67 protein-coding genes, 2 other RNA genes and 1 pseudogene (2 of these 70 only partly in view) are annotated in these 53,431 nt (G+C 65.1%); 30 read left to right on the plus strand and 40 right to left on the minus strand.

Annotated elements, in window-relative coordinates:
• The 5 genes from WC729_RS16590 to soxR all read right to left on the minus strand — a co-directional run.
• On the minus strand, positions 1-781 hold the 5' portion of the coding sequence (locus WC729_RS16590) for a restriction endonuclease subunit S (protein ID WP_372854720.1). It extends 830 nt beyond the left edge of the window; 781 of the gene's 1,611 nt are visible here — the first part of the coding sequence; the start codon lies at positions 779-781; its stop codon lies beyond the left edge, outside the window.
• Complete coding sequence (locus WC729_RS16595) at positions 778-1,701, minus strand: GIY-YIG nuclease family protein (protein WP_372854722.1); 924 nt, start codon at positions 1,699-1,701, stop codon at positions 778-780. The genes WC729_RS16590 and WC729_RS16595 overlap by 4 nt, the downstream gene beginning before the upstream one ends.
• Entirely contained in the window at positions 1,698-2,486 is a 789-nt protein-coding gene (locus WC729_RS16600) for a hypothetical protein (protein WP_372854724.1), read from the minus strand. Before WC729_RS16600 ends, WC729_RS16595 begins: the two co-directional genes overlap by 4 nt.
• On the minus strand, positions 2,483-3,952 hold the full coding sequence (locus tag WC729_RS16605) for a class I SAM-dependent DNA methyltransferase (RefSeq protein ID WP_372854726.1): 1,470 nt from the start codon (positions 3,950-3,952) through the stop codon (positions 2,483-2,485). Before WC729_RS16605 ends, WC729_RS16600 begins: the two co-directional genes overlap by 4 nt.
• Before the next feature lie 301 nt (positions 3,953-4,253).
• The gene (soxR, locus tag WC729_RS16610; RefSeq protein ID WP_372854728.1) at positions 4,254-4,718 is read right to left on the minus strand and encodes a redox-sensitive transcriptional activator SoxR; all 465 of its coding nucleotides are present in this window, start codon (positions 4,716-4,718) and stop codon (positions 4,254-4,256) included.
• An 86-nt stretch (positions 4,719-4,804) separates the two neighbouring features.
• Between soxR and WC729_RS16615 the strand changes: the two genes are divergently transcribed.
• Positions 4,805-5,185 carry a VOC family protein gene (locus WC729_RS16615; RefSeq protein WP_372854730.1) on the plus strand — a complete coding sequence of 127 codons (381 nt, stop codon included), beginning with the start codon at positions 4,805-4,807 and terminating at the stop codon, positions 5,183-5,185.
• On the opposite strand, the gene WC729_RS16620 is transcribed toward WC729_RS16615, so the two are convergent.
• Positions 5,186-5,782 carry an ABATE domain-containing protein gene (locus WC729_RS16620; protein ID WP_372854732.1) on the minus strand — a complete coding sequence of 199 codons (597 nt, stop codon included), beginning with the start codon at positions 5,780-5,782 and terminating at the stop codon, positions 5,186-5,188.
• An 85-nt stretch (positions 5,783-5,867) separates the two neighbouring features.
• On the opposite strand from WC729_RS16620, the gene WC729_RS16625 reads away from it, so the two are divergent.
• Complete coding sequence (locus tag WC729_RS16625) at positions 5,868-6,377, plus strand: lipocalin-like domain-containing protein (RefSeq protein ID WP_372854734.1); 510 nt, start codon at positions 5,868-5,870, stop codon at positions 6,375-6,377.
• A 14-nt stretch (positions 6,378-6,391) separates the two neighbouring features.
• Positions 6,392-6,610, plus strand: coding sequence for a hypothetical protein (locus WC729_RS16630; RefSeq protein WP_372854736.1), 219 nt, complete (start codon positions 6,392-6,394; stop codon positions 6,608-6,610).
• 366 nt (positions 6,611-6,976) lie between these two features.
• Here WC729_RS16630 and rplS read toward each other — a convergent pair whose 3' ends face one another.
• The 4 genes from rplS to WC729_RS16650 are packed head-to-tail and all read right to left on the minus strand — an operon-like array spanning position 6,977 to position 8,745.
• Positions 6,977-7,366 carry a 50S ribosomal protein L19 gene (gene rplS / locus WC729_RS16635; RefSeq protein WP_372854738.1) on the minus strand — a complete coding sequence of 130 codons (390 nt, stop codon included), beginning with the start codon at positions 7,364-7,366 and terminating at the stop codon, positions 6,977-6,979.
• Position 7,367: 1 nt separating this feature from the next.
• Positions 7,368-8,099 (minus strand): tRNA (guanosine(37)-N1)-methyltransferase TrmD, encoded by a 732-nt coding sequence (gene trmD / locus WC729_RS16640; protein WP_372854740.1) that lies wholly within the window; start codon positions 8,097-8,099, stop codon positions 7,368-7,370.
• Positions 8,096-8,473, minus strand: a complete 378-nt coding sequence (locus tag WC729_RS16645; RefSeq protein ID WP_372854742.1) for a type II toxin-antitoxin system VapC family toxin — start codon at positions 8,471-8,473, stop codon at positions 8,096-8,098. The genes trmD and WC729_RS16645 overlap by 4 nt, the downstream gene beginning before the upstream one ends.
• Positions 8,470-8,745, minus strand: coding sequence for an AbrB/MazE/SpoVT family DNA-binding domain-containing protein (locus WC729_RS16650; RefSeq protein WP_372854744.1), 276 nt, complete (start codon positions 8,743-8,745; stop codon positions 8,470-8,472). Before WC729_RS16650 ends, WC729_RS16645 begins: the two co-directional genes overlap by 4 nt.
• A 102-nt stretch (positions 8,746-8,847) precedes the next feature.
• On the opposite strand from WC729_RS16650, the gene WC729_RS16655 reads away from it, so the two are divergent.
• A complete protein-coding gene (locus WC729_RS16655) occupies positions 8,848-9,759 on the plus strand; it encodes an NAD(P)/FAD-dependent oxidoreductase (protein WP_372854746.1) in 912 nt (303 codons plus the stop codon).
• Here WC729_RS16655 and rimM read toward each other — a convergent pair.
• The 3 genes and pseudogenes from rimM to ffh form a co-directional block, all read right to left on the minus strand.
• Positions 9,749-10,228, minus strand: coding sequence for a ribosome maturation factor RimM (rimM, locus tag WC729_RS16660; protein ID WP_372854748.1), 480 nt, complete (start codon positions 10,226-10,228; stop codon positions 9,749-9,751). The two genes, WC729_RS16655 and rimM, sit on opposite strands and share 11 nt — an antisense overlap.
• A 266-nt stretch (positions 10,229-10,494) precedes the next feature.
• A pseudogene (gene rpsP / locus WC729_RS16665) lies at positions 10,495-10,935 on the minus strand (30S ribosomal protein S16); the annotation flags it as partial.
• Between the two features lie 27 nt (positions 10,936-10,962).
• A complete protein-coding gene (gene ffh, locus WC729_RS16670) occupies positions 10,963-12,465 on the minus strand; it encodes a signal recognition particle protein (RefSeq protein ID WP_372854750.1) in 1,503 nt (500 codons plus the stop codon).
• A 258-nt stretch (positions 12,466-12,723) separates the two neighbouring features.
• On the opposite strand from ffh, the gene WC729_RS16675 reads away from it, so the two are divergent.
• On the plus strand, positions 12,724-14,355 hold the full coding sequence (locus WC729_RS16675; protein ID WP_372854751.1) for a putative bifunctional diguanylate cyclase/phosphodiesterase: 1,632 nt from the start codon (positions 12,724-12,726) through the stop codon (positions 14,353-14,355).
• Here WC729_RS16675 and WC729_RS16680 read toward each other — a convergent pair.
• A complete protein-coding gene (locus WC729_RS16680) occupies positions 14,330-14,911 on the minus strand; it encodes a DUF924 family protein (protein ID WP_372854752.1) in 582 nt (193 codons plus the stop codon). The two genes, WC729_RS16675 and WC729_RS16680, sit on opposite strands and share 26 nt — an antisense overlap.
• Positions 14,912-14,934: 23 nt before the next feature.
• On the opposite strand from WC729_RS16680, the gene mtaB reads away from it, so the two are divergent.
• The 3 genes from mtaB to WC729_RS16695 are packed head-to-tail and all read left to right on the plus strand — an operon-like array spanning position 14,935 to position 17,712.
• Positions 14,935-16,167 carry a tRNA (N(6)-L-threonylcarbamoyladenosine(37)-C(2))-methylthiotransferase MtaB gene (gene mtaB / locus WC729_RS16685; RefSeq protein WP_372854754.1) on the plus strand — a complete coding sequence of 411 codons (1,233 nt, stop codon included), beginning with the start codon at positions 14,935-14,937 and terminating at the stop codon, positions 16,165-16,167.
• Positions 16,164-17,105 (plus strand): signal recognition particle-docking protein FtsY, encoded by a 942-nt coding sequence (ftsY, locus tag WC729_RS16690; RefSeq protein WP_372854756.1) that lies wholly within the window; start codon positions 16,164-16,166, stop codon positions 17,103-17,105. The genes mtaB and ftsY overlap by 4 nt, the downstream gene beginning before the upstream one ends.
• Positions 17,095-17,712 (plus strand): septation protein A, encoded by a 618-nt coding sequence (locus WC729_RS16695; protein WP_372854758.1) that lies wholly within the window; start codon positions 17,095-17,097, stop codon positions 17,710-17,712. The genes ftsY and WC729_RS16695 overlap by 11 nt, the downstream gene beginning before the upstream one ends.
• Positions 17,713-17,752: 40 nt before the next feature.
• On the opposite strand, the gene WC729_RS16700 is transcribed toward WC729_RS16695, so the two are convergent.
• A complete protein-coding gene (locus tag WC729_RS16700) occupies positions 17,753-18,361 on the minus strand; it encodes a superoxide dismutase (protein WP_372854760.1) in 609 nt (202 codons plus the stop codon).
• Between the two features lie 173 nt (positions 18,362-18,534).
• On the opposite strand from WC729_RS16700, the gene WC729_RS16705 reads away from it, so the two are divergent.
• Positions 18,535-19,095 carry a urate hydroxylase PuuD gene (locus tag WC729_RS16705; protein ID WP_372854762.1) on the plus strand — a complete coding sequence of 187 codons (561 nt, stop codon included), beginning with the start codon at positions 18,535-18,537 and terminating at the stop codon, positions 19,093-19,095.
• Positions 19,096-19,098: 3 nt separating this feature from the next.
• Here WC729_RS16705 and pspF read toward each other — a convergent pair whose 3' ends face one another.
• A complete protein-coding gene (pspF, locus tag WC729_RS16710) occupies positions 19,099-20,139 on the minus strand; it encodes a phage shock protein operon transcriptional activator (RefSeq protein ID WP_372854764.1) in 1,041 nt (346 codons plus the stop codon).
• 175 nt (positions 20,140-20,314) lie between these two features.
• Between pspF and WC729_RS16715 the strand changes: the two genes are divergently transcribed.
• From WC729_RS16715 to WC729_RS16760, 10 genes are all read left to right on the plus strand, one after another.
• Complete coding sequence (locus WC729_RS16715) at positions 20,315-20,461, plus strand: hypothetical protein (RefSeq protein WP_372854766.1); 147 nt, start codon at positions 20,315-20,317, stop codon at positions 20,459-20,461.
• A 100-nt stretch (positions 20,462-20,561) separates the two neighbouring features.
• Positions 20,562-21,230, plus strand: coding sequence for a phage shock protein PspA (pspA, locus tag WC729_RS16720; protein WP_372854768.1), 669 nt, complete (start codon positions 20,562-20,564; stop codon positions 21,228-21,230).
• A 1-nt stretch (position 21,231) separates the two neighbouring features.
• A complete protein-coding gene (gene pspB, locus WC729_RS16725; protein ID WP_372854770.1) occupies positions 21,232-21,501 on the plus strand; it encodes an envelope stress response membrane protein PspB in 270 nt (89 codons plus the stop codon).
• A 1-nt stretch (position 21,502) separates the two neighbouring features.
• On the plus strand, positions 21,503-21,883 hold the full coding sequence (pspC, locus tag WC729_RS16730; RefSeq protein WP_372854772.1) for an envelope stress response membrane protein PspC: 381 nt from the start codon (positions 21,503-21,505) through the stop codon (positions 21,881-21,883).
• Positions 21,884-21,911: 28 nt separating this feature from the next.
• Positions 21,912-22,202 (plus strand): hypothetical protein, encoded by a 291-nt coding sequence (locus tag WC729_RS16735; protein ID WP_372854774.1) that lies wholly within the window; start codon positions 21,912-21,914, stop codon positions 22,200-22,202.
• A gap of 26 nt (positions 22,203-22,228) precedes the next feature.
• Positions 22,229-22,540, plus strand: a complete 312-nt coding sequence (locus WC729_RS16740; RefSeq protein ID WP_372854776.1) for a hypothetical protein — start codon at positions 22,229-22,231, stop codon at positions 22,538-22,540.
• An 11-nt stretch (positions 22,541-22,551) separates the two neighbouring features.
• A complete protein-coding gene (locus WC729_RS16745; RefSeq protein ID WP_372854778.1) occupies positions 22,552-22,827 on the plus strand; it encodes a hypothetical protein in 276 nt (91 codons plus the stop codon).
• A 170-nt stretch (positions 22,828-22,997) separates the two neighbouring features.
• On the plus strand, positions 22,998-23,270 hold the full coding sequence (locus WC729_RS16750; protein ID WP_372854780.1) for a hypothetical protein: 273 nt from the start codon (positions 22,998-23,000) through the stop codon (positions 23,268-23,270).
• A gap of 17 nt (positions 23,271-23,287) precedes the next feature.
• A complete protein-coding gene (locus tag WC729_RS16755) occupies positions 23,288-23,530 on the plus strand; it encodes a hypothetical protein (protein WP_372854782.1) in 243 nt (80 codons plus the stop codon).
• 230 nt (positions 23,531-23,760) lie between these two features.
• Entirely contained in the window at positions 23,761-24,168 is a 408-nt protein-coding gene (locus WC729_RS16760) for a SufE family protein (protein ID WP_372854784.1), read from the plus strand.
• Between the two features lie 5 nt (positions 24,169-24,173).
• On the opposite strand, the gene WC729_RS16765 is transcribed toward WC729_RS16760, so the two are convergent.
• From WC729_RS16765 to WC729_RS16825, 13 genes are all read right to left on the minus strand, one after another.
• Positions 24,174-25,424 (minus strand): aminotransferase class V-fold PLP-dependent enzyme, encoded by a 1,251-nt coding sequence (locus WC729_RS16765; protein WP_372854786.1) that lies wholly within the window; start codon positions 25,422-25,424, stop codon positions 24,174-24,176.
• A gap of 47 nt (positions 25,425-25,471) precedes the next feature.
• Positions 25,472-25,780: a hypothetical protein gene (locus tag WC729_RS16770; RefSeq protein WP_372854788.1), complete on the minus strand. Its 309-nt coding sequence runs from the start codon at positions 25,778-25,780 to the stop codon at positions 25,472-25,474.
• Positions 25,777-26,319 carry a J domain-containing protein gene (locus WC729_RS16775; RefSeq protein WP_372854790.1) on the minus strand — a complete coding sequence of 181 codons (543 nt, stop codon included), beginning with the start codon at positions 26,317-26,319 and terminating at the stop codon, positions 25,777-25,779. The genes WC729_RS16770 and WC729_RS16775 overlap by 4 nt, the downstream gene beginning before the upstream one ends.
• A gap of 83 nt (positions 26,320-26,402) precedes the next feature.
• Positions 26,403-28,379 (minus strand): hypothetical protein, encoded by a 1,977-nt coding sequence (locus tag WC729_RS16780; protein ID WP_372854792.1) that lies wholly within the window; start codon positions 28,377-28,379, stop codon positions 26,403-26,405.
• Positions 28,380-28,442: 63 nt separating this feature from the next.
• An RNA gene (gene rnpB, locus WC729_RS16785) (RNase P RNA component class A) lies at positions 28,443-28,807 on the minus strand.
• Between the two features lie 130 nt (positions 28,808-28,937).
• Positions 28,938-29,627 (minus strand): N-acetylmuramoyl-L-alanine amidase, encoded by a 690-nt coding sequence (locus WC729_RS16790; RefSeq protein ID WP_372854794.1) that lies wholly within the window; start codon positions 29,625-29,627, stop codon positions 28,938-28,940.
• On the minus strand, positions 29,624-30,529 hold the full coding sequence (locus WC729_RS16795) for a DMT family transporter (RefSeq protein ID WP_372854796.1): 906 nt from the start codon (positions 30,527-30,529) through the stop codon (positions 29,624-29,626). Before WC729_RS16795 ends, WC729_RS16790 begins: the two co-directional genes overlap by 4 nt.
• 43 nt (positions 30,530-30,572) lie before the next feature.
• Positions 30,573-31,430: a protein-glutamate O-methyltransferase CheR gene (locus tag WC729_RS16800; protein WP_372854798.1), complete on the minus strand. Its 858-nt coding sequence runs from the start codon at positions 31,428-31,430 to the stop codon at positions 30,573-30,575.
• Positions 31,427-32,488, minus strand: a complete 1,062-nt coding sequence (locus WC729_RS16805; protein ID WP_372855486.1) for a chemotaxis protein CheB — start codon at positions 32,486-32,488, stop codon at positions 31,427-31,429. The genes WC729_RS16800 and WC729_RS16805 overlap by 4 nt, the downstream gene beginning before the upstream one ends.
• A 20-nt stretch (positions 32,489-32,508) precedes the next feature.
• Positions 32,509-32,874 (minus strand): response regulator, encoded by a 366-nt coding sequence (locus WC729_RS16810; protein WP_372854800.1) that lies wholly within the window; start codon positions 32,872-32,874, stop codon positions 32,509-32,511.
• Between the two features lie 73 nt (positions 32,875-32,947).
• Positions 32,948-33,379, minus strand: coding sequence for a chemotaxis protein CheW (locus tag WC729_RS16815; RefSeq protein ID WP_372854802.1), 432 nt, complete (start codon positions 33,377-33,379; stop codon positions 32,948-32,950).
• On the minus strand, positions 33,379-35,682 hold the full coding sequence (locus WC729_RS16820; protein ID WP_372854804.1) for a chemotaxis protein CheA: 2,304 nt from the start codon (positions 35,680-35,682) through the stop codon (positions 33,379-33,381). Before WC729_RS16820 ends, WC729_RS16815 begins: the two co-directional genes overlap by 1 nt.
• Before the next feature lie 130 nt (positions 35,683-35,812).
• Complete coding sequence (locus tag WC729_RS16825) at positions 35,813-36,457, minus strand: histidine phosphotransferase family protein (protein WP_372854806.1); 645 nt, start codon at positions 36,455-36,457, stop codon at positions 35,813-35,815.
• 350 nt (positions 36,458-36,807) lie between these two features.
• Here WC729_RS16825 and WC729_RS16830 point away from each other — a divergent pair, with 350 nt between their 5' ends.
• From WC729_RS16830 to WC729_RS16840, 3 genes are all read left to right on the plus strand, one after another.
• Positions 36,808-37,242: a CBS domain-containing protein gene (locus WC729_RS16830; protein ID WP_372854808.1), complete on the plus strand. Its 435-nt coding sequence runs from the start codon at positions 36,808-36,810 to the stop codon at positions 37,240-37,242.
• Positions 37,243-37,279: 37 nt separating this feature from the next.
• Positions 37,280-37,756, plus strand: coding sequence for an aminoacyl-tRNA deacylase (locus WC729_RS16835; RefSeq protein WP_372854810.1), 477 nt, complete (start codon positions 37,280-37,282; stop codon positions 37,754-37,756).
• Between the two features lie 66 nt (positions 37,757-37,822).
• On the plus strand, positions 37,823-39,841 hold the full coding sequence (locus WC729_RS16840) for an acyltransferase family protein (protein WP_372854812.1): 2,019 nt from the start codon (positions 37,823-37,825) through the stop codon (positions 39,839-39,841).
• A gap of 19 nt (positions 39,842-39,860) precedes the next feature.
• Here the strand turns inward: WC729_RS16840 and WC729_RS16845 are convergent, their stop codons facing one another.
• A complete protein-coding gene (locus WC729_RS16845; protein WP_372854814.1) occupies positions 39,861-40,643 on the minus strand; it encodes a hypothetical protein in 783 nt (260 codons plus the stop codon).
• 388 nt (positions 40,644-41,031) lie between these two features.
• Here WC729_RS16845 and WC729_RS16850 point away from each other — a divergent pair, with 388 nt between their 5' ends.
• The 3 genes from WC729_RS16850 to WC729_RS16860 all read left to right on the plus strand — a co-directional run bounded on the left by WC729_RS16850 (position 41,032) and on the right by WC729_RS16860 (position 42,369).
• Positions 41,032-41,307, plus strand: a complete 276-nt coding sequence (locus tag WC729_RS16850; RefSeq protein ID WP_372854816.1) for a hypothetical protein — start codon at positions 41,032-41,034, stop codon at positions 41,305-41,307.
• A 127-nt stretch (positions 41,308-41,434) separates the two neighbouring features.
• A complete protein-coding gene (locus WC729_RS16855) occupies positions 41,435-41,905 on the plus strand; it encodes an MEKHLA domain-containing protein (RefSeq protein ID WP_372854818.1) in 471 nt (156 codons plus the stop codon).
• Positions 41,906-41,976: 71 nt separating this feature from the next.
• A complete protein-coding gene (locus WC729_RS16860) occupies positions 41,977-42,369 on the plus strand; it encodes a hypothetical protein (RefSeq protein WP_372854820.1) in 393 nt (130 codons plus the stop codon).
• A gap of 275 nt (positions 42,370-42,644) precedes the next feature.
• On the opposite strand, the gene WC729_RS16865 is transcribed toward WC729_RS16860, so the two are convergent.
• The gene (locus WC729_RS16865) at positions 42,645-43,043 is read right to left on the minus strand and encodes a M67 family metallopeptidase (protein ID WP_372854822.1); all 399 of its coding nucleotides are present in this window, start codon (positions 43,041-43,043) and stop codon (positions 42,645-42,647) included.
• A gap of 17 nt (positions 43,044-43,060) precedes the next feature.
• Between WC729_RS16865 and WC729_RS16870 the strand changes: the two genes are divergently transcribed.
• From WC729_RS16870 to mtgA, 4 genes are all read left to right on the plus strand, one after another.
• Positions 43,061-44,011: an RluA family pseudouridine synthase gene (locus WC729_RS16870; protein ID WP_372854824.1), complete on the plus strand. Its 951-nt coding sequence runs from the start codon at positions 43,061-43,063 to the stop codon at positions 44,009-44,011.
• Positions 44,012-44,068: 57 nt separating this feature from the next.
• Positions 44,069-44,974, plus strand: coding sequence for an RNA polymerase sigma factor RpoH (rpoH, locus tag WC729_RS16875; RefSeq protein ID WP_372854826.1), 906 nt, complete (start codon positions 44,069-44,071; stop codon positions 44,972-44,974).
• A 3-nt stretch (positions 44,975-44,977) separates the two neighbouring features.
• A complete protein-coding gene (locus WC729_RS16880; RefSeq protein WP_372854828.1) occupies positions 44,978-46,255 on the plus strand; it encodes a flavin monoamine oxidase family protein in 1,278 nt (425 codons plus the stop codon).
• A gap of 152 nt (positions 46,256-46,407) precedes the next feature.
• Entirely contained in the window at positions 46,408-47,103 is a 696-nt protein-coding gene (mtgA, locus tag WC729_RS16885) for a monofunctional biosynthetic peptidoglycan transglycosylase (protein WP_372854830.1), read from the plus strand.
• A 126-nt stretch (positions 47,104-47,229) separates the two neighbouring features.
• Here mtgA and WC729_RS16890 read toward each other — a convergent pair whose 3' ends face one another.
• From WC729_RS16890 to WC729_RS16905, 4 genes are read right to left on the minus strand one after another with little or no spacing between them, the layout of a single operon-like run.
• Positions 47,230-47,469, minus strand: a complete 240-nt coding sequence (locus WC729_RS16890) for a hypothetical protein (protein ID WP_372854832.1) — start codon at positions 47,467-47,469, stop codon at positions 47,230-47,232.
• Positions 47,470-47,523: 54 nt separating this feature from the next.
• Positions 47,524-47,847, minus strand: a complete 324-nt coding sequence (locus WC729_RS16895) for a YbaB/EbfC family nucleoid-associated protein (protein WP_372854834.1) — start codon at positions 47,845-47,847, stop codon at positions 47,524-47,526.
• Positions 47,844-49,496: a DNA polymerase III subunit gamma/tau gene (locus WC729_RS16900; RefSeq protein WP_372854836.1), complete on the minus strand. Its 1,653-nt coding sequence runs from the start codon at positions 49,494-49,496 to the stop codon at positions 47,844-47,846. Before WC729_RS16900 ends, WC729_RS16895 begins: the two co-directional genes overlap by 4 nt.
• A gap of 45 nt (positions 49,497-49,541) precedes the next feature.
• Positions 49,542-50,459, minus strand: a complete 918-nt coding sequence (locus WC729_RS16905; RefSeq protein WP_372854838.1) for a hypothetical protein — start codon at positions 50,457-50,459, stop codon at positions 49,542-49,544.
• 256 nt (positions 50,460-50,715) lie between these two features.
• Here WC729_RS16905 and WC729_RS16910 point away from each other — a divergent pair, with 256 nt between their 5' ends.
• Positions 50,716-51,153, plus strand: coding sequence for a hypothetical protein (locus WC729_RS16910; protein WP_372854840.1), 438 nt, complete (start codon positions 50,716-50,718; stop codon positions 51,151-51,153).
• On the opposite strand, the gene ffs is transcribed toward WC729_RS16910, so the two are convergent.
• The 5 genes from ffs to WC729_RS16935 all read right to left on the minus strand — a co-directional run.
• An RNA gene (gene ffs, locus WC729_RS16915) (signal recognition particle sRNA small type) lies at positions 51,150-51,247 on the minus strand. The genes WC729_RS16910 and ffs overlap by 4 nt on opposite strands.
• A 39-nt stretch (positions 51,248-51,286) precedes the next feature.
• Complete coding sequence (locus tag WC729_RS16920; RefSeq protein WP_372854842.1) at positions 51,287-51,457, minus strand: hypothetical protein; 171 nt, start codon at positions 51,455-51,457, stop codon at positions 51,287-51,289.
• Between the two features lie 311 nt (positions 51,458-51,768).
• Positions 51,769-52,098: a 2Fe-2S iron-sulfur cluster-binding protein gene (locus WC729_RS16925; protein ID WP_372854844.1), complete on the minus strand. Its 330-nt coding sequence runs from the start codon at positions 52,096-52,098 to the stop codon at positions 51,769-51,771.
• Positions 52,098-53,192 (minus strand): cysteine desulfurase family protein, encoded by a 1,095-nt coding sequence (locus WC729_RS16930; protein WP_372855489.1) that lies wholly within the window; start codon positions 53,190-53,192, stop codon positions 52,098-52,100. Before WC729_RS16930 ends, WC729_RS16925 begins: the two co-directional genes overlap by 1 nt.
• On the minus strand, positions 53,189-53,431 hold the 3' portion of the coding sequence (locus tag WC729_RS16935; RefSeq protein WP_372854846.1) for a cysteine desulfurase family protein. Its footprint extends 828 nt past the window's final position; only the last 243 of its 1,071 coding nucleotides appear in the window; the start codon falls outside the window, past its right edge; its stop codon occupies positions 53,189-53,191. Before WC729_RS16935 ends, WC729_RS16930 begins: the two co-directional genes overlap by 4 nt.

Genomic DNA, 53,431 nt, shown 5'->3' on the forward strand with positions numbered 1-53,431 from the left:
GGGTCGCATCGATCCGCTTCACTGCTGCGTCATCTAACCGAAGCCTTCCGCTCGTTGTGGCCGTGAGCTTAAGGGACAAGGCGCCAAGTGATTTTCCAGTGCTGCGCGGCGACCATCCGTTTGATGGCCCGTCATCAATCAGTTCTTCAAAGTTCCTGATCTTCGGCCCTGGAAGGGAATTTTGCGCTCGCCAACCTGCCGTCAGCTCCCCCGAGAAGGCCAGCGTTAGGAGGCGTCGTTTGTAGCGGGCGATGAGGGTGGGGATACGGGCTAGTTCTCTTTGGGCGCGATCCGTTCGCCCAGTCAGCCCGTCCACTTTCGCCAAAATCCGTCGCTGTTCCGGCATTGGCGGCAAGGCTACTGGGAATTCGGCAATTTCATTGAAGTTGACGCGTGGCCTGTCACCCTTGTCCAGCAGCGCCGCGAAATTAAGAAACTCCTGCGTCATAATTCTGCGCCGAACGAACTCCGCTTCGATGGCAGAGGTGGGCTGAAGCACAAGAATTTCTGCAGATGCGATCCCGTCGAAATCAGGGATGGTCACTTTGTTCAGATAGGGGCGCAAACGGCTATAAAGCACATCCCCTGCCGAAAACCGAGCAACCGAGCTTTTTACATCGGATCCTTTGCGAGTTTTGAGAATGCGCGAGGTATGCGGTTCGATATCTTCTAGGCCTATGAACGGCGCGTCCGGTGCCACTGCAGGATCAAGCTTTTTACCGCGTAGCTGGGTAATTTCGCCAAGGCTTGTATACGCCCAGCCTTTCGGCAGCTCGGTCACTCTCCCGCCCCTTGACTGACAATCCGCGCCTGCTTCACATCGCTATAGGTGCGCCGGTCACCCTTCACCTTCCATTCCATCAGGCCATTACTGTTTCGATCCAGCACGACCGCGGCGGCGGCGGAGGGACTAGAGAAGCTGTAGGGTTTAATGAAAACATACATGCCATTGTCGGCAGGCGCGAGGACGCCCTGCTTCACCAGATTACTTTTCAAACCGATGTAGCTTTGCTGGACATAGCCGGTGTCCTTCAGCGCCTGTGATCCTTCGAGTACGATGAACTCGCCATCCTCCTCTACCGCCTCCGCGCTGACGCCTGATTTGTGGCGAATTTCGAAGGTGATGTCGCCCGCCGTGCGCTGCGCTATAGGCGTGCTAGCCTGCGCCACGGCACGCGGTTGCGGCTTCAGCAAGTCCAGGCCGATCACAGGCAGGATGATCTTCAAGTTGGAAAGGAACGCCTCCATGTTCGCTTGGTCGGCTTCTGGCAGGCGTCGGCGCTGCCCGGCCGGACTGGTGCCATTATCCAGCGAGACGCGATTCGCTGCGGTGGCGAGTTCGATCAGCCGCGCCTCTAGATACTCGACGTGTCCTTTCGACAGATCGTCATCGCTGGTGGTGACGGCAATCGCGGTTTCCCAGAAATCGCGTTGTGCCGCGCTCTGCCTAATGCGCTCACGGACGCTGTTGGCCGACCCGATATAAGCGCGGGCGCCCCCCACGGCCACCGCGTCGGGGCCAGAAAGGATGTAGATACCGGTCCGGTCCAGTTCAGGCCGCGCTGTGAGCGCAGCAAAGGTGGGGCCGGTGGCAACGAAGATCAGGCCGGTCCAACCATGGATCGTCGCCTTGCGCAGGCCGGTGGGCGTGCCATCGACGAGGAAAAGCTGAATGGTGCGGCCGAAGATTTCGGGGATCATGTCTTCGGTTCCCGGCGGATCAGGAACGGCTTCTTCCGCTTGGCGAGGTCTTCGACTTCGAGAAGCCGGTCTGCATCGATCCAGTCCGACCCTTCAATTGTTGGAAGCTGGCCTGTGAAAGGAACGCCCTTAGCGCCTGCGAATTTCGTTCTGCGCATAAACAGGACGGCAGAGGCCAGCGATGCGGACAACAAAATGGCGATTGTCTGAAACCCGGAGGTCAATGCGAACTTCGGAAGAAAGCCAAACCAGTTTCCATCAACAGCGAACACCGCCGATCCGACAATCGCAAGCCAAAACAGAAAAAAGCAGAAGGCTAACCGATCATTCACGCCGGATACCGACCATGCAATCCCATCCTTACCGACATAAGCAGTCTTGTGTAGACGACCCTCAAACTCGTCTTCGAGCATATCGATATGATACTCCCAGTTCTCCTGCCAGAATTTAGAGCCTCGTGCGGAAAGCCACCCCGCCAACGCGGTGACGCTTCCAAGCGCCGCGAGCGCTAGGGGAATAAGAGCATTTGGCGAGGGCGATGAAACCTTCCACGTCAGGCCGATCGCAGTGAAAACCGCCGCCTGCAATATCCAGAAATAGCTGGCGCGCTTCCAGTAGAGTTCAATCTCGAACTTCCGAATTTCGTGCGCCCTAGTGAGGGCGGCTTTTCGTAGATCCGCCTTTTGATCGGTTTCCCCGACGTCGCCGGTTGCCTGATCCTCGGCGTAGAATTTCTCCGGTGTCAGACCTGTCGTCAGCCAATATGCGCGAACTGGGTCGTTCACGCCTCAACATCCTGAGTCTCGGCAAGCTCATCCGCAACCGCCTCAATCTCTTCAAGCGCGGCGCGTAGATGGCCCAGAATTGCAGCGGCGATGTCATCCGGCTCAGTCAGACCTTCCTCGACCTCTTCCTCGTCTTCGCGCAGCCAGCTGATATCGAGATTGTCGTTGCGTCTGGCGATTGCCTCGCGTGTGAAGACACGGAAGCGCCCCGCCTCGCCTTCGTCGATCCGCTTGGCCTTGCCCAGCGGATCATTGCCATAGGCCTTGATGAAGGGCGCGAAATCGTCGGCCGTGAGCGTCCGGGTTTTGCCGAAGTTTGGCATCTGTGTCCTGAGATCATAGAACCAAACCCGCTTGGTCGCTCCGATCCGCTTCTCTGATTTCTTTGTAAGGAACATGACGTTCGTCTTCACGCCCAGGGCGTAGAAGATGCCGGTGGGCAGGCGCAGGATGGTGTGAAGATCGCACAGGTCCATCAACCAGTTGCGGACATCGCGGCCCATATTGCCTTCGAACAGGATGTTGTCCGGAATGACAATTGCCGCCCGCCCGCCGATTCTCAGGCTCCGCACGACATGTTCGACAAAGGGCAGCGGCCCTTTGGCTGCCTCAGCGGTGATACCAAAATCGCCGCGCGTGACACGTTCGGGAAATTTATTGAACGGCGGATTGGTGAGGATTAGATCGGCCTTGTCGAACTTTTCGGCATCGGAGGTGAGCGCGTCGATGCAGTCGATCGGCTGATCGATACCGTGGAGTAGAAGATTCATCGTATTGAGTCGGTGTGTGCCGGTAATAAGCTCCGCGCCTTGAAGCGCGTTGTTTCGCTGGAAATGTGCCCTTTCGGGGCTCAATTTCAGCAGGTTATTAGTGTCGTGTAAAATCGCCCGATGTGCTGCAATCAGAAATCCGCCGGTCCCAGCCGCCGGATCCTGAATGATTTCGCCCACCTTGGGCCGAACCAGCTCAACTATAGTATCGATCAAAGGGCGCGGTGTAAAATACTGGCCGGCCTTCGATTTACGTTCCGACGTGGTGCGTTCTAGCAGACCCTCATAGAGATCGCCGAGGCCGTCCTCTTCGGCGGAGTACCAATCGACATCGTCAATGGTCTTAATTAGCGACGTAAGCGCCGTGGCTTTAGTAAGCGATGTCTTTGCATCAGTGAAGACGTATTTGACAAGCGGAAATTTGATTTTTTGGCTTGTGCCGAGATCATGCAGCAGCGCGCGATAGCGAATTAGCTGCGCTTCGCCGTCTAGCTTCTTCAGCGCGCCCCAGCGACAATTCGCAGGCAAGCGCTTTTCGAGCTTTTGTCCGTCACGCGACACCTCCTCAAGCATCTTCAGCAGAAGGAGATAGGTTAGTTCGGTGACATATTCATAATAGCTAACCCCACCACCTTGAAGGCTCTTGCTTGCATTCCACAGCCTTTGAACGGTCTCCCGCGCCCTTGGTCCGTTCACGATCCACCTCTTCCGCCGCGCTCATCCAGTTCGAGTCCTAGAGTTTTGTGTGATACCGTTCCCCTTGGGATCATGCCACAAGCTTTCTCAAATTGATCCTGCAGCATGGCCGCACTCGGTGAGGGGCGACGCTATGCACTAATCCTCCGACCTACCCTACTGGAAACCGAGCGACTGCCTTGCCCATGAACGAACAACCGGTTTCGGGATCGCACACAGCCCTGCCGAACGACTGGGATTGAGGCGCAACGCTGCCGAACGCTCCCTTACAGCCGGACCGTCCCTGCTCTGCTGACGCAAGTCAGACCTTCACCTGTTCCGGCGCCGCCAGCGTATAGCGCGGCCCCGCTCCGCCCAGGCCGGCCCGGTCGCCGGGATTGTACAGCGCACATTTCTTCAGTGAGAGGCAGCCGCAGCCGATACAATTATCAAGCACGGCGCGGGTCCGCTGCAGCACGGCGATCCTCTGGTCGAGCGAGTCCTTGAAGATACCGCTGATCCGCTCCCAGTCCGCCGCGCTCGGGGTGCGCCCCTGGGGCAGCTTGTCCAGCTCCGCCACGATCTGCTGGAGGGTGAAGCCGAGCTGCTGGGCGATCAGCGCGAAGGACAACCGGCGGATGTCGGATCGCAGGAAGCGCCGTTGCCCGCCATTGGTGCGCAGCGGCTGCACCAGCCCCTTCGCTTCGTAGAATCGGATCGCCGACACCGACAGCCCGGTGCGCGCCGCCAGCTCGCCGATCGGCAGCAACTCGTCTCCGCGCCCCATCCGAGTCTCCAAAAATAATGCTTGACCTCAACTGAGGTTGAGGTTGCATCAGGTGGCGCATGCCAGTCAACACAAGGACGACATTCATGCCCTCTCCCTTCATCGAGCACGTCAACCTCACGGTCCGCGAGCCAGAACGCTCGGCCAGGCTGCTGCTCGACCTGTTCGGCTGGAAGGTCCGCTGGATGGGCCCGGCGCGCGACGGCGGCCGCACCATCCATGCCGGCGACGATCGCTTCTACATCGCGCTCTACACTCCGCCCGCGGGGACGCCCGCCTGGGATGATTTCCCCAAAGGCGAGCCGCTCAACCATGTCGCGATCGTGGTCGACGACCTGGACGAGATCGAACGCCGCGTGGTCGCCGCCGGGCTCGAGCCCTTCGCGCATGGCGATTACGAGCCCGGCCGGCGCTTCTATTTCTTCGATTACGACCGGATCGAATACGAGATCGTCAGCTACGCGTAATCAGGAAGCCTCACGCTTCCTGCGCCTGAACTCCGCGACCTTGGCCTTGTTGCCGCACCCGGTCATCGAGCACCAGCGGCGATCGCCACCCCGCGAGGTATCGAGGAACAGCAGCGCGCAACTGTCGGATTCGCATTGCCGCAGGCGGCCGGCCGAATCTGCGCCGAACAGCTGGATCGCGTCGCGCGCGAGCGTGGCGAGGAACGCGCTCGGCGGCCCGTCGAGATGGAGGCGACCATCGTCTCCCAAATGCGGCACGGCCGACGGTGCCTGCGCGATCCGGTTCAACGTCGCGACCGCGTCGGGAAGCAGGGGTACGCCGGCGATCACCGCGGTGGAGAGCGAATAGATCGCCTCGCGAAGCGCGCGGGCGCTGGAAAGGTCGTTTGCGGTCGACGGCAGCCGGGAGGAGAGGTCAGCGGCCGCCAGCCATCGATCGAGATCGGCCGGGGTCTCGAGCAGCTCGCGCGGCGAGGGTTTCATCCGGGCCGCCAGCGTCGCGGCGAAATCGAGCGCCGCATGACCGCCACGGAAACGGAAGCTGTCGCGCAGTTCGGACATGGCCAATAACGGATCTCGCGTCTTCTGCCGGTTCATGAAACCCCATTGACAGGTTACCAACCTCGTCGCAACACATGTTCCGTAACCTGCTGAGTCGGTTACTCACTGAAAGGCGATGATCATGTCGACACCCATCACGATGCTGCTGGCGGGCGGACTCCTTCTGGCACCCACCTCCGCCGTTTCGCCTCCCGATCCCGCACCGCTGTCCCTGACCGGCACCTGGACGATGGAGTCCGCTTACGAAATCCTCGCCGACGGCAAACGCGTGACGGGCTATGGCGAGCATCCCCAGGGGCTGCTGACCGTCGATGCGTCCGGCCGCTACAGCCTGCAGATCTTTCGGGTCGACCGCCCCAAATTCGCCTCGGGCGACAAGACCAGCGGATCGCCCGACGAATATCGCCAGGCCGTATTGGGATCGAGCACCCATTTCGGCCGGGTGACGGTCGATCAGGCGCGGCACCAGCTCCTGTTCGAGATCGAGGCAGCGTCCTTCCCCAATTGGGAAGGCAGGAAGCAGGTCCGCGACTACACCTACGCGAACGACATATTGTCCTATGCCGTCCCGGCGAGCGCTTCGGGCAATGGCACCATCGCCTATTCGGTCTGGAAACGGGCGCGTCCGTGACGAAAGCCGCGGCCATGCACGATGATTTCCACGATGCCGCCTGGGCCGAGCATCACACCCGGCTCTCCATGGCGATCGCCGCGATCGTCACGCGCGTGCGTCGAGCGGTTGCGCGGTACGCAAAAGGGGCGCGGAAGCCATCGCCTCCGCGCCCCTCGGGATACGTACCCGGCCGGCGCTTCTATTTCTTCGATGACAACCGGATCGAATACGGGATCGTCAGCTCTGCTTGATTCAACCCGCGGGCGCGGCGTGGCAGCAGGCGCGGCCGGTACGCGGCATGCGCGCCGGCCCGCTCCTTCTCATCGTGATATCATTTCAGTAGCGCTTTTTCGCGTTATCAGCGGAAAACAGCGGGGATTTACCGCTGTTTTCGGCCGATTTTACCGCTGTTATGCATAACAGCGGTATCGCCCCGCAAGCCACTCTGAAGATTGGGAAAATCCGGCCCCGAAATCCAACATAACAGCGGAAAGAAAAAAAGCGGCGCAAATGCCCGCTCTCTGTTGGAAATCGGGGCCGATTCGACAACGAAAACGGGGCGCGGAGACCATCGTCTCCACGCCCCGTTCGAAAATTCGGCGAAAGCGCCTGACCGATTACTCGGCGGCGGTAACCTTGGCCGGACGCGTGTCGCGGCGCTCGGCGATACGCGCCGACTTGCCGGTGCGGCCACGCAGATAATAGAGCTTCGCGCGACGCACGGCGCCCTTGCGGACCACTTCGATCGACTCGATGTTCGGCGAATAAAGCGGGAAAACGCGCTCGACGCCCTCACCGAACGAAATCTTCCGCACGGTGAAGTTGGAGCCCATGCCCTTGTTCGAACGCGCGATGCACACGCCTTCATAGTTCTGAACGCGGGTGCGCTCGCCTTCCACGACCTTCACGCCGACCTTCAGCGTGTCGCCCGGGCGGAATTCCGGGATCTTCTTGTTCTCGAGAAACTTGGCAATGTTCTCGGCTTCGATCGTCTGGATGAGATTCATCTCATTCGTCCTTCGTCTGTCGCCGCGCACCAGAGGGCGACCTGACCCGAGCGCCCTCATGGCGCTCCCAAAGGTCCGGCCGCCTTAGCCGTGTATCGGTCTCGGCCATGAGCTTTCGCCATGCCTCGATCCTCGCATGATCCCCCGATCGCAGCACTTCGGGGATCGTGCGCCCTTCCCATTCAACAGGTCGGGTATATTGCGGGTATTCGAGCAGCCCCGTTTCGAAGCTCTCGTCCACACCGCTGGAAGCCGCGCCCATTACGCCGGGGAGCAGCCGAATGCAAGCGTCGAGCAGCACCAGCGCGCCCATCTCCCCACCGGAGAGGATATAGTCGCCGATCGAGACCTGTTCGACCTGCCGCCCCTCGAAGATCCGCTCGTCGAAACCCTCGAACCGGCCGCACAAAATGGTGACCCCGGGCCCTTGCGCCAGCGCCCGAACCCGCTCCTGGGTCAGCGGCACGCCCCGCGGCGTCATGGCCAGGATAGGCCGGTCATCGGCGACGCTGTCGATCGCCGCGGCCAGCACATCGGCGCGCAGCACCATCCCTGCCCCGCCCCCCGCCGGCGTATCGTCAACGGTGCGATGCTTGTCGGCCGCAAAGTCCCGGATATTGACCGCATCGAGCGACCATTTCCCCTCGCCGAGCGCCCGCCCGGCCAGCGACACGCCGAGCGGCCCGGGGAACATGTCCGGGTAGAGCGTCAGGACGGTGGCGGCGAAGGTCATAAGGTCCAGTTCTCGATCCTGAGGCCGGGGATATCGGCGAAATCGCGTTCGTTGTTGGTGACCAAGACTGCGCCGAGACTCAAACTATGCGCTGCCAATAACCGATCGAAACGGCCGCGCTTGAACGGCAACGACGCATAGGCCCGCGCCGCTGCCTGGTCGAAATCGAGGATCGGGATTTCGCCGACAAACGCCTCCAGTACATCGATCGGCGGCGCCTTGCCGTTGATCGAGCCGAGGGCGATCTCCGCGAACGTTATCGAGGAGATCGCGACCGTGCCCGGCTCGCGCTCCATCAGCCGCGCGCGCAATGCCGGATGAGAGCCGGTCAGTGCATAGACGCAGCAATCGGTATCGATCAGGGCAAGCGTCATTCAGGCTTGCTGTAATCGGGCCAGCCCGGCGCATCCCAGGCGCGCGGCGGGTCGTCGAAATCTTCGCGCGGCGGTACGACCAGCCATGGGGCCTTGCCCCAGAACTTGCTCACGTCGATCTTGCGCTTGGCATCGACCGGCTCGACGATGAACCGCCCCTTCTCCTCGCGCACGGTCATCTCGACCCCGGCTTCGATGCCGAGCGACTTGGGCAGCCTCAGGGCAACCGAGTTACCCGATTTGAAGGTACGCGACTTGCGCGGCGCGGTCATGTCGATCTCCGTATATACCGAATGTATATACATTTGAGCGCCCGCGGCGTCAATCGCCCACCCGCCGGGAACCATCCTCGCCGCCGACCTTTGAGGCTGGACATGGAGGACTGCATCATCATCGGGGCCGGCCCCGCCGGGCTGACCGCCGCGATCTACCTTGCCCGCTTCCATCTCTCGATCCGCCTGTTCGACTGCGGCTCCAGCCGCGCCGCGCTGATCCCGCGCACCCACAACCATGCGGGCTTCCCGGGCGGCATCCCGGGCAAGGAACTGCTCGCCCTGATGCTGGCCCAGGCCGAGAGCTTCGGCGCCCGGCGCGAGCTGGCCGAGGTCTCGGCGATCGTCCCGTCGGATGACGGGTTCGAGGTCCATGTCGGCCAGGGCGCCGCCATCTTCCGCGCCCGCACCGTGTTGCTCGCGACCGGCGTGCTCAACAACCGCCCCGACATGCCCGCCGAGGAGCATGACGCGGCGCTGGCGCGCGGGCTGCTGCGCTATTGCCCGATCTGCGACGGCTATGAGGTGACCGACAAGCGGGTCGGCGTGATCGGCACCGGCGAGCATGGCATGCGCGAGGCGCTGTTCCTGCGCGGCTTCACCGACGACGTCACCCTGATCGCGCCCGGCGCCGCGCACGATCTCGACGCGGCATGTCGTGCGACGCTGGAGGAGGCCGGGATCCTCCATGTCGACGGCCCGTGCACCCCGCTGCGAGTGGCCGGAGATGCGATCGTCGCGACGACTCCTGGCGGAGAGCTGCATTTCGACAGCATCTACCCAGCGCTCGGCTCGCGCATCCGCTCGGACCTCGCCGTGGCGGCCGGCGCGCGGGCATCGGAGGACGGGTGCCTGGAGGTCGACGACCATCAGCGCACGTCGGTCTCCGGCCTGTTCGCGGCGGGCGATGTGGTGAAGGGGCTGGATCAGATCAGCCATGCGATGGGCGAAGCGGGCGTCGCTGCGACGACGATCCGCAACCTGCTCGACGAGCGCCGCCCGATCAGGCGGTGACGAACTCGGCGGCGACGACCATCCGCTCGGCATCCCATTCGGGCACTGCCTCGGGGCGCATCGGCACCATGAAGCGCTTGCCGTCGGGCCGTTCGATCTCGATCACGTCCCCCGCCCCGAAATCGTCGATCGCGACCACCCGACCGAGGTCCTCGCCCGTCGTCGAGACGGCCGGCAGGTCGAGCAGGTCGGTATGATAATATTCGCCCTCGTCGAGCGGGGGCAGTGCCGATCTCGGCACCGTGAGTTCGGTGCCACGCAGCGCCTCGGCGGCGTTGCGGTCGTTGATCTCGGCAATGCGCGCGATCGCGCCATTGCTGCCCGGGCGCACCGACTTGAGCGTCAGCGTGCCGTCGTTGAAGCGTTGATAGCTTTTCAGGTCCTCGGTGAAGACCTTGAGACGGACCTCCCCCGTCACGCCGTGCGCGCCGATGATGACGGCGAGCGTGACGGGGGCGTCCTTAGGCATCAGCCCTCGGCCGGAGCCTGAGCCGACTTGCCCTCGGCGGTCTCGTCGGTGTCGCCGGCATCGCTGTCCGGGGTCGCCTCGTTTGCTTCGGCGGCGGGAGCCTCCTCGGCTGCTGCCTCGGGAGCGGCTTCCTCGGCTGCCGCTTCAGGAGCGGCCTCGGCTTCGACCGGCGGGGTCTGCTCGGCGACTGCCTCGGCAACCGCTTCGGCTTCCGGCGTGGGCTCTTCGGTCGCTGCTTCGACCTCGGCAGCGATCACGGCCTCGGCTTCCTCGTTGCTGTCCTGCGCAGGCGCTTCGGCAACGGGCTCGGGCTCGGCCACGGGCTCAGGCGCCGGGGCGGCTGCCGCTGCGGCCTTCGCCTCTTCGGCTTCGGCCACCTTGGTGGCACGCTCTTCAGCGCGCTCGGTGGCCTTCTCGCCGGGCTTGCCCTTGTTCGGGTTGTTGCGCGCCGGACGCTCGCGGACACCCGCGACGTCGAGGAAGCGGGCAACGCGGTCGGTCGGCTGCGCGCCGACGCTCAGCCAATGCTTCGCACGCTCGCCATCGAGCACGATGCGCTTGTCATCGTCCTTGGCGAGCAGCGGGTTGTAGGTGCCGAGCTTCTCGATGAAGCGGCCGTCACGGGGCGAACGGGCGTCCGCCACGACGATGCGGTAGTATGGACGCTTCTTGGAGCCGCCACGCGACAGACGAATGCTGAGTGCCATTACTTCTTCTTCCTTCTTTCGATTACGTTATTTCTTCTTGATCAAATTCTCGAAGCCGGGGGGCAGATTGGCCTGCCCACCGCCAAGCCCGGGAAGTCCGGGGCCGCCGACGGGGCCGTTGCCGCCCAGCATGTTGCCGAGCCCCGGGCCGCCAAGGGCATTGCCGAGGCCACCCATGCCGCCCCCAGGACCACCTCGGCCGAGCATCGCCGCCATGCCCTTCAACCCGCCCATCTTGCGGATCTTCTTCATGGCGGTGGCCATTTCCATGTGCATCTTCAGCAGCTTGTTCACGTCCTGCACGGTCGTGCCGCTGCCCTTGGCCACGCGGATCTTGCGCTTGGCGTTGATGATCTCCGGCTTGGCGCGCTCCTTCGGCGTCATCGAGGTGATCATCGCATCCATCCGGAGCAGGATCCGCTCGTCGACCGCGCCCGAGGCCATGGCCTGTTGCGCCTTCTTCATGCCGGGGATCATGCCGGCAAGCGCGCCGAGCCCGCCCATCCGGCGCATCTGCGCAAGCTGAGCGCGCAGGTCGTTCATGTCGAACTGGCCCTTGGCCAGCTTCGCCGCCATCTTCTCGGCGTCTTCCTGCTGGATCGCCTCGGCGGCACGCTCGACCAGGCCGACCACGTCGCCCATGCCGAGGATGCGGCCCGCGACCCGGCCCGGGTGGAACGCCTCGAGCGCATCGAGCTTCTCGCCCATGCCCGCGAACTTGATCGGCTTGCCCGTGACGGCACGCATCGACAGCGCGGCACCGCCGCGCGCATCGCCGTCCATGCGGGTCAGCACCACGCCGGTCAGCGGCACCTGCGCCGAGAAGCTGCTCGCGACGTTGACTGCGTCCTGGCCGGTCAGCGCATCGACGACGAGCAGGATCTCGGCCGGTCTGGCGACGTCGGCGACTGCCTTCATCTCGTCCATCAGCGCCTGGTCGACATGGAGTCGGCCGGCGGTGTCGAGCATCAGGACGTCATAGCCCTGCAGCTTGGCTGCCTGTAGTGCGCGGCGCGCGATATCGACCGGCTGCTGACCCGGCACGACCGGCAGGGTCGCAACCTCGGCCTGGGTGCCCAGCGTCGCCAGCTGCTCCTGCGCGTTCGGGCGATTGACGTCGAGCGACGCCATCAGCACCTTCTTGCGCTCACGCTTCGCCAGCCGCAGCGCGATCTTGGCGGTGGTCGTGGTCTTGCCCGAGCCCTGCAGGCCGACCATCATGATCACGGCTGGCGGCGTAACGCCCAGTTCGAGCTCCGACGCGTCCGAGCCGAGCATCTCGACCAACGCATCGTTGACGATCTTCACGACCTGCTGGCCCGGCGTGACCGAGCGCAGCACGTTCTGGCCGATGGCCTTCTCCGTCGCCCGATCGACGAAATCGCGCGCCACCGGCAGCGCAACGTCGGCCTCGAGCAGCGCGACGCGCACTTCGCGCATTGCCGCGCGCACGTCCGCCTCCGTCAGCGCACCGCGCCCACGTAGTCGATCGAACACACCGCCAAGACGGTCGCTCAGGCTCTCGAACATCAACAACCTTTCATTCCGGATCGACACCGACCCTGAGAAACGCAAAGAACGCCGGCGGACGAAACCTCGTCGGCCGGCGTAGCCCTATGGGCACCCCTTCACGAATCCCATGACGGAAACGATCGCGGGGGCCCTTAACGCACGGCGCACGATCGCGCAACCTCAGTGCTTCCTGCGTTTTGCATGCACGGGGCTTAACCCGATCTATACGGCTGTCATGGGATGAAGGCCCCATGGGGATCCGTGGGGCAAGTCGGCATGATGGGTGAAATCGGCGACGAATCGAAGGTCGAGCCGCCGAAGGCGCGGAGCGATATGCTCAGCGGGGCGATCACCGTCGCCTCGATCCTGCTATTCGTCGGCACCGGCAGCTCGGTCCTGTCCTCGACGCTCCAGCATTATTTCTCGGGCGGCGAAGGCACCGACCAGACGCTGGTCATCGCCCTGCTGCTCAACGTCGCGCTGATCCTGTTCGGCTGGCGCCGCCACCGCGAGCTCGCCCGTGAAGTCTCGATCCGCGCCGCCGCCGAGGAACGCGCGCATCAGCTTGCCGCCAAGGACCCGCTGACGGGTTTTCTCAATCGCCGCAGCCTCGGCGAGGAGGGCGCGGCGATGTTCGTCCGTGCACAGCGCCGCGGCAAGGCCATGGCGATGATGATGCTCGATCTCGATCACTTCAAGACGATCAACGACATGCACGGCCACGCGACCGGCGACGCACTGCTGCGCGAAGTCGCTGTGGAGATCGCCGCGGCGATGCCCTCGATCGCGCTCACCGCGCGCTTCGGCGGCGACGAGTTCGCCTGCGCCTTCCTGTTCGACCCCGCCCATCCCGATACCGTGGAGCGCATCGCCGAACGCCTCGTCTCGCGCCTCGCCCAGCCGTTCAAGGCGGAGGGGCTGCAACTCCATATCAGCGTGTCGCTCGGCATCGCCCGCTCGGACTTCGATTGCGCCAGCATCGACGCACTGATGCGCTCGGCCGATATCGCCATGTACGCGGCGAAGAATTCGGGCCGCAACCGCTTCGCCTGGTTCGACCTGTCGATGGAGCGCGAACTCCAGGCGCGCAACGAGCTCGAGGTCGGCCTGCGCGGCGCGATCCCGCGGCAGGAGATCGTCCCCTATTTCGAGCAACAGATCGATCTCACCACTGGCCGCCTCGGCGGGTTCGAGGTGCTGGCGCGCTGGGAGCATCCGCAGCGCGGCCTGATCGGGCCCGACGTCTTCATCCCGATCGCGGAAGAGACCGGCATGATCTCCGATCTCTCGCTGTCAATCATGCGCCAGGCCTTCATGGCGGCGAAGGACTGGGATCCGGCGCTGTCGATCTCGGTCAACATCTCGCCCTGGCAGCTCAAGGACGCCTGGCTTGCGCAGAAGATCATCAAGGTCCTGACCGAGACCGGTTTCCCGGCGACGCGGCTCGAGATCGAGATCACCGAAAGCTCGCTGTTCGACAATCTCGCGCTGGCCCAGTCGATCGTCGGCAGCCTCAAGAACCAGGGCATCCGCCTTGCGCTCGACGATTTCGGTACGGGCTATTCGTCGCTCGCCCATCTGCGTGCCCTGCCCTTCGACCGGATCAAGATCGACAAGAGCTTCATCATGTCGATCAACGACAATTCGGAAAGTGCTGCGATCGTCAACGCGATCACCCGGCTCGGCGATAGCCTGAACCTGCCGATCACCGCGGAAGGCATCGAGGATGCCTCGATCGAGGAGCGCCTGCGTACTTTGGGCTGCGCCAAGGGCCAGGGCTATCTCTATGGCCGGCCGATGAGCATCACCAACACGCGCCGCCTGCTCGCCGAGAAGCGCCTGCTGCTTCAGCCGGCCGCGGCGGACGTCAAGGAAGCGGCACCTACCAGCCAGCGCCTGGCCGGCTGAGATACACCTCCTCCTCGGGCGTAGATGGCCGCCCGAGCGCCGCGTTGCGCGACGGAAACCGGCCGAACCGCGCGATCACATCCGCATGGTCGAGCGCGTAGAACAGATTCTCCTCATTGCCGAGTTGTTCGAAGCAACCGACCGACAGGGTCTGCGCCTCGCGGCTCTCGGCGTGCATCAGCGGCATATAAACGAACGGCCGCTGTTCATCGGGGTCGAGGCGCTCGTCCCATCCCCGCTCGATCGCCTCGCGCGCCAGATCGAGCGCCAGCGCATCGCCCGCAAAGGCCTCGGCCTGGCCACGGTGGATGTTGCGGGAGAACTGGTCGAGCAGCACGATCGCCGCCAGCAATGTCTCCGGATCGACGCGCCAGCCGCGCGCGTCGTTTGCCAGCACATCGTCGCGCAACGCACTGAACCGCTCCGCTATCTCCCGGTCGAGCGCAGCATCCCTCGCGAAGCGCTTCTTGGCCGGCACCTCGTCGAACCAGAAGGACAGCACCGTACGGGCCTTTTCATGGACTTCGTCCGAACCCGCCCCTAGATCACCGCGCATGTACCACCGTTCCGGCCTCCCTGATGGCTGAGCCCGATATTATCAGCCTGGGCTGCCGCCTCAACATCGCAGAAAGCGAGACGATCCGCACGCTCGTGGGCGGGCGGGACATGGTCGTCGTCAACAGCTGCGCAGTGACCAACAGCGCCGTGCGCGAGACACGCAGCGCAATCCGCCGCGCGCGCCGCGACCGGCCGGGCGCGCAGATTGTGGTGACGGGGTGCGCCGCGCAGATCGATCCGAAAGGCTTCGCTGCCATGCCCGAGGTCGACCGGGTGATCGGCAATGCCGAAAAGCTGCTGCCCGAATCATGGACCGCTCCCGAGGCAATGCTGGTCGGCGACATCATGCAGGTGCGCGACACCGCGCCGCATCTCGCCGTTGCCTTTGCCTCGCATGCCCGCGCGTTCGTCGAGGTGCAGAATGGCTGCGACCATCGCTGCACCTTCTGCGCGATCCCATTTGGGCGCGGCAATAGCCGCTCGGTCCCGGCCGGCGGCGTGATCGAGCGAATCCGGACACTGGTCGATACCGGACACCGGGAGATAGTGCTGACCGGGGTCGACCTTACCAGCTACGGTCCCGACCTGCCCGGCACGCCCTCGCTCGGCCTGCTGGTCGAACGCATCCTCCATCACGTTCCGACGCTGGAGCGCTTGCGCCTGTCGTCGCTCGATTCGATCGAGATCGACGACCGGCTGTTCGAGCTCCTCACCAGCGAGCCGCGCATGATGCCGCACGTCCATCTCTCGCTCCAGGCGGGCGATGACATGATCCTGAGGCGCATGAAGCGCCGTCACAACCGCGCAGAAAGCGTCCGCGTGGTCGAGCGCCTCAAGACCGCTCGTCCCGATATCGCCATCGGCGCCGACCTGATCGCCGGTTTCCCGACCGAGACCGAAGCGATGTTCCGCAACAGCCTCGCCCTGATCGACGATTGCGACATCGTCCACCCGCATATCTTCCCCTATTCGCCGCGTGAGGGCACGCCCGCTGCACGGATGCCGCAGGTCGAGTCGGAAGTGCGCAAGCGCCGCGCCGCGATGCTGCGTGAGGCCGGCGCAGCACGGCGCGCGACCTGGCTGCAAAACCTCGTCGGTACCGTCCAGCCCATTTTGGTCGAGCGCCCCGGCGACCGCGGCCACGCCCCGGCCTTTGCAGAGGTCCGCTGGAACGCGGGCGTCGATATCGGCACTGTACAACCCATCCTCATCACCGGCGCCAGCGCCGCACTTCTCACCGGAACCCCTGCATGAGCACCACTCCAAGCTGGCACGACAAACTGCTCGGCGGCTTCAAGCGTACCTCCGATCGCCTGCTCGGTAATCTCGCCGGCCTCGGCACCGCGCGGCTCGACGAGGCGACGCTCGACGAGATCGAGGAAGCGCTGATCGCGTCCGATCTCGGCCCGGAAACGGCCGCACGCATCCGCGCCCGCCTTGCCGAGGGCAGTTTCGAGCGCGACATGGAGGAGCTCGGCATCCGCCTGGTCGTGGCCGAGGAAATCGAAAAGGTGCTGGCCAAGGTCGCCAAACCACTCGAGATCGCAGCCTTTCCGCGCCCCCAGGTGATCCTGGTCATCGGCGTCAACGGTTCCGGCAAGACCACCACCATCGCCAAGCTGGCGCATTACCTGACCGAGCAGGATTACGGCGTGATGCTCGCCGCCGGCGACACCTTCCGCGCCGCCGCGATCGGCCAGCTCGCGACCTGGGCGGGCCGGGTCGGCGTGCCGATCGTCTCGGGCAACGAAGGCGGCGACGCGGCCGGGATCGTCTATGAGGCAGTGAAGCAGGCGACCGCCACCGGGATCGATGCGCTGATCGTCGACACCGCCGGGCGCCTCCAGAACAAGCGCGAGCTCATGGACGAACTGTCCAAGATCCGCCGCGTGCTCGGCCGCATCAACCCGGAATCGCCGCACGACATCCTGCTCGTGCTCGACGCGACCACGGGCCAGAACGCGCTCAACCAGATCGAGGTGTTCAAGGAGTTCGCCGGCGTCACCGGCCTGATCATGACCAAGCTCGACGGCACCGCGCGCGGCGGCGTGCTGGTTGCGGCGGCGGAGAAATACGGCCTGCCGATCCACGCCATCGGCGTGGGCGAAGGCATGGGCGATCTTCGGCCGTTCGATGCAAACGAGGTTGCGCGGATCATCGCTGGTGTGGAAGGGGTCCGCAATGGCAAGTGAACCCAAGCGTCCCCCGGTCAGCCCCGGCCTCCGTCTCGCGATCGACATCGCGCCGCTCGCGGTGTTCTTCATCGTGAACTTCATCAGCAGCGGCCCGCAGATCGCGCGGCTGCTCGCGGCGACGGCGGCGTTCATGGTGGCGAGCGCGATCGCGATGGTCGTCTCGCGCTGGAAGACCGGCCGCATCTCGCCGATGCTGTGGATGACGGGAACGCTGGTGCTCGTGTTCGGCGGCGCGACGCTCTATTTCCACAACGAGACGTTCATCAAGATCAAGCCGACCTTCGTCTATGCGAGCTTCGCGGCAATCCTGGCGTTCGGCCTCGCGACCGGCCGGCCGCTGCTCCAGCTGCTGCTCGAGGCGGCCTATCCCGGCCTCACCGAACAGGGCTGGCGCAAGCTGACGATCAACTGGACGATCTTCTTCGTCTTCATGGCGGTGCTGAACGAGGCGGTCTGGCGCAACACCACGACCGATTTCTGGGTGGCGTTCAAGCTATGGGGGGCGATTCCGCTGACCCTGGTCTTCGCCATCGCCAATGTGCCGATGCTGATGAAGCATGGGCTCAATACCGGGCAGGAACCGCCGGTTCCGCCCGAGGGGTAACTAAAAAGCCCCTCTCCGTCAGGGGAGGGGCTTTAGACGGTCAGCCTACGACGCTGTCGTAGATGCGGCCAGCTTCATCCCAGTTCACCACGTCCCACCACGCCTTGAGATAGCCGGGGCGGTCGTTGCGATAGGTCAGGTAATAAGCGTGCTCCCACACGTCGTTACCTAGGATCGGCGTGCCCTTCACCGCGACATCGTCCATCAGCGGATTGTCCTGGTTCGGCGTGCTGGTGATCGACAGCTTGCCGTCGGCATCGGCGATCACCCAGGCCCAGCCCGAGCCGAACTGGCCCGCGCCCTTGGTGTTGAAATCTTCCTTGAGCTTGTCGAGCCCGCCATAGGCAGTGATCGCCTCGGCCAGCTTGCCCGATGGCGTGCCGCCGCCCGGCGTCATGATCTTCCAGAAGAAGTCGTGGTTCCAATAGCCACCGCCATTGTTGCGGACCAGCGGCGGCTGAGTCGAGATCACACCGAGGATCTCCTCGATCGTCTTGCCGGCCAGCGACGGGTCCTTCTCGACGCCCTCGTTGAGCTTGTCGGTATAGGCCTTGTGGTGCTTGTCGTGATGGAACTTCATCGTCTCTTCGTTGATGGTCGGCTCCAGCGCGTCGTACGCATAGGGCAGCGGGGGCAGTTCGAAGGCCATTTGAAGCTCCATAATCTGGTGTTGCGACGGCTAAACGAGCTTGTGCGCTCCTTGTTCACCGCGCGACGCGATTATCATCGTCGTTACGTGTGACAAACGATATCGCACGGCCTAGCATCGGCTCCGGGCAAGATGGGGTGCCTGAGCACCCCTAAAATGGGAGGGAAACCCTGATGGACAAGATACTCACGGATCTGCGGATCACGATTGCAGTCGGCGTGCTGCTCGCGGTCGGATTGATGTTCGCACCCTATTATGCGCCGCCCTCCGCGGCGCTCGGCGCGTTCCAGTGGCTGCACGTGTTCTTCGGGATCACCTGGATCGGCCTGCTCTATTATTTCAACTTCGTGCAGATCCCGACCATGCCCTCGATCCCGGCCGAGCTGAAACCCGGCGTCTCGAAATATATCGCGCCCAAGGCGCTCTTCTATTTCCGCTGGGCGGCTGCCTTCACCGTGCTGACCGGCCTGATCCTCGCGTATCTCTACCATGAGCTGCACGAAGCGCTGACCCTGCAGGAACCGGCCAGGCTGATCGGCATCGGCATGTATCTGGCGCTGATCATGGCGTTCAACGTGTGGTTCATCATCTGGCCGAACCAGAAGCGCGCGCTCGGCCTGGTCCCGGCGGACGACGCGTCCAAGGCGAAGTCGGCCCGCGTCGCGATGCTGGCGTCGCGCACCAACACCCTCCTGTCGATCCCGATGCTGCTGGCGATGACCGCAGCCCGATAGGACTTACCCCGCTGCGATCAGCCCGTGGCGCTTCAGGGCGTGGCGGAGCTGATCGTAGCTCAATCCCAAGGCTTCAGCGGTCGCCCGCTGGTTGAACCGGTGCTCGCCGAGCGCCTTGGTGAGGAGGTCGCGCTCGAACCGGGCGATGCGCGTCTTGAAATCGGCCGGCCCCTCGACCGCGTCTTCCGCGACCGGCGTTGCGGTCGGCGCCGCATCCGTCATGGCAACGGGCGTCGGCACGCTGACCGGCGGCGCGCCCGCTGAACTCGGCCGATACGGGGAATGGAACGGATCGAACTCGATCGTATCGATCGGTCCATATTGCTCCCAGCGATAGACCGCGCGCTCCACCACATTGCGCAGCTCGCGCACGTTGCCCGGCCATTGATAGTCGACCAGGGCCGCGATCGCATCGGGGCTGAAACCTTCCCAGTCGTCACGCCCCATCTCGGAGGCCATGCGCCGTCCGAAATGCTCGGCCAGCACCAGCACGTCGCCCGGACGGGCACGCAGCGGCGGCAGCGTCACCACCTCGAACGACAGCCGGTCGAGCAGATCGGCGCGGAACTGGTGCCGCGCGACCTTGTCGGGCAGATTCTCGTTGGTTGCCGCCACGATACGCACATCAACCTGCAACGGCCGCGACGATCCGATCCGGGTGATCTCGCCATATTCGACTGCGCGCAGCAGCCGTTCCTGGGCGCCCATCGACAGGGTCCCCAGCTCGTCGAGGAACAGCGTGCCGCCATGCGCCTCCTCGAAGCGCCCGACCCGCGACTTGGTCGCGCCGGTGAACGCGCCTGCCTCGTGCCCGAACAGTTCGGCCTCGATCAGCGTCTCGGGCAAGGCCGCGCAGTTCATCACGACCAGCGGCTGGTCCCAGCGCGGACTCAGGCGGTGGAGACGCTCGGCGACCAGCTCCTTGCCGGTGCCGCGCTCGCCGATCACCAGCACGGGACGATCGAGCGCGGCAGCGCGGCTGGCGCGCTCCAGCGTCTCGAGGAAGACGTTCGACTGGCCGATGACCTGGGTAGTGCGATCCATGCCCAAGCCTTGGCGTAAATTCCCAAGGCTTGGCAAGATATTTTGGATCAGTTCATGTGCGGTTCAGCTGAAAATGGCGGAAAACCGCGTTTTTCGAAACTGGCACGCTCCCTGCAGTACTTCTGGCATCAGCCCCACGGGGCACCACGAACAACCAGTCACAGGGACGAAAACAATGAACAGCAACTACAAAGCCGGCGACATCCGCCACACCGTCGCAGCCATCGCTTGTGCGGTCGTGCTCGGCTCCACCTTCCTGCTCGGCGCCGTCGCGCCGGCCCAGGCTGCTCCCGCAGCCATCTACACCCAGACCGCCGCCTGATCCCAGGCGGCGCTGCCGGGGCGGCCACCCCTTGCACCGCCCCGGCACCCCTTCAACCCTTCACCCAGTATCCAGCGTACCTAATAGGAGAGTTTTCGAGATGGGCATTTTCTCCCGAACCCGCGACATCATCGCCGCCAACTTCACCGATCTGCTCGACAAGGCGGAAGACCCCGCGAAGATGATCCGCATGATCATCCTCGAGATGGAGGAAACCCTGGTCGAGGTCCGCGCCTCTGCCGCGCGCACCATCGCCGACCAGAAGGAGATGCGCCGCCATATCTCGAAGCTCGAGACGCTGCAGGAAAGCTGGACCGAAAAGGCTGAGCTGGCGCTGTCGAAGGGCCGCGAGGACCTGGCCAAGGCCGCTCTGGTCGAGAAGCAGAAGGCAGCCGATATGGCAGTCCAGCTGACCGGCGAGATCGGCGTGCTCGACGAGGCGCTCCGCGCTTCGGAAGAGGACATCAACAAGCTGCAGACCAAGCTTCGCGAGGCCCGCACCCGCCAGAACTCGATCGTTACCCGGCTCGAGACCGCGCACAACCGCTACAAGCTGCGCGAGATGTACGCCGGCCCGAAGATGCAGGACGCGTTCTCGCGCTTCGAGATCATGGAGCGCCGCGTCGACATGGCCGAGGGCCGCGCCGAAGTCGCCGGCATGGGCGTCCCGAAGAGCCTCGAAGAGGAGATCGCGGAGCTGAAGGCAAGCGAGAAGGTCGAGGCGGAACTCGCCGCGATGAAGGCTCGCGCCGCCGGCAAGGACGCCTGAAATGGAAGATGTCCTTATCCCAGCCATCGTCTGCGGCATCCTGTTCATCGGAATGCCCTGGGTGATCCTGCACTACGTCACCAAGTGGAAGCAGGCGCCGAAGATCACGACCGAGGACGAGAACCTGCTGGACGAGCTCCACTATCTCGCCCGCCGGCTGGAAGACCGCCTGAACACGGTCGAGCGGATCGTCGCTGCCGACCATCCCGACTGGAGGCCCGGCATGCCGTCCGTCCAGTCCACCGACACCGACCTTTCGAGGAGCAACTGAGATGTCCGCAAGCCGCACCAAATTCTACCTCGACAAGCAGAACCGCAAATGGCTGGGCGTCTGCTCCGGGATTGCAGACTATACCGGTGTCGATGTTACCTGGGTCCGTGTCGGTGCCGTCCTGCTCACCATCGCCGGCGGCTTCCCCTGGACGCTGCTCGCTTACTGGCTGGTTGCCTGGATGGCGGAGAGCAAGCCCTACGGCCTGTACGACAGCCCCGAGGATGCGAAATTCTGGCAGGGTGTCCGGTCGAACCCGAAGCGCTCGACCGCCGAGGTCCGCTCCAAGTTCCGCGACATCGACCGCCGGCTCGCCGACATCGAGATGATGTACACCAGCCGCAACAGCCGCCTCGCCGATGAGATCGACAGCCTGCGCTGAAACGCTCGGTCGAACAGGGAGAACTAAGATGACTTGGGGTGGACCAGGCTTTGTGATCGCGATCATCGCAATCTCCTACGCCGGCTGGATCATCAACAACTGGGTCCGCGCCCGCCACGGCTATCCTCTCGAGGATGAGTGGTCAGGCAAGACCGCGAAGGGAGACCCCGACGCGGAGCGCAAGATCCAGCTGCTCACGACGGAGAACGAGCGCCAGGCCGGGCAGATCAGCCGGCTGGAGGAACGGATCGCAGTGCTGGAACGCATCGCAACCGATCCCGCCGAGCGCACTGCCCGCCAAATCGACGAGCTGCGCTGAAACGCCCAGGCTCAGGAGTTAGAACGATGCACAACGGTCAAATTTTCGTCCTCGCGATCATCGCCCTCGCCATGCTTGGCGGTGTCGCGAAGATGTGGATCCGGGCCCAGCACGGCCTGCCGATCGAAAGCCGCCGGAGCCGCCGGTACCGCGATCGCTACGCTGACGACGCCGGCCCCGATGCCGAACGCAAGATCCACCTGCTCTCGTCCGAAAACGAGCGGTTGGTGGGCCAGGTTTCCCGCCTCGAGGAGCGGATCGCCGTCCTCGAACGCATCGCCACCGATCCCGCCGAGCGCACCGCTCGCGAGATCGAGGCGCTCCGCACTCGCGACTAAGGACAGACATGATGGGACCCAATATCGTTTTCCTGATCCCTGCCCTCGGCATCCTGGTCGGATTGGTGGCGGTGATCGGCGGCGTGATCGTCAAGCCGTGGCTCGCCCACCGCGAGAAGCAGATGGAACTGGAAGCCAAGATGATTGCCGAGAAGGCCGCGCAATACGCGTCCCAGACCAGCGGCCTCGAACAACGGGTGCGCGTGCTGGAACGGATCGTCACCGATCGTGGCATCGATGTTGCAGACGAGATCGAGAAGCTCCGCGATCAGCCCCCGCTCAACTGAATTTCGAATAGAAGGATCTCACGATGATTATCTTCCTGGCCGTGATGGCCGCCATTGCCGGAATCGCCGTCTACCTCTGCGAGCGAGTCGACGCCCCCCGTCGCCGCCTCGAGCGCGAAGCCGGCAAGGCACTCTGAAGCAACCGATTTTCGAATTCAGGGAGTTGAAACATGAACCCCTTTGAAATGGTCGTCGCCATTGTCATCGTCGCCACGATCGGCAGCGTGCTCCGCGCCCGCTACGGCATCGGCCGCGACCGCAAGGGCAACGACTATAGCGTCCGCGGCGACGACAGTGCCGCCCAGGCCGAGAACCAGCGGCTGCGCGACGAGCTCCGGGCCATGAAGGAGCGCCTGGCGGTCCTCGAACGGCTCGCCACCGAAAACGACACCAGCGGCGCACGCCTCGATCGCGAGATCGAAAAGCTGCGCGACCGCACTTGACCGAAGGAGCAGGGATCATGACCGATCCGAACTTCTACCTCACCATCGCCACGGCAATGCTCACCGGCCTCGGCATGCTGACCTACGCCACCCTCACCGGCTGGCGCGGCTGGCTGGCCCTGAAGCATCAGGAGCTGCATGTTCAGGGTGACCTGCACGCCGCCCCATCCATGCCCAATGCCAGCGCCCGCATCGAGATCGCCGACCTGAAGGAACGCATCCGCAAGCTCGAGGCGATCGCCGCCGGGGTGGATCTCTGACCTCACCGCGCCGCGCCTCGCATACCCCTAGGTGCGAAGCGGCGCGGTATTCTCGGAGCGGTGTTAATTTATCTTTCTTCCCCGGCGAACGCCGGGGCCCAGTTGGGGGACGCTTGTAAACTGGCGTTGCACTCCATCACTGGAGCCTTCCCGACTGGACCCCGGCCTTCGCCGGGGAAGCAGTATCTCCCGGTTTGATTTTGGTCGGCACAGGCCCTAGCGCCCACCCCATGCAAAGCCTCGCCGATCTGCAAGACGAATACAGCTTCCTCGACGCCGACGACCGCTATCGTCTGCTGATCGATCTGGGCAAGGACCTGGAGCCGATGCCCGAGGCGCTGAAGACCGATACCACCCTGGTCCGCGGCTGTTCCGCCTCGGTATGGGTCTATCCCACGGTCCGCGAGGACGGCAGGCTCCACTTCCTCGCCGATTCCAACGCAGCGATCACCAAGGGCATCATCGCACTGGTGCTGCTGACGGTTCAGGATCAGGCGCCTGCGGCCATCCTCGACACGAATATCGAAGCGGCGCTCGCGCCCTTCGACCTGAAGAACCAGCTCAGCTCCAACCGCACCCAGGGCATCCCCAACATGATCGCCCTGATCCGCGGGACGGCAGCGCGCTACAAGAACTGACGTTCTCAGCTTTCCGCGAGGATCTGGCGCAGCGCCGCCGCCAAGCGGTCGGGATCGTCGCTACGGCTCGCCAAGGAAGGCGTCACCCGGATACAGGAACCAGTGGCAACGCCGTCGCGGTGGACCGTGAAGATACGGTGCCGGTCGAGCAGCCGTTTCGCCAACGCCACATTCTCGTCGTGCGAGGTGCGGCCACGCAGGCGGAACGAGGTGATGCCGCAATGCAGCCGCGGATCCTCCGGGGTCAGGATCTCGATCCTTTTGTCCTCGCGCAACGGCGCCACCCAGGAGTCGCGTAACGCGCGGAGCCGGCGCTCCCGGTTCGCCCCACCGATCGCCTGCTGGAAATCGAGCGCCGCGGGCACCGTCAATTGCGCCGCGTAGTCCACCGTGCCGGTATGGATGCGCGCATGGATATCGTCCGGCTCATTCGCGCCAACCGCCAGATCGCGGTCCACATCCACCAGCCTTCCGCGCCGGATGTACAGCGCACCGACGCCAAGCGGCGCGCCCATCCATTTATGGAGATTGAGCCCGACGAAATCGGCACCGAGATCGGGCAAGGCGATATCGAGCTGGCCAATGCCGTGCGCCGCATCGACGATCGCATCGGCGCCGCGCGACCGCGCCAGCGCCGCGATCTCGCGCACCGGCAACACCAGGCCGGTACGATGGCTGACATGCGTGAGCAACACCATCCGGATCGCCGGATTGCGGTCGAACGCGGCGGCATAGGCATCGATCAGCGACTGGTGCGTGGCCGGCTCGGGCAGCGCGATCCGTATGACCTTCACGCCGCGCCGCGCCACCAGGGTCTCGCAGCAGGACTGCATGCTGTCATAGTCGAGATCGGCATAGAGGATCGCGTCGCCGGCGCGCAGCCGGTTATACCCGCCGATCAGGGTCTTCATCGCCTCGGTCGCGTTGCGGGTGAAGGCGATCTCGTCCGTACCGACGCCCAGCGCCTCCGCCAGCCGCTTCTGCACCACCAGCAGGTCGCCCACCATGTCGCGCCGGGCGTAGAAGCTGGTGTCGCGGTTCAGATGCTCGACCATCGCCCGATAGGTTGCGAGCACGGGTCGCGCCATCATGCCCCAATTGCCGTGCTCGAGCTGAGCCACCGCGCGCGTCACGTCATACTGGCCGGCGATTCCGGCCCAATAGGCCTCATCGGGGATCTCTGGCGCCAGCGCGGGGCCTGCTTTTGCCGCCAGCGGCAGCGCCGCCGCGCCCAATACCGTCCTGCGATCGATCATATGCCGGCCCCTCTGCGCCGCCGTTTAGCAGCGCTGGCATGGGCGCGTCAGCCCCGATGGTCGGTCAGGCCCATGGCTTCGGCAACTGCATCGAGATCAGTGCCGGCCTTCACCAGCATCCACTCACCGGGTGCCGCGCCATCGACGATGGTCACCGCGCCGCGGGGGCAGACGCCGAGGCATTTGACCTCGACGATGCCCGCCCTGCCCTTGCGCCCCTTCTTCAGCCCGAGATGCTTGCGCAATGCCTTGGCGAGCGGCGTCCTGCCCTTTGGGCCAAACCCGCCGTCGAGCTTCTTCGAGCATTTCTTGCAGACCAGCAGCGTGCTCGACCAGTCCGACCGGACAGCCTTCAAACGGCGGGCTTCCACTGCCGAGCGTCTTCGGCGGCGCGCAGCACGTCATAAGCCGCCTGGATCGCCTGGAACCGCGTCGCGGCTTCCTTGTCGCCGGGGCGAAGATCGGGATGGTTGGATTTCGCAAGCCGCCGCCACGCCACGCGCACTGCCTCGAAATCGGCATCCGGTTCGAGCTCGAGCAGCTCGAGCGCGCGCATCTCGTCGCGCGACCGGCTGCCATCGCCTGGCCCGGCCCAGCCATAATGTTTGGACTCGGCATAGCCATCCGCCGTCCGCGTCTCGTCGGCTTCGCGCTGGGCCGCCTCCTCGGCGGTCAGGCCTTCGAAGTAATTCCAGCCTCGATTATATTCAGCGGCATGATCCTGGCAGAAATACCAGCGATCCGGGCTGTTGGGCGATTTGGGTGCGGGGCAGTTGCCCGGCGCATCGCAGCCATGCCGGTCGCACAGCCGCACCGTCGTCGCCTCACGCCCGGCGCCATAGCCGCGCCAGCGGGGAAAGCCCCAGTCGACCGATCGGGAGGAGGAACGCGCCATTTGCCCGACATAGGCGAAGCGGACGCGAGCGCAACCGGGAGATTGGCGATTATCGCGCCCGAGCCCCGGTCACAGCCAGGATTCTAGAAACCAAGTGTGAATCGGACTCGCTGGCTGCTCGCACCGCATCCGAGCGACCCGTCGGGGCGATAGGATTTGGCATAGCGCGCACCCGCCATGGTGCGCACGCCGGCCTTGGTGAAGACGAAGGGCGGATAGCTGAGAATGGCCCGCTCGTTCACCACCCGCCCCTCCGCCGACACGTCGAACTGGGTCTGGGTCCACCCTTCGAAGCCCCATTGCATCGCCTCTTGCGGGAAGCTGCCGCCGGCGCTGAGGAACTTGGGCGGAGAATCGACGATGCCGCACTGGTTGGCGGCGAGCCCGGAGCGCTCGAATGCAGCCCGCGCCGCCTGCGCATTGCCGGACTGTTGTTCGATCGAGGCGATGCGGACCAAAGCGCCGACACGCATCGGATCGTTCGCGGCCAGCCCGGAATCGTCCGCCACCTGGCGCAGCAACTCGCGGGTACGCGAACCCTTGGACCGTTCGTCCGCATCGGCGATCAGCAATTTGATGACGGACCGGGCCTGCGGATCGTCGGCATAAAGCGGACGCGACAGCAGCGGCATCGCGTCACGGGCGAAGTCGCTGCCGCGCTTGCCGGCCGACTTGGCGGAACCGAGCTCGGAAAGGTCGAGCGCCAGCCGCGGCAGCGCGGGCACGCCGTTCGCGTCGGCGATGGCGAGCGCGCGGCGCGCCAGCGCATTGCCTTCCTCGCGTGGGAGGACGCCATTGGTCAGCAGGCGGTATTGCGCCGCCAGCAGGTCAAGCGAGTCCCTGCCCTTCGCTTCGGCCGCCGCGACCGCGGCGCGCTGCAGCGGCAGCGCCTGAGCATCCGACATCTCCCTTTTGGGCGCGATCGTCACCTGTTTTGCGACAAGCCAGGTTTCGAGGTTGGCGGTGAGGAAATCGCCGATCGAGGGCCGCTCGAACTCAGTCGAGCAGCGCATCTCAAGCCGGATATTGAAGCGGAAGAAGCGCGGCAGCGCCTTCACCTGGTCCGGCGTCCAGGACCAGCCAAGCGCGGCCCGGGCGAATTCGAGCGCGACCGCGCCGCCGCCCGCCGCATAGATCGGTGTGCTGTCGGTCACCACACCGGTGTCGCCGATGCTGAATTCGATCACCGCCATGTCGTTGGGCTTCAGCCCACCTTCGCCGCCGCACGCGGGCGCCTTCATCTGCACCGCCGGGTCAAACGTCCCCTGCGGAATGCGCCCGGCGCCGGTATAGGCCATATATTCCCGGGCGGTGTCGTAATTGCCGGCCAGCATCGCGGCGATTGCCGTATCCGAGCGGGCCGACACGTCGCGCAGGTCGAGCTTGGTGGTAAGGCCGCCGAGCAGCTTGACCGCCCCGGCGGATTTGACGCGAGCACCGGCAAAATTGCCGGTGTTGAGCAGCAACAGCCCCTCGGCCCGGTCGAACTCGGCGGTAACGACGGGATCGGCCTTGGCGGTCGCCAGGATGCCCTTGGCCTGTTGCACGGCGTCCGCCGCCACCGCTGGATCGACGAAGGTCGCGGTGCGGATCAGCCCGAGCAGCGCGACGAAGCGATCCGCCACGGCATCGCTCGCCTCAGCGACCGCACTACGATAAGCATCGACCGCGCTGGCATAGTCGAGCGAGGCCTGGGCGATCCGCGCGAGATTCAGATAGGCACGGTAGCGATCGCTGCGCAGCGTCTCGTCCTTCGCCGGCAGCCCGGCCAGTCCGGCGCGCGCCGCGGCCACCGCATCATCGTTGCGATAGAGCGCGAACAGCGTGGAGCTCTTGCGTACCAGCACGATGGCGTGGCTGCGCGGATTGGTCGCCGTGCGTCGTTCCAGCGCTTCCCACGCGGCGAGCGCCGCCGGCTTGTCGCTGGTCTGGTCCAGCGCGGTCGCCTTGTCGAAATCCTGCTGGATAGAGGCCGGCTTTTGCGCAGCGACGGGAGCAATGCCCGACGCGACGGCCGTCGCCAATGAAAACGCCGCGATGCCCGCCTTGAATATGTGCATGATCCCTCGCCTTCGCATCATCATGCGGCGGAAACATTGCAGCGTAAAGAAGGGGTTCGGAAAAATGCCAGAGGGTCTGTAAGCCGGGTTCTGTCCACCCTTTTCAGGGATGGGCGACCATTCCTCTAGGCCCGCATTTGCATGCGGGCTCAAGCAACCAACCCGGGCGACGAGCTGAAACGAAGCCCATATGCCGCCCCTATTCGGTCTTGCTCCCGGTGGGGTTTGCCGTGCCGCTCCTGTTACCAGTCGCGCGGTGCGCTCTTGCCGCACCCTTTCACCGTGGCGGGGCCGAAGCCTTCGCCGTCTGCTCTCTGTGGCACTTTCCCTGGGGTCGCCCCCGCCGGGCGTTACCCGGCACCGTCGTTTCGCGGAGCCCGGACTTTCCTCGGCACGCTTGCACGTGACGCGGCCGCCCGACCCTCTGGTGGGAGCCCTGTAGCGCGAGTTTCACTCGCGCGAAAGCGGTACCAGCCCGCTCCCCCACCCCGCCTCCCATTCAGTATATTCTGTGGGAGGCGGGGTGGGGGAGCGGGCTGGTACCGCGACAAGCAAAAATCAGTCGTCGCCGGCGGGCTTTGGCAACAGCAAGGCCAGCAGGATCGACCGGCACTCGCCGTCGATTTCTCCGTCGATCAGTTCGGGACGGAAGCGGCGCTGGAACGCGACGACTGCCGCGAGCTTGTCCGCCACGTCATAACCGAACCGTTCGAGCGCGATCAGGAAGCCCGCGTCGGTCCACATCGGGTCCATCAGGTTCCTGGTCGGCCGCGGCAGGGCGAGGCGCAGTTTGGCGAGGCGGTTCCATGGGAAAAGCTCGCCTGGATCCTGCTTGCGGGTCGGCGCGATGTCCGAATGGCCGACGACATTGCCGCGCGTGATGCCGTGACGTTCCTTGATCTCGGCAACCAGCGGCAACAGCGCGTCGATCTGCTGCTCGGGAAACGGAGGATAGCCGAATTCATGGCCGGGATTGACGATCTCGATGCCGATGCTCGCGCTGTTGACGTCTTCGATGCCGCGCCAGCGCGACTTGCCGGCATGCCAGGCGCGCTTGTCCTCCGCCACCATGCGCAGGACCGTGCCGTCCTCCGCCACGAGGTAGTGCGCGGAGACCTTGGCCGCGGGATCGCGCAGCCGGTCGATCGCCGACTGGGCATCCTGCATGCCGGTATAATGCAGGACGAGCATCGAGACCCCGAGGCTACGCTCGTCGAAATTGGGCGAGGGCGTGTCGATGATCGTCATGGCATGTCCCCTGCGCGCGCAGTCCTGATGGTGACGATGGCGACACCCACCATCGCGATAGCACCGCCTGTCAGCATAAGCATCGTCGGCGGCGTGTCGAAATACCATCCCGTCGCAAACACGGCGATCACCGGCGCGGCGAGCGTCAGCGGCGTGACGATGCTGACTGGATGGCGCTGCAGCAGCCAGGACATCGCCCCCTGCCCCAGCACGGTCGATCCCACGGCGGAGAAGACGACCCAGCCAAAGGTCCTGAGCGGGATGTGCGGGATCGCCCACATCGCCTCGGTCTCGACCACCAGCGCGATCGTCCCGAGGATGATCGACCCCCATAATCCGATCCAGGCATAGATGGTCAGCACGGGCACGCCGATCAGGTTGCGCTGGATCAGCGAGCAGATCGCCCAAATAAAGCTGGCCAGCGCGGTCAGCGCGAGGCCCGGTATCTCGTCGACCATGGTCGGATCGAACACCAGCAAACCGACGCCCGCGACCGACAGCACGATACCGGCGACTCGCGGCAGGCGGATCCGTTCACGGAACACGAAGATCGCCAGCAGCAGCGAGAAGGGCACGCCGAGTTGCCCGGCGATGGCCAGCGCACCGACATGATGGGTGATCGCCAGCGACAGGTTGGTCGCGATGTAGAAGGCGCCGCCCGACAGGATGCCGAGCGCCGTCAAGGCCCTCATCCGGCCGGGCATGATCCGCAGCGACCCGATGCAGACGAGCAGGACGAGTATCTGCCGCAGGAAGCCAGCGGTCAGCGGCGCAATCTCGCTTACCGCCATCTTCACGGCGATGATGTTGAAGCCCCATAGTATGTTCATCGCGGCCACGACGATCAGATCGTGTGCGCCGAACCCCTTGGCCTGCCCCTCACCGGATATCGCCTGCGTCATTAAAGGCCGCTTGCGGCCTGTCCCGACGAATGTAAACCGCCGATCAGACGGCGATCGCACGCTCGCAGGGGGCGGCGCCGGTCGGCTCGTACAGGCCGCGATAGCGCGGACTCGGACGAAACGCCTCAGTCTGGCCGATCACCGTCTCGCCCGCGCCGAGCACGAGCAGCGCGCCGGGACGGGCCACCTCGGCCAGTCGGTCGAACACGCGCGTGCGCAGCGACGCCGACAGATACAGCAGCACGTTGCGGCACAGGATGATGTCGAACCGGCCGATCGGCAGCGGATCGGCGACCAGGTTGAGCTTGCGGAACGAGATCTGGCGGACGAGCTCGGGCTTGGCGACCCAGTCGCCGCCGACCGGATCGAACCATTGCATCATGCGGCGGATCGGTAGGCCGCGCTGAATCTCGAACTGCGAATAGCGCCCGGAGCGCGCGCGGGAGAGCGCGGCTTCGGACACGTCGGTCGCGACGATCTCGGGGGAAAGCGCTCCCGTCGCCTCGTCGCGCTCGGAGAACAGCATCGCCAGCGACAGCGGCTCCTGGCCGAGCGAGCAGCCGGCCGACCAGATCCGCACGCGACGCGTCAATCCTTCGGCGCGCATCGCGTCGACTGCCTCTGCAATCATGTCGAGCACCGCGGCGTCGCGGAAGAAGGAGCTTTCCTGGTTGAGCAGCGCGTCGACCACGTGATCGCCGACGGTCGGCGAGCGCAGCACTTCGCCGACCAGTTCGTCGAGCGTCTCGTGCCCGCGCTCGCGCATCAATGGCTTGAGCGCGGTCTCGATCCGCCATTCGCGATTGGCGGCGATTTGCTGCCCGGTGCGGGATTCGAGCAGGGCGGCAAGCACGTTGAGCGCGCCCGCGGGCCGGGTACGGGGTGCGGGTGTCAACATCATCCGGGCCTCCGGCGTGACGCCACCATTTTTCCGATTTCCGCAGGCGGCATGATCGCGCAGGCGGTGCCGCCCGTCGCCACGGCGCCCGGCATGCCCCACACGACCGAGCTCGCCTGGTCCTGCACCACGACGCTGCCGCCGCGATCGATGATCTTCTGTGCGCCGTCGGCGCCGTCGCGCCCCATGCCGCTCAGCACGATGCCGAGCGCGCGCGAACCGAACACCTCGGCCAGGCTGTCGAACATCGGGTCGACCGAGGGCATACAGCCGCTTTTGGACGGCTCGGTCGAGAGGCGCAGGGCAGCGCCGTCGCTCGTACCGACCACGCGGATATGCGCGGTGCCCGGCGCCACGATGACGCGACCAGGGCGGATCCGCATCAGGTCGGTGGCGACGTCGCAGGGTCGCCCGGCAAGAACCGCCACCTGGGCGGCGAAATACACCATAAAGCTGTCCGGAAGATGCTGGGTGATCAGGATCGGCAGCTGGAAGCTCGCCGGGATTTCGCGCAGCAACAGGCTGAGCGCGTGGATCCCGCCGGTCGATGCGCCGATCGCCACGATGTCGAAGCCGCCACCGGCGCGGTCGGTCGCCAGCGGCATGTCGCCCGGGGCGGCGTGGGTCGCCTCGAACAGGCGCGACAGCTTCTCGTCGAGCACGGCGGAGAACCGCCCGGCGAAATCGCCGATATCGGGCTTCACCAGCGTGTCGGCCGCGCCGAGCGACAGCGCCTCGATCGTCGCCGCCGCGCCGTCCCCACAAGCCGACGAGACCACCAGAATCTTTGCTCCGTCACTCGCCGCGAGCAGTTCGGGCAAGGCAGTCAGGCCGCTCATGCCGGGCATCTCGATATCGAGCAGGATGCCGTCGACCCGCTGCCCCTGCAGGAAAGCGAGCGCGGCCTTGGCATGCGGCACGGCGCCGGCCACCGAGAACTTGCCGCTCAGGTCGATCGCGCGCGCGATCACCGCCCGCGCCACCACTGAATCGTCAACGATCAGGATGCGCGGCCGGTCCCGGCTCTCGACGGTGCGGCCGGTCGTCAGGGTTGATCCCAGGGGCACTGCCAACAGCCCGTTCAGGCCATGCCGACGATCTGAAGCTTGCTCTCCAGCGTCTCGCGATCGAACGGCTTCATCACATATTCGTCGGCGCCTGCCTCGATCGCGGCGCGGATATGCGCCATGCCGTTCTCGGTGGTGCAGAAGACGACCTTGGGGCGGTGCGGCAGCGCGCTGTCCCGCAGCGCGCGCAGGAAATCCATGCCGCTCATCACCGGCATGTTCCAGTCGAGCAGCACGACATCGGGCGTGGAGGCAAGGCAGCTGTCGAGCGCCTCGCGCCCGTCGCCGGCCTCGGAGACCTGGAAGTTCAGCGTCTCCAGGATGTGACGCGCCACCTTCCGGATCACTTTCGAATCGTCCACCACGAGACACGTCTTCATTGATTCACACCCTGTTTCCGCCCGTTGGAGCGGCTTGTTTGCCGGAAACACATGAGTTTCGGGTTAATCGTCGTCATGCCGCGATCGCCGTCAGCCCGGGCACCAGCGCGCGCAGGTCGATCGCCAGGATCGGCTCGCCCGCGCGTTCGACGATGCCGCAGCCGGTCGTGTGCCAGCCCCGGTCGAGCACGATGCCCGGCGAGAGCGGCGCCAGGTCGAACGGCGCCACATCCTCGAGCGAATCGACCAGGATCGCGTAATGATGCCCCTCGACATGCGTAATGACCGCGCGCGTCGCCTCGACCGCCGGCGCCGGCAGACCGAGCGCCGCATGCGTGTCGATCACCGTCACCACCCGGCTGCGCAGCGCGGCAAGGCCCCGCACCTGCCGGTCGGTCCCCGGAACCGGCACGATTGCCCCGATATCCACGACCGATTCGACCTGCCGGGATTCGATCGCGACGGCGCGGCCGGCGATGTGCGCGATGAGGAACAGTTCGGACATCAGCGGCCTCCCGCCGACTGAGCGAGAGCGGCGAGCAGGCCGTCCCGGTCGTAACGATAGATGCTGGTATCCGCGGCGTCGCCGACGGCACGGTCGCGGCGCAGGCGCACCACTGGCACATTGCCCTTCGCCGGCGCTTCCGAAGCGCCCATGGTCAGCACCACCGCGGCAGTTTCGCCCGCCTTCAATTTGGTCGCGACACGGTAGCCGGCGCCTTCCAGCACTGGCTTGAGGAACGTCTTCATCCAGGCCGATTCGGCACCGTCGATCAGGCAGACCGGGGGTGCGGCAGCGCCGAGTTCGGCGCCATGAGTCGCAAACAGCCAATGGAGATCGAGCAGCTCGATCTGCTCGTCGTCGATCGAGACCACGCCAGCCACCGGTCCGGCTTCCTTCGCCGGCACCACGGTGTCGGGCAGGACGACGATGTCGAGCGCTTCGCCGATCGCATAGCCGATCTCCGCATCGCCGTCGCGCAGGCGCAGCACCGAGACCGTCGAGCGCATGTCCCATTCGCCCTGCACCGCGAGCGGGATGATCCGGCCCTCGACCGACAGCCGCAGCCGTCCACCGGAAAAGCGGATCGCCTCGACCGGCACTGGCTCGATCCGGTCGATGATGGTCAGCGGGACCAGCCGGCGCACGCCGTCCAGATCGTCGAACAACAGGGCGGAAACGCTGGGTGCCTGCACCTCCTCGGCCACGTCGTCGAGCATGACTTCGCTGCCGAACTGAAGCCCCGCTGCCGTCGCGATGCCGGCGCAATCGAGCAGCAGCATCGGCAGCCCGCTATCGGGCAGGGTCTGCCCGGCATAGACGCCGGTCGCCATCACGGCCGGCGCGGCCGGCTTGATCACCAGTTCCTCATGATCGAGCACTGACTCGACCGCCAGCGCGAAGCTGCCGCCCGGTACGCCGACGATCACCAGCATGGTCGACGCGTTGTCGCCCGAAAGCTTCAGCAGCCCGCCCAGATCGACCAGCGGCATGCGGCGATCGCGCACCGTGGCGGCGGGCGTACCGCCCAGCATGTCGACCCGGATCGTATCGCCGCCCACCCGGACGATCTCCTCGATCGCCTGGCGCGAGATCGCGAAGCGTTGATTTCCTACGCCCACACCGATCGTCGCGATGATCGACAGGGTCAGCGGGACGTGAATGGCGAGGCGCAGGCCCTTGCCCGGCGCGTTGGACAGCTCGATGCGGCCACCGATCTGCTCCACATTGGCGCGCACCACGTCCATGCCGACGCCGCGCCCCGAAATGGCGGTGACGGCTTCCTTGGTCGAAACGCCCGGCTCGAACACCAGCGCGAGCTTCGCCTTGTCGCTCAGCGCGTCGAGTTCCTTGGCGCTGCGCCCGCCAGTCCCCGCGATCTTCGCGATCAGCCGGTCGGTGTCGATGCCGCGCCCGTCATCGGCGATCTCGATGATGATCTGGTTGCCCGATTGCCGGGCGGAAACGGTCAGCCGGCCGCTCTCGCGCTTGCCCAGCGCGCGGCGCTCCAGCGGCGCCTCGAGCCCATGGTCGATCGCGTTGCGCACGATATGGACGAGCGGATCGCGCATCATCTCGATCATCTCGCGATCGAGCTCGACGTCGCTGCCCTCGACATGAAGCGTCACTGACTTGCCGAGCTCGGCCGCGGTATCGCGCACCATGCGCGGCAGGGCGGAAAACAAGGCGTCGATCTTCTGCATGCGCGTGCGCGTGACGGTATCGCGCATCTCGGCGACGGTCAGCGACAGGCGCTCCAGCGCTGCCTCGACGGTCGGGTCCGCCCCGTCGTCGCGCAGCCGCCGCGCCAGCTCGTTGCGGGCGAGCACCATGTCGGACATGCCGCTCATCATCCGGTCGAGCAGGTCGACGTTCAGGCGAACGCTGCGGGTCGGGTTGCGCGAGGCGACCGGGGCATGCGCCTGAGTCGAGACCGACGATCCCTCCTCGAGCGCGGAAACCAGCATGTCCTCGCCCGTATCGTCGAGCGGTACGCCGGCATCGATCGCCTCGACGAGCTCGCCGATCCGGTCGACGATCGCGAGCACGGCGTTGACCAGCCGCGTATCGGGCACGCGCTGGCCCGAACGGACGGCGGCGAGCACATCCTCGGCCGCATGGCTCAGCCGGGCCAGGCGCGGCAGGTCGAGGAAACCGCAGCTTCCCTTCACCGTGTGCACGAAGCGGAAAATGGCATCGAGCCGATCGCGATCGTCGGGGGATGCCTCCCACGCGACGATCTCGCCCGAGAGCGCCTCAAGCGTCTCGCGCGTCTCGGCGATGAATTCCTGAAGAAGATCGTCCATGGGCCCCCGGGGATGCGATCCGGACCATGGCAAGGATTGGTTAAAGGGGCGTTTAATCGAGGGTAGGTTTAAGCCGATCCTCGCACCTTTTATTAAAACCCCTCCCCTGACGGAGAGGGCCTCAGAGAGGTCACCCCTTGAACGCCGCCCCGAACAACAGCACCGGCTCGTCAGGGTCGGAAACCTGCACCGCCCCCCCGCCCTCGGCGACCAGCGAATGCACCAGAAACGCTGCAGCAGCGCGCGGCGTGATCAGGGTATCGCCCTGTTGCCCGCTCTGCAGCGTGGTGCGCAGCTCATTGTCGAGCACGATGCGCGGCCCATCGGCGCGCACGACGATCTCGACATTGCCGTCCACTGCCTCGGCCCCGACATCGAGCTGACCGCCGCGGATCAGCGCATCGCCGCCGATCAGCGCCAGGTTGAGCAGCACCTTGATCGCTGCCTTGGGCAGGGTCGCATCCTCGACCAGCCAGCCGAGATTGACCCGGTGATTGTCGCCGAACAGCCCCTCGATCGCCGCGCGCGCCTCGCGCGAATCGACCGTCTCGCCGAAACCGCCCGCCGCACCGAAGGCGAGCCGGAAGAATTTCAGCTTGTTCGCCGACGCCTTGGCGCTCTCCGCGAGCAGCTCGAGGCAGCGCTGGCGCATTTCCGGGTCGTGCTCGTCGGCAAGCAATTCCAGTCCGTTGTTGAGCGCGCCCACCGGGCTGAGCAGGTCGTGGCACAGGCGGGAGCATAACAGGCTGGCGAAATCGACCGGGCTGATGGTCATGGAAAGGCTATACTCCGGGCAAAATGACTGTCGCTTCTTCTGGCGATGCTGGCGCGACTGCGCAAGTCGCATGGACTGGATCGGGAACACCGCCTTTGCCGCAGTCCCGGGCGCAGCGGAATCTGTCGGCCGGCACCGGGATAGTTCCGGGGGGATAGTTCCGGGGGGATAGTTCCGGCGCGGCGCAGCACCGCTTAACCTTGTTTCGGGGGAACTGCCGCCCGACCGGTACGTTTCCTCGCTGATCGCGTGCGCCATCGGGCAGACCGTGTCTCGCCCCGAGTGCGGGCCGGCTCCTGCGAGCCTCCCCTTGTCGCCGGAACGATCGCGACAACGCCGTGGAGGTCGCCATGAAGATCAACGAATGCATGACGCGCGACGTGCGGATCGTCGATCCCGACGAAACGGTGCAGGATGCGGCCCGCGTGATGGCGGACATCGACGCCGGCATCCTTCCGGTCGGCGAGAACGACCGGCTGGTCGGCATCGTCACTGACCGCGACATCGCGATCCGGGCGGTCGCGCTCGGCCGTAGGCCGTCCGCCAGGATCCGCGACGTGATGAGCGGCACGGTCGCCTATTGCTTCGAGGACGATGATTCCGAGGACGTGCTCGACACCATGGCGAACTTCCAGATCCGCCGAATGCCCGTGCTCGATCGCAACAAGCGCCTCGTCGGAATCGTCTCGATCACTGATCTCGCGCATAATGGCGAGGCATCGCGTGCCGGCCGGGCGCTGGGCGACATCACCCGCCCCAGCGGCCTGCATTCCCAATCGCTCTGAGATGCTTCCCGGCCGTGACGACGAAGGAGGGATTCCCATGACCATAGCCCCCAAATTGCAGCATTATCTCGATCGGCGCGGCGTGGTGTACGAGATCGTGCCGCATGTGCCGACCGCCACCGCGCTGGAGATTGCCCGGGTCTGCCACATTCCGGCCGAGCGGCTGGCCAAGGCGGTCCTGCTCGACACCGATGACGATTATCTGCTCGCCGTGCTCCCGTCGGACCGGCGGGTGGATCTGGACGAGCTGGGCGAGGAGTTCGGCGCACAACCGCATCTCGCCCAGGAACGGGACCTGGCCTCGGTCTTCGACGATTGCGCGCCGGGCGCCGTGCCTGCGCTCGGCGTCGGCTACGGCGTGGCGACGATCGTCGACGACAGCCTGGAAGCGCAGCCGGACGTCTATTTCGAGGGCGGCGATCACGCGACGCTGATCCATATGGAGCAGTCCGAATTCGCCCGCCTGACCGAGCAGGCGCGGCACGGTCGATTCAGCGAGCCCGTCGACGGCTGAGCGGAGCCTTGCGGCGCCATACCCCGATCCCTTAAGGCTGCGTCGCGGGATCACGGGGGAAGGCGAGTGGGCAAGGCGCCTTTCAGCGTAACAGGCGGCTACCGCCCCGATATCGACGGCCTGCGCGCCGTCGCCGTGCTCTCCGTCATTGCCTTTCATGCGGGATCGAGCGTCGCCACCGGCGGGTTCGTCGGCGTCGACGTGTTTTTCGTCATCTCGGGCTATCTCATCACGTCGCTGATCGTGAGCGCGCTGGAGGGCGACAGCTTCTCCTTCCTCCGCTTCTACGATCGTCGTGTCCGCCGCATCGTGCCGGCCATGGCGCTGGTGATCCTCGCCACTCTGGCCGTCGGGCTGATCGTCCTGCTTCCATCGGATCTCGCCCGCCTGGGCAAGCATGCCACCGCAGCGGCGGGCTTTATCGCGAATATCGTCCTGTACCGCGACGCCGGCTATTTCGGTCCGACCTCGGGCCAGCTCCCCCTGCTGCATCTCTGGTCGCTGGCGATCGAGGAGCAGCTCTATCTGCTCCATCCGCTCCTCCTCTGGGCTGCATGGCGCTGGGGCGGCATGCGCCTCGCGCGGATCGCGCTGATGTCGGTGCTGCTGCTCTCGCTGGCGATCGCGATCTGGTCCGTGCGGGTACATCCCGTCGCCGCCTTCTATCTCCTGCCCTCGCGTGCCTGGGAATTCGAGATCGGCGCTGTGCTGGCCCTGCGCCTCGTGCCCACACCCTCGCCGCGCCTCGCCCAGGGCCTCGCCGCGGCCGGGCTTGCCGCGATCCTCGCCGCGGTCGTCCTCTATTCGTCCGCCACGCCCTTTCCCGGGCTGGCGGCGCTGCTGCCCTGCCTCGGCGCGGTGGCGATCATCCATGCCGGGCAACAGGGGCAGCCGACCGCCGCCTCCCGCCTCCTGTCGGCGCGTCCGGTGGTGGGGATCGGGCTGATCTCCTATTCGCTCTATCTCTGGCACTGGCCGATCTTCGCCCTGTGGGCCTATTATCTCGATCGCCCGCTCGCGCCGCTGGAAACGGCCATCGCGATCGCCGCCGCGCTGGGCCTGTCGGCCCTGTCGTGGCGCTTCGTCGAACAGCCCTTTCGCCGCGCGCGCATCGGCCGGCTCTCGGCCGGCCGATCGGTGCTGGTCGCCGGCGCGGCGCTGCTGGCGGTCGCCGCCGCCGGCTTCGTCATCCACCGCCTGCACGGGCTGCCGAACCGCGTTGCCCCGGTCGTGCAGGCAGCCGATGCCGCGCGCGCCGATTTCGACGATCTGGGCCGATGCGATCCATCGAACGGCGACCATCTGTTCAAGACTCCCTGTCCCGCCGCCACCAATGTGTTCGTCTGGGGGGATTCGCACGCCGGCCATCTCGTCCCGGCCCTGCGCGAGATCTACGGCAAGCACGCCGTCGGCCAGGTCTGGGTCGGCGGCTGCCTGCCCCTGCCCGATGTCGCGCCACCCATCGGGACCTCGTCCGATACCGTCCTTCCGGTACTGGCAGGTCTCAGGAGCGCGAAGTGCCGGGAGCGGAACAAGAGCCTGCTGCGCACGCTGCTCGAACGGCCCAATGTCCGCCTGGTCGTGCTCGGCGGTGCCTGGTCGCTGTTCACCGAGGAGAATGACGGCAAGATGAAGAAGGGCCGTTTCAGCGTCGATGGCGATCCCGACGCGCCCATCGAGAAGTCGCGCCGCCTCATCGCCACCTCGCTCGAACGCACCGTCCGCCACTTCTCCGATCGCGGGATCGAGGTGCTGCTGTTGGGCGACGTGCCCTCCTATCCCAAACCGCCGTCACGCTGCCTCGCGGTCTCCACCATGTGGGGGCGTGACGGAAAATGCGGCCTCGATTCAGCGACGGCGCGACGGCACACCGCCTATTCCGATGCGCTGCTGACTCGCCTGGCCACGCTGCCGCATGTCCATGCCTTCCTCCCGTCACGCTTGTTGTGCACCGGGCCGGAATGCGCCGTGCGCCTGGGGAATATTGCGGTCTATCGCGACACCGACCATCTGACCGCCAGCGCCGCACGCGCGCTCGCCCCGGCCATGAAACAGGTACTGGCCGGCGCCGCCCCGGCGCCATGAGGCTATCGGCGCAAGGCGCTCATCCCATCGACTTGCGCACATCGACGAGCAGGCTGTCGAAATTGTCGACCCGCATGCTGCCCATGCGCGGATGCTCGAAATCGACGATGACATAGAGCGTGACCGTCAGGATCGCGGCGAAGATGCCGCTGTGCAGCCAGTGCCGCGCATGCGCCTCGCCCACGCCGTATCCGGCCAGCAGCGCGCTCGCGAAAGCCAGGCCGAGCAGCAGCACATAGACGATCCCCGGCGGATGCATCTGCGTCGCCATCGCCCGGGTGGTGGTGATGTCGATCATGTCGTTGATCGCCGGCAGCAACTGGGTGCCGATCGCCGGCGCCGCCCCCGCCTCCTGCGTGGCGGCGATCGCCCGCTTCCAGATGTGGTTCTGAAGCGCGGCCGACCGGTCCAGCGCGGCCTTGAACGCGACGGGATCGGAAACCTGCCGATAGGCCGCCAGCCGGGAATCCACATAGTGCCGGAAACCGTCCCGCATCGCCGGCTGGTCCGCGCCGGGCATCAGGTCCACCCGCAGCCAGGCGGTGCCGATCGCATTGGCCTCCTGCACGATCAGGTCCCGCCGCGCATCGAACCGCGACGCAGCGCCGGAAAAGGTGAAGGCGATCAGCAGCCCGAACAGGGCGAACACCGCGCTGTCGAGCGCGGCGGTGCCGCCATGCGAGCCGCCGTCGCGCGGTGCCCAGCGCAGGCCGAGCCTGCGGCCCAGTTCGACGGCCAGCAGCAGTGCCGCGAACAGCAGAGCGCCGAAGAGTGCGGGCGAGTGCAGGAGCAATGTTGTCATGAGGGAATGAGTATTGCCCCGCCCGGCCGGGTCAAGGAAAAGGGAAACGGCGCCTCCAGGCCGGTACCGCCCAGCGGATCAAAAATATACCCGATCTGGTCCAATCTCTCCATTTTCCGGCCGATGAGACACTTGCGTCCGCCGAGATCTCCCTCGGATGTGTTTGGATATTGAGATTTTGTGTGGGTTGGCATGGTGATTTTTTATGATAAGCGACAAGAACATGAGCTTTTCTAGACGCCTGCTTAGAATTTATCCATATTTGTATATAATCATACTGAGGCTTAATAAGGGCGCTTGGCCGACGTCGTTCGACTTTGACACGACCAAGGCCATTAGCTTCGTTTCATTGCTGTCTTCGGTATGCACGTTCATACTTTTCGACCTGGTGTCTCGATTGACTGGAGTGCGAATTGGCATTGGATTTTTTGTGATATTGGTATTAGTTTTTTCAGAGATTGTCCTAAATTATTACATTCTCGTTATTAGAGGTGTTGGCGAAAGATTCAATAAAAACTACGAATTTATTGCTGATCGAGATAAAAAATTGATAAAGATATACACCATTACTGCTATGATATTTCTGGTAGTTGGTTCATATCTAGCTGCTCCAGATAAGAAGAGCTATCATCGCGATAATGCACCTATTGAAAAAAACGCCTGATAGCCCGGGTCAAAAATTGGAGCGGGTTGTGATGAAATCCCCCTCTATTGACTGGGAGTTCCGGCACCAGTTTACTTAACCCCCAATCTCCCTAGTATCGACCTCCATGCTTGGACTTCCACATTTCATGAACGCGGCATCCCGCCAAATTCCCGCCGACCTCTCCGTAGATTCCGATTTCTTCGACCTGATCGTCGGCTGCTACGCGCGTCTCACCGGAACGCCACTGATCGCGGGGGCGCTAGGGCCCGATTGGCTATACGACCACGCCCCATTCGCGGTGCTGGCACACAATACTGATGCCGATCCCCGCTTCATCTACGCCAACCGCACAGCGCAGGCCTGCTTCGAATATCCGCTGGACGAGTTCGTCACCCTGCCCTCACGCCTCTCGGCCGAGGCACCAGACCGCGCAGAGCGGCAGCGATTGCTGGACGAGGTCATCCGCAACGGTTTCGTCGCCGACTATGCCGGCATTCGCGTCGCGAAATCCGGCCGGCGTTTCCGCATCGAGAATGGGGTCGTTTGGCAGCTGATCGACGATGCCGGCACCCTGCACGGCCAGGCCGCGACTTTCTCCGCGTGGCACGACATCTGAAGCAAGCGGTCCCCGCCGCATAACGCCCGGCATCGATTCAAACCTCAGCGGAACCGCACCATCCTCGTCCCATGAAAAAAGGACGCCCCACGGGCTACAGGCCCGAATTCGCCGAGAAAGCCCGATCCCTCTGCCGCCTCGGCGTCGACAATGCCGATCTGGCCGAAATCTTCTCGGTCAGCAGCGCCACTCTCTATCGTTGGCTCGACAAATATCCCGACTTCGGCCTGGCCGTCGCGATGGGCCGCGGAGAATATGCCGGGCTGGCAGCGCCGAGCCTGTACAAGCGGGCGATCGGCTACAAATACCGCGCCACCTGCGTCTACGGAATCAATAGCGCCAGGCCGGTTCTGGTCGAATACGACCAGCGCGTGCTCCCCGATCCGAAGGTCGCACTCCGCTGGCTGCGCAATCGACAGCCCGCACGCTGGCGCCTCAACGCGTCGAAACGGACACGGGACTGATGCGCCGCCTACTCGGCCAGGCTAGGTCGCGTACCGCAAGAATGCTCCCAGTCCCCACGAACGATTCTCATAAATCGTAAACTATATGATCAATATTGCTCCGCCCTTGCGTATCGCCATGACTGCCGGATTTCCCGCGCCCCGTCCGGAAATGCCGGATGTTCTAGCAACCTGCTTGTCGCATCCGACGCCCATATGCAAAAAATGGGGTAGACGTGGACTCTCACATTCCGCCTTTTACTTCAGGCATTCCCGCCGCCTCGGCTCGTTTTACTTCATTCTTCTTGGGCCTGAAGGGCGACCGCCTCGAACGTCCCGACACGATCCGTCCGCCACAGCCGCGCCTCGTGCGCCGTCAGGATCAGCCACAGCGCCCCGTCCCCCATCGCCTGCGCGGCATCGCGCGCCGATGGCACTGCCTCCCCGGAAGGATGCGAGTGATAGTGGCCGATCGGCCGCGGCCCGCCCCCCCGCATCCGCCGATACGCCGCGAACAATGCCGCCGGGTCGATCTCGAACGCCCGCGCCGGCTCAGCCGCCACATTCGCGCACGCTTCAGCCGTCTCGATCCGCCCCTCCGTGCCGAACAACAGCCCGCAAACCTCCGCCTCCGGGGAATTTTTCGCGTCGGTTAGCAGTCTACCCAGGAGAGTGCTTGAAATTCCGTACCCCATTCCCACATCGCTACGGCATGGATCGGGGGGTTACAAATATCGAGGCACGCATCTCGGACGAGGCCGGTGGCTGGCGTCTGGATCGCGCTTTGGCAGGCGCCGTGCCGACCATGTCGCGCGAGCGCCTCAAGGCCCTGCTCTCCTCCGGTGCGGTCACGGACGAAAGCGGCGCGCTTGCTCGCGATCCTTCCCGCAAGGCCATCGCCGGCAGCGTCTTCACCATCGCCGTCCCGCTGCCGACCCCCGCGCATAACGAAGCGCAGGATATCGCGCTGAACGTGGTGTTCGAGGACGATCACCTGATCGTCATCGACAAGCAGGCCGGCCTCGTCGTCCATCCCGCCGCCGGCAATTTCGACGGCACTTTGGTCAATGCGCTGCTCCATCACTGCGCCGGGCGCCTGTCCGGCATCGGCGGCGTGGCGCGGCCCGGTATCGTCCACCGCATCGACAAGGACACGTCGGGGCTGATGGTCGCCGCCAAGACCGACCGGGCGCATGAAGGCCTGGCGAAGCAATTCCACGACCACAGCATCGATCGCCGCTACAAGGCGATCGTCACGGGGCGCCCTCTTCCCTCGGAAGGCACCGTCGATGCCCCGCTCGCTCGGTCGCCCGCGAACCGCAAGAAGATCGCGATCGTGGCGAACGGCAAGCGCGCGGTCACGCACTACAAGACGCTGGAACGGCTCAAGGAAGCCGCCCTTGTCGAGTGCCGGCTGGAGACCGGCCGCACCCACCAGGTGCGTGTTCACATGGCCTCGATCGGAAACCCCTTGCTTGGGGACCCGGTTTATGGTAGAACAAAACCAGTCCACCGGTCCATTTTGGAAACCCTGGATTTCCACCGACAGGCATTGCACGCGGCCCGGCTCGGGTTCATTCACCCCGTCGAAAGCACAGCTTTGGCATTCGATAGCGATATGCCGTCCGACATGCAGGAACTGTTCGATAGACTCTACGTATAGGTTCACGCGCGCGTCGCCTCATTATAGGGACCGTGCGACAGTAAGGGAGATTTGATCATGGCAAGCGGCAGCAACGTCCCGGCGACGATCCCCGCACTCGGCGGAGAGGCAAGCCTCAATCGCTACCTGTCCGAGATCAAGAAGTTTCCGATCCTCGCGCCCGAGCAGGAATATATGCTCGCCAAGCGCTTCGAGGAGCACGGTGACACCGACGCGGCGGCACAGCTCGTCACGTCCCACCTCCGCCTCGTCGCGAAGATCGCGATGGGCTATCGCGGCTATGGCCTGCCCGTGTCCGAGCTCATCTCGGAGGGCAATATCGGCCTGATGCAGGGCGTGAAGAAGTTCGAGGCCGATCGCGGCTTCCGGCTCGCGACCTACGCGATGTGGTGGATCCGCGCCTCGATCCAGGAATTCATCCTGCGCTCGTGGAGCCTGGTGAAGATGGGCACCACCGCGGCGCAGAAGAAGCTGTTCTTCAACCTGCGCCGGATGAAGTCGAAGCTCGACGCGTTCGAGGACGGCGATCTGTCGCCGGAGCATCTCGCCAAGATCGCCAAGGATCTGGGGGTGACCGAGGACGAGGTCACCAGCATGAACCGCCGCATGTCGATGGGCGGCGACACGTCGCTCAACGTGCCCATGCGTGAGGATGGCGAGGGCCAGTGGCAGGATTGGCTGCAGGATGACGCCCCGTTGCAGGACAGCGTCGTCGCCGACGCGCAGGAAGCGGACGTTCGCCACGACATGCTCGTCTCGGCGATGGACGACCTCAACGAGCGCGAGAAGCACATCCTCACCGAGCGTCGCCTGACCGACGATCCCAAGACCCTCGAGGAACTGAGCCAGGTGTACGGCGTCAGCCGCGAGCGCGTCCGCCAGATCGAGGTGCGCGCCTTCGAGAAGCTGCAAAAGGCGATGATGCGCCTTGCCGGCGACAAGCGGATGCTGGTCGCAGCCTGATCCATGGCCGGCGCTGACGCGATCGTCGTCGGCGCCGGCGCCGCAGGCATCGCCGCCGCAAGGCGGCTCCACGATTCAGGCCTGGACGTTCTGCTGGTCGAGGCGGGCAACCGTCTCGGCGGCAGGGCGCACAGCATCGCCCTGCCCTCTTCCTCTTCCGATGTGATGGTGGTGGATCTGGGCTGCGCCTGGCTCCACTCCGCCAGACGCAACCCTTTGACCCAAATCGCCGAGCATTACGGCTTCACCGTCGATCGCTCCCCGTCCAACTGGCGCGCCCAATGGCGCAACCTAGGCTTCCCCCCCGAGGAACAGCAAGCCTATTCCCGGGCCTGGTCACGCTGGCAAAAGGCAGCGCACGCCGCGCTTTCTGGCCCCGACCAACCCCTCTCCGCCTTCATCGCGCCCGACGATCCCTGGCGCCCGCTGATCGACGCGATCTCGGGCTACGCCAACGGCGCGCCGCTCGCCCAGGTCTCGCTGCACGACTGGGCTGCCTATGAGGATGCCGCGACCGACGACAATTGGGCGTTGCCTCAGGGCTACGGCACCTTGATCACCCACCATGCGGCCGGTGTTCCGGTCCAGCTCGACACGATCGTCAGCCGCATCGACCATCGCGGTCCCGCGCTGAAGCTGGAGACGAACCGCGGCACGATCGAAACGCGGCGCGTGATCGTCTGCGTACCGACCACGGCGCTGGCCGAGGAAAGGATCGTCTTCGATCCACCGCTCCCCGCAAAGCATGAGGCGGCCACCGCCCTCCCGCTCGGCCTCGCCGACAAGGTCTATCTGCGCGTCGACGGGATCGAGCTTCCCAACAATGGCCATCTCATCGGCAATCCCCACAGCAACTGCACGGCGAGCTACCGCCTCGGCCTGTTCGGCCTGCCGCTGATCGAATGCTTCTTCGGCGGCGACTGCGCCGAAGCGCTCGAGACCGAAGGCGATGGCGCCGCCGCCGACTTCGCCATCCGCGAGCTCGTCGCGCTGCTCGGCAGCGACTGGCGCGCCCGCCTGACGCCCCTCGTCACCACGCGCTGGCGCGCCGAGCCGCACATCCATGGCTCCTATTCGCACGCGCGTGTCGGTGGCGCCCCCCAGCGCGCCGTGCTGGCGGCGCCAGTCGACAACCGCCTGTTCTTCGCCGGAGAGGCCTGTTCGCGCACGGACTTCTCGACTGCGCACGGCGCCTACGAAACCGGGATCGAGGCGGCCCAGGCCGTGATCGGGACATTGCCCGCCGCAAGCCGGTTTACCGCACCCGCCTCGCTCGCCTAGAAAGCGGCATGAGCGACGAGCGGGGGCCGCCATCGGAATTCGGGACAGACCCCATGCAGCCGCGCCCCGCCACGCGGGCGGCGTCGATTCAAACCACCAGCCAGAGGGCGCATTACGATGCGCCAGTCGACGATCCGGAACCTGCCCCACCCATGAAACCCCGCCGCTCGTTTCTACGCCGCCTGATCGGCTGGTTCTTCAAGGCGATCGGCGCCTTCATCTTCCTGTCGGTGTTCATGGTCGTGCTTTACCGCTTCGTGCCGCCGCCCGTGACGCTCACCATGCTCGGCGATGCGGTCAGCGGGCACGGCATCACCAAATCCTGGATGCCACTCTCACGCATCGATCCGGACATGGCGCGCGCTGCGATCGCCGGTGAGGATGGGAATTTCTGCACACATCACGGGTTCGACTTTGCGGCGCTGGCCAAGGCCTATGCCCGCAACGCGCGCGGCGGCCGCATCCGCGGCGGCTCGACTATCAGCCAGCAGACCGCCAAGAACGTCTTCCTGATCCAGGGCGGCGGCTATCCGCGCAAGGCGCTGGAGGCCTATTTCACCGTCCTGATCGAAACGATCTGGGGCAAGCGGCGCATCATGGAGGTCTATCTCAACGTCGCCGAGACGGGGATCGGCACCTATGGCGTCAACGCCGGCTCGATCCGCTATTTCAACCACGACGCGTCGAACATGACGCCTCCCGAAGCCGGCCGCCTCGCCGCCGTCTTCCCGCTTCCCAAGAAGCGCGCGGTGATCGGCGCCAAAGGCTTCACCCGCCGCCACGGCAACGCCCTCACCCGCCGTGTTGGCGTGGTACGAAATGACGGTCTTGATGGATGCCTGCGCTAATTCCCTCTCCTTCCAGGAGAGGGAGGGAGCGCGCAGCGCGGAAGGGTGAGGTTGATGGCGGGCATCACCCTCACCCCGCGCCGCTTCGCGGCTTGCCCTTCTCCCGATGGGAGAGGGGTAGAAGGCTCACTCCGCCGCTTTCTCGGCTGCGTCGCCGGCCTTCTTGGCGCTGTCGCCGACGTCCTTCGCCGCGCTGGTGACTGCGTCGGTCTTCAGATTATCGTTCTTGCTCTGGTTCATCAGATAGAAGCCGCCGATCGCCACCGCGATCAGCAGGATGATCCCGATGAAGATACCGGCCCCGCCACCACCACTCTTCTCGATCACGGTGGTATGCGGCGTTTCGGTTACGCGGTCGTCAGCCATGCTATCCTCCTGTTTTGCTTGTCGCCCAACGGGAAGATGCGGCCGAATGTTCCCTTAAAAAGGCAGCTTGAAGCCAGGCGGCAGCGGAATACCGCTGGTCATCTTGGACATTTCGGCGCTCGACGCCGCGTCCGCCTTGGCCTTCGCATCGTTGAACGCCGCGACGATCAGGTCCTCGAGCATCTGCTTCTCGCTCGCCGCGAGCAGCGAGTCGTCGATGTCGATGCCGATGATCCGCCCCTTGGCGGTCGCCTTGACCTTGACCAGCCCGCCACCGGCCGCGCCCTCGACCTCGATCGCGTCGAGACCGGCCTGCGCCTTGGTCAGCTCGGCCTGGACGTTCTGCGCCATGGCCATGATGTCTTCGATACTCTTCATGATACGCTCCGTTGGGCCGCCATCAGGCGGTCGAGTTCGGCTTCGGGAAATTCGGCTTCGGGAAACGCCTCGAACGCTGCCTTGACCACCGGGGTTTCGAGGATCGCCTCACGCATCGCGGTGCGCTTCGCCTCTTCCTCGTCCTTGATGGTCGGCGCGCCCTGGGCGTCCTCCGACGTGACCTTCCACGGCTTGCCCGTCAGCCGCTTCAGCTCGGCATTCAATTCGCGGATCAGGTCCGCCGGCAGCGGCCGGGCCGAGCTCAGCACCAGCTCGGGCGCCTCGAAGCGGATGACGCTCGCGCTGCGCGTCATCTTGACCGCCAGCGCATGCTCGCCCTGGTCCTCGAGGAACGCGACCAGGTCGCGGATAGTGTTGGGCAGGTTCGCCTCGACTGGCTGGGCCGACGCCCGCGCCGCCGGGGCAGCGGGAGCCGCGCCACCCATCGGCGCGCCGTTCGCGATCATCCGCGCCAGCTCGCCCGGATCGGGCAGGGTCGACGCATGGATCAGCCGCAGCAGTGCCATCTCGCACGCCTCGATCGGCAATGCAGCACGCGCGACCTCGTCATGGCCTTTCAGCAGCAGCTGCCACAGCCGGTGCAGCGACGCGAAGCTCAGCTTGCCTGCCCATTCGGCCAGCGCCTCGCGCTCCTCCACCGCTTGCCCCGCTTCGGGCAAGGTGCCGAGCTTGACGAGCGTGGTGGCATGAACCGTCTCCAGCATCGCCCGCAGCACGCCGAGCGGGTCCACCCCGAAATCATATTGCCGCCGAAGCGCCGCCAGCGCCCCCTGCCCGTCCCCGCTCAGCACCAGCCCGAACAGGTCGCGGATCGCGCCGCGGTCGGACAGGCCGAGCATCTCGCGCACCGCGCCGGCCTTCACGCCCTCGCCTTCGATGCCCGCATGCGCGATCGCCTGGTCGAGGATCGACAACCCGTCGCGCGCGCTGCCTTCCGCCGCCCGCGCGATCAGCGCCAGCGCTTCGGGCTCCGCCTCGACGCCCTCCGCTTCGCAGACGCGCCCGAAATGCTCCGCCAGCTTGTCCGCCGGGATTCGCCGCAGGTCGAACCGCTGGCAGCGCGACAGCACCGTCACCGGCACCTTGTTCACTTCGGTCGTGGCGAACAGGAACTTCACATGCGCCGGCGGCTCTTCCAGCGTCTTGAGCAACGCATTGAACGCGTTCTTCGACAGCATGTGCACTTCGTCGATGATGTAGATCTTGAACCGCGCCGACACCGCCGAATAGCGCGACGCATCGATGATTTCGCGCACATCGTCCACGCCGGTATGGCTCGCCGCGTCCATCTCGATCACGTCGATATGGCGCCCTTCCGCGATCGCGCGGCACGGCTCGCATACGCCGCACGGGTCGATCGTCGGCCCGCCGTTTCCGTCGGGCCCGATGCAGTTGAGCGCCTTGGCGATCAGCCGCGCGGTCGAAGTCTTGCCCACCCCGCGCACGCCGGTCAGCAGGAAAGCATGCGCCAATCGCCCGCGCTTGATCGCATTGGCCAGCGTCGTGACCATCGCATCCTGGCCGATCAGCTCGGCAAAGGTCTGCGGCCGGTATTTGCGCGCGAGGACGCGGTAGACTTCCGCCTTTGCAGGCTGGGGCGGTTCGCCAAGATCGAAGGAGTCGGACATTGCCTTCCATCTAGGCGGTCATGTGCCCCGACGCCAGCCGACGCCTCACATCCTGAAGCGGAAGATCCACCCCGTATCGTCGCAGCAATACATCCAGCCCTTGTAGAGCTTCGCCCCGTGGATCACCGGCGAATCACCAGGCAGCTGAATCGTCTCGCTGATCTCCCCGCTCGATATGTCCGTCAGGAAAAAGGCGTTGAGGTTCGAATCCGACGCCCAGACGTGAGTCTTGCCAGCATCGGCCCAGGTCATGTCGTGCGGCCGGTTGCCCGGCGTGATGTAGAAATCCCGGACCAGCCATTTGTTCTTGTCGACGGTGAACACGGTCCGCGCATTGGGCACGGTGATAAACAGCAGCTCGCCCTTTTGCAGGATGCAATGCGATCCCGTCCCCGGCGGCGCTTCGGCCCAGTCGAGCGGCACGCGACCATCCGCGATCCGCGACGGCTGAGTCACTGGCTGCGCCGCGACCTTGGGCGCTTCGGGATAAGCCTCCTTCAGCAAGGAGCGGCGCCCGGGCGGATCGCCGACCATCGAATAATGCAGTCCCGCGCCCGGAGTCTGGAAGGCGGCGATCGTCTTGGTGGTCTTGGGGTCGAGATGCACGATCAGCCGGTTATAGGTCGATCCAATCCACATCGTGCCGTCGTCGCTGTCGACGCAGATGCCGCTCGACGCGCGGACATTGCTCGCCGGCTTGAACTCGCGGATCAGCTTGCCCGTCTCCGGCACGATCAGCGAGATGTAATTGTCCGGCCCCTGGTCCATCACCCACAGGCCCTCGCCGGTCAGGTCGAGGCCGTTCGGCTTGCCGTGCGGCGCCTTGTAGACCACTTCGATCAGCCCCGACGGCCGGGTCTTCACTTTCGATACGTCCGGACGGTGCGCGGCGGCGAGCCTCGGGAATGCGGCGATCGCCGGCGCGGTGAGGACAAGGCCGAGCAGGCCCCTGCGTTCGATCATCGAACCTCTCCCATGCATACATTCTTGTTATGTTGTATGCATCTCGCGATTCGGCACGCGAGTCAATCAACCGTGGCGCGACGATGGGCACTATTCGGCTATGTCATTGGATTGGCGCAGTCGCCAATTCTGCTGAAGCCAGAGGCTAGTCGTAACGATCCGCAGCAACCCCGGTCGGACTGCCCCGGTCGACGGAAGCGAACCGGTGGACCGATCCAATGTCCTCCGATACGTCTGTCATATCGAGGGGCCGCAAATGACCAATTACCTGCAGATCGACTGGCTCCCCGATGATGACTGGAACGACGAAATTCACGTCGGAATCGTCTCGAACGGCTTCGCGGCAAAAAGCGGCGCCTATTACGCGCACCGCAGGCTTCTCGCCGATTTCGGCACGGCTTTGGATCGCTATCCCATTGGGGCTGACAACGCGCCGGAGTTGTTCATCGGCTATGGGAGACAGGTCGAAGGCGAGAAAGAGGCCATATTCGACATTCCCGAGGTCCGGATTCGTATTGAACCCCTCGGCCGAACCGGCCGACTCCTCGTCGTGGCGCTCGTCAAGGATCAGCAGATTGAGGGTCAATCAGCGGAACTGCGAATGGAGACCAATTACAGCGCTCTCCACAGCTTTCGCGAGGAGCTGCGCGCCGCCGAAGGCCCTCCAATGCATAGGGCCGCGCGGCTGGAATAGGTGGGAGCCGGAACGACCCGCGGCGAAATCGTTGCGGCTGCTTCCTTCCGGATCTGACCGGGTTGGCGACGACCACGTCCGCCCGACTCCCGCCGCGCATATGGGGGAGTCGGACGGAGTGATCAAGCCCGCTTTACCAGCGGGTACGGACCTTGTGGCACTCGCGCGTCTTGTGGCCGTGATGCCAGCCGGTCTTGCAGACCGTCTTCCACTTCCAGCCATGATGCGGTGCGGCCGTTGCCGTCATCGGCGCCATGGCAATTGCGGCGATTGCCGCGGCGGACATGAGAGCGATCGTTTTCATGATAGTCCTTTCCTTGGATGGTCTCCCGGAAAGTGTGGTTTACCAGCGAGTGCGAACCTTTCTGCAGACCCGCGTCCGATGATGGTTGCGCCACTGGGTGCGGCACACCGTCTTCCAACGCCAGCGATGGTGGCGGTTCGTGGTGACGTGGCGGACTTCTGTCCGCTCATGCACTACCCTTTGTCCACTACCGGCAGCGGCCGCCGGCAAGGGAGTCAGAGCAGCAGCGCCAATCAAGCCTGCGGCCATCAATGCCAAGATCTTCATGGGTTTCTTCTCCTGCGTGCCATGAAGGCACGGAGGCGTAATGATCAACGGCCCTGCATGTTCCGAACTTCGCCCGGAATCCGTACCGTCAGTCCGTCGAGCGTCTCGTCGAGCCAGATCTGGCAGGACAGCCGGCTGGTCCGCGTAGCGCCCGCCGCGAGGTCGAGCATATCCTCCTCATCCTCGCTCGGCCGCGCCAGCCGGTCGAAGTCCGCCGCATCGAGAATGACGTGGCAGGTCGAGCAGGCCATCTGCCCCTCGCAAGTGCCTTCCAGCGGCTGGCCGTCGGCCTGCGCCACCTCGAGCAGCCGGTCGCCCGCCTTCGCCTCGACATCGCTGATCGATCCGTCGATCCGGACGAAGCGCACCCGCATCAGGCGGCGATCCGCTGCGCCGCGGCGGCTGCGTTGATCCGGTCGATGGCGATCACCAATTCCTCTTCCGTCGTATATCGCCCGAAGCCGAGCCGGATGCTCGACCGCGCCTGCGCCTCGCTCAGTCCGATCGCGCGCAGCACATGGCTCGACCGGCCCGATCCGCTGGCACAGGCCGAGCCCGCCGAAAAGGCGATATCGCGCAATTCCGACATCAGTCGATTCACATCGAGTCCGTCGCGACGGATATTGAGATTGCCATGATAGCGCTGCTCGATCGATCCGTTGATGTTCCAGCCATCTCCCAGCCGTTCGCTCGTCAGCGACCAGAGTCCGGCGACATGAGCGGCGTCATCGTCGCCATAATCCGCCGCCAACCGCGCGGCGGCACCAAAGCCGGCGCACAAGGCCGGCGACAAGGTACCCGACCGCCCCGAAGCCTCCTGCCCGCCGCCATGCAGCAGCGGCTCGATCGCCACGCCATCGCGGATCCACAGCGCGCCGATCCCCTTCGGCCCATGGATCTTGTGCGCCGATATCGCGATCAGGTCGCACCCGTTCGGGATCGCCACGCGGCCATAACCCTGCACGGCATCGCACAAGAACAGCGCGCCCGCCTCATGCGCGATCGCCGCAAGTTCGGCGATCGGCTGAATCACGCCGATCTCGTTGTTGACCAGCATCACTGCGACCAACGCTGTGCCAGGAACGATCGCCGCCCGCGCCGCGTCCAGATCGACCAGGCCGCCCGCCTTCACCGGCAGCACCGTGACCGCCCTGCCCGCTCGTGCCAGTGCTTCGGCGGTATCGAGCGTAGCGGCATGCTCGGTCGCGAGCGTGACAATCCCGCCAGCGGGCGCACCCTTGATCGCCCAATTGATCGCCTCGGTCGCCCCGCTGGTAAAGCTCAACGACCCACCCGCAGGCAACAAGGCCGCGACCGATTCCCGCGCCACTTCGACCGCAGCCTTCGCCGCCCGCCCCGGCGCATGGGCGGAATGCGGATTGGCGTGCTGGTTCTGAAGCCAGGGCAGCATCGCGGCCAGCACCTCGGGCGCGAGCGGCGTGGTCGCCTGGTAATCGAGATAGATCATGCCGCGAATGCCCGCGCCGCGCGCGAGACGCTGCGCCATTCGGCAATGAACGCATCGACATCCGCCTCGGTGGTCGACCGCCCGAAGCTCACCCGCACCACTTCGCGCGACGCATCGACGCTCCAGCCCATCGCGCCCAGCACATGACTCGGCTTCATGCTGCCCGAGGAGCAGGCGCTCCCCGCCGACACCGCGATCCCGGCCATGTCGAACCGGATCAGCTGAGTCGTCGCGGCGAG

Source organism: Sphingomonas sp. (assembly GCF_041661825.1).
In the GTDB taxonomy this organism is placed as follows: Bacteria; Pseudomonadota; Alphaproteobacteria; order Sphingomonadales; family Sphingomonadaceae; genus Sphingomonas.

Bases quoted from the DNA above. Each gene is read 5' to 3' on its own strand.
- WC729_RS16595 (WP_372854722.1), bottom strand. From the start codon at position 1,701: ATGATCCCCGAAATCTTCGGCCGCACCATTCAGCTTTTCCTCGTCGAT.
- soxR (WP_372854728.1), bottom strand. From the start codon at position 4,718: ATGGGGCGCGGAGACGAGTTGCTGCCGATCGGCGAGCTGGCGGCGCGC.
- WC729_RS16615 (WP_372854730.1), top strand. From the start codon at position 4,805: ATGCCCTCTCCCTTCATCGAGCACGTCAACCTCACGGTCCGCGAGCCA.
- WC729_RS16620 (WP_372854732.1), bottom strand. From the start codon at position 5,782: ATGAACCGGCAGAAGACGCGAGATCCGTTATTGGCCATGTCCGAACTG.
- WC729_RS16625 (WP_372854734.1), top strand. From the start codon at position 5,868: ATGTCGACACCCATCACGATGCTGCTGGCGGGCGGACTCCTTCTGGCA.
- WC729_RS16630 (WP_372854736.1), top strand. From the start codon at position 6,392: ATGCACGATGATTTCCACGATGCCGCCTGGGCCGAGCATCACACCCGG.
- rplS (WP_372854738.1), bottom strand. From the start codon at position 7,366: ATGAATCTCATCCAGACGATCGAAGCCGAGAACATTGCCAAGTTTCTC.
- trmD (WP_372854740.1), bottom strand. From the start codon at position 8,099: ATGACCTTCGCCGCCACCGTCCTGACGCTCTACCCGGACATGTTCCCC.
- WC729_RS16645 (WP_372854742.1), bottom strand. From the start codon at position 8,473: ATGACGCTTGCCCTGATCGATACCGATTGCTGCGTCTATGCACTGACC.
- WC729_RS16650 (WP_372854744.1), bottom strand. From the start codon at position 8,745: ATGACCGCGCCGCGCAAGTCGCGTACCTTCAAATCGGGTAACTCGGTT.
- WC729_RS16655 (WP_372854746.1), top strand. From the start codon at position 8,848: ATGGAGGACTGCATCATCATCGGGGCCGGCCCCGCCGGGCTGACCGCC.
- rimM (WP_372854748.1), bottom strand. From the start codon at position 10,228: ATGCCTAAGGACGCCCCCGTCACGCTCGCCGTCATCATCGGCGCGCAC.
- ffh (WP_372854750.1), bottom strand. From the start codon at position 12,465: ATGTTCGAGAGCCTGAGCGACCGTCTTGGCGGTGTGTTCGATCGACTA.
- WC729_RS16675 (WP_372854751.1), top strand. From the start codon at position 12,724: ATGATGGGTGAAATCGGCGACGAATCGAAGGTCGAGCCGCCGAAGGCG.
- WC729_RS16680 (WP_372854752.1), bottom strand. From the start codon at position 14,911: ATGCGCGGTGATCTAGGGGCGGGTTCGGACGAAGTCCATGAAAAGGCC.
- mtaB (WP_372854754.1), top strand. From the start codon at position 14,935: ATGGCTGAGCCCGATATTATCAGCCTGGGCTGCCGCCTCAACATCGCA.
- ftsY (WP_372854756.1), top strand. From the start codon at position 16,164: ATGAGCACCACTCCAAGCTGGCACGACAAACTGCTCGGCGGCTTCAAG.
- WC729_RS16695 (WP_372854758.1), top strand. From the start codon at position 17,095: ATGGCAAGTGAACCCAAGCGTCCCCCGGTCAGCCCCGGCCTCCGTCTC.
- WC729_RS16700 (WP_372854760.1), bottom strand. From the start codon at position 18,361: ATGGCCTTCGAACTGCCCCCGCTGCCCTATGCGTACGACGCGCTGGAG.
- WC729_RS16705 (WP_372854762.1), top strand. From the start codon at position 18,535: ATGGACAAGATACTCACGGATCTGCGGATCACGATTGCAGTCGGCGTG.
- pspF (WP_372854764.1), bottom strand. From the start codon at position 20,139: ATGGATCGCACTACCCAGGTCATCGGCCAGTCGAACGTCTTCCTCGAG.
- WC729_RS16715 (WP_372854766.1), top strand. From the start codon at position 20,315: ATGAACAGCAACTACAAAGCCGGCGACATCCGCCACACCGTCGCAGCC.
- pspA (WP_372854768.1), top strand. From the start codon at position 20,562: ATGGGCATTTTCTCCCGAACCCGCGACATCATCGCCGCCAACTTCACC.
- pspB (WP_372854770.1), top strand. From the start codon at position 21,232: ATGGAAGATGTCCTTATCCCAGCCATCGTCTGCGGCATCCTGTTCATC.
- pspC (WP_372854772.1), top strand. From the start codon at position 21,503: ATGTCCGCAAGCCGCACCAAATTCTACCTCGACAAGCAGAACCGCAAA.
- WC729_RS16735 (WP_372854774.1), top strand. From the start codon at position 21,912: ATGACTTGGGGTGGACCAGGCTTTGTGATCGCGATCATCGCAATCTCC.
- WC729_RS16740 (WP_372854776.1), top strand. From the start codon at position 22,229: ATGCACAACGGTCAAATTTTCGTCCTCGCGATCATCGCCCTCGCCATG.
- WC729_RS16745 (WP_372854778.1), top strand. From the start codon at position 22,552: ATGGGACCCAATATCGTTTTCCTGATCCCTGCCCTCGGCATCCTGGTC.
- WC729_RS16750 (WP_372854780.1), top strand. From the start codon at position 22,998: ATGAACCCCTTTGAAATGGTCGTCGCCATTGTCATCGTCGCCACGATC.
- WC729_RS16755 (WP_372854782.1), top strand. From the start codon at position 23,288: ATGACCGATCCGAACTTCTACCTCACCATCGCCACGGCAATGCTCACC.
- WC729_RS16760 (WP_372854784.1), top strand. From the start codon at position 23,761: ATGCAAAGCCTCGCCGATCTGCAAGACGAATACAGCTTCCTCGACGCC.
- WC729_RS16765 (WP_372854786.1), bottom strand. From the start codon at position 25,424: ATGATCGATCGCAGGACGGTATTGGGCGCGGCGGCGCTGCCGCTGGCG.
- WC729_RS16775 (WP_372854790.1), bottom strand. From the start codon at position 26,319: ATGGCGCGTTCCTCCTCCCGATCGGTCGACTGGGGCTTTCCCCGCTGG.
- WC729_RS16780 (WP_372854792.1), bottom strand. From the start codon at position 28,379: ATGCACATATTCAAGGCGGGCATCGCGGCGTTTTCATTGGCGACGGCC.
- WC729_RS16790 (WP_372854794.1), bottom strand. From the start codon at position 29,627: ATGACGATCATCGACACGCCCTCGCCCAATTTCGACGAGCGTAGCCTC.
- WC729_RS16795 (WP_372854796.1), bottom strand. From the start codon at position 30,529: ATGACGCAGGCGATATCCGGTGAGGGGCAGGCCAAGGGGTTCGGCGCA.
- WC729_RS16800 (WP_372854798.1), bottom strand. From the start codon at position 31,430: ATGATGTTGACACCCGCACCCCGTACCCGGCCCGCGGGCGCGCTCAAC.
- WC729_RS16810 (WP_372854800.1), bottom strand. From the start codon at position 32,874: ATGAAGACGTGTCTCGTGGTGGACGATTCGAAAGTGATCCGGAAGGTG.
- WC729_RS16815 (WP_372854802.1), bottom strand. From the start codon at position 33,379: ATGTCCGAACTGTTCCTCATCGCGCACATCGCCGGCCGCGCCGTCGCG.
- WC729_RS16820 (WP_372854804.1), bottom strand. From the start codon at position 35,682: ATGGACGATCTTCTTCAGGAATTCATCGCCGAGACGCGCGAGACGCTT.
- WC729_RS16825 (WP_372854806.1), bottom strand. From the start codon at position 36,457: ATGACCATCAGCCCGGTCGATTTCGCCAGCCTGTTATGCTCCCGCCTG.
- WC729_RS16830 (WP_372854808.1), top strand. From the start codon at position 36,808: ATGAAGATCAACGAATGCATGACGCGCGACGTGCGGATCGTCGATCCC.
- WC729_RS16835 (WP_372854810.1), top strand. From the start codon at position 37,280: ATGACCATAGCCCCCAAATTGCAGCATTATCTCGATCGGCGCGGCGTG.
- WC729_RS16845 (WP_372854814.1), bottom strand. From the start codon at position 40,643: ATGACAACATTGCTCCTGCACTCGCCCGCACTCTTCGGCGCTCTGCTG.
- WC729_RS16855 (WP_372854818.1), top strand. From the start codon at position 41,435: ATGAACGCGGCATCCCGCCAAATTCCCGCCGACCTCTCCGTAGATTCC.
- WC729_RS16860 (WP_372854820.1), top strand. From the start codon at position 41,977: ATGAAAAAAGGACGCCCCACGGGCTACAGGCCCGAATTCGCCGAGAAA.
- WC729_RS16865 (WP_372854822.1), bottom strand. From the start codon at position 43,043: ATGGGGTACGGAATTTCAAGCACTCTCCTGGGTAGACTGCTAACCGAC.
- WC729_RS16870 (WP_372854824.1), top strand. From the start codon at position 43,061: ATGGATCGGGGGGTTACAAATATCGAGGCACGCATCTCGGACGAGGCC.
- rpoH (WP_372854826.1), top strand. From the start codon at position 44,069: ATGGCAAGCGGCAGCAACGTCCCGGCGACGATCCCCGCACTCGGCGGA.
- WC729_RS16880 (WP_372854828.1), top strand. From the start codon at position 44,978: ATGGCCGGCGCTGACGCGATCGTCGTCGGCGCCGGCGCCGCAGGCATC.
- mtgA (WP_372854830.1), top strand. From the start codon at position 46,408: ATGAAACCCCGCCGCTCGTTTCTACGCCGCCTGATCGGCTGGTTCTTC.
- WC729_RS16890 (WP_372854832.1), bottom strand. From the start codon at position 47,469: ATGGCTGACGACCGCGTAACCGAAACGCCGCATACCACCGTGATCGAG.
- WC729_RS16895 (WP_372854834.1), bottom strand. From the start codon at position 47,847: ATGAAGAGTATCGAAGACATCATGGCCATGGCGCAGAACGTCCAGGCC.
- WC729_RS16900 (WP_372854836.1), bottom strand. From the start codon at position 49,496: ATGTCCGACTCCTTCGATCTTGGCGAACCGCCCCAGCCTGCAAAGGCG.
- WC729_RS16905 (WP_372854838.1), bottom strand. From the start codon at position 50,459: ATGATCGAACGCAGGGGCCTGCTCGGCCTTGTCCTCACCGCGCCGGCG.
- WC729_RS16910 (WP_372854840.1), top strand. From the start codon at position 50,716: ATGACCAATTACCTGCAGATCGACTGGCTCCCCGATGATGACTGGAAC.
- WC729_RS16920 (WP_372854842.1), bottom strand. From the start codon at position 51,457: ATGAAAACGATCGCTCTCATGTCCGCCGCGGCAATCGCCGCAATTGCC.
- WC729_RS16925 (WP_372854844.1), bottom strand. From the start codon at position 52,098: ATGCGGGTGCGCTTCGTCCGGATCGACGGATCGATCAGCGATGTCGAG.
- WC729_RS16930 (WP_372855489.1), bottom strand. From the start codon at position 53,192: ATGATCTATCTCGATTACCAGGCGACCACGCCGCTCGCGCCCGAGGTG.